The 57,034-nt window shown below is 69.1% G+C and carries 52 protein-coding genes and 1 tRNA gene (2 of these 53 running past the window's edge); 37 read left to right on the top strand and 16 right to left on the bottom strand.

The window, feature by feature from the left end; genetic code table 11:
- Positions 1–876, top strand: partial view of an ABC-F family ATP-binding cassette domain-containing protein gene (locus BM355_RS07855; RefSeq protein ID WP_091696953.1) — the 3' portion only. Its footprint begins 723 nt before the window's first position; the window shows 876 of its 1,599 coding nt (coding positions 724–1,599); the start codon falls outside the window, past its left edge; its stop codon occupies positions 874–876.
- Positions 877–915: 39 nt separating this feature from the next.
- Here BM355_RS07855 and BM355_RS07850 read toward each other — a convergent pair whose 3' ends face one another.
- From BM355_RS07850 to BM355_RS07840, 3 genes are read right to left on the bottom strand one after another with little or no spacing between them, the layout of a single operon-like run.
- A complete protein-coding gene (locus BM355_RS07850; protein WP_245760668.1) occupies positions 916–1,857 on the bottom strand; it encodes an SURF1 family cytochrome oxidase biogenesis protein in 942 nt (313 codons plus the stop codon).
- Entirely contained in the window at positions 1,854–2,147 is a 294-nt protein-coding gene (locus tag BM355_RS07845; RefSeq protein WP_245760667.1) for a hypothetical protein, read from the bottom strand. The genes BM355_RS07850 and BM355_RS07845 overlap by 4 nt, the downstream gene beginning before the upstream one ends.
- A 23-nt stretch (positions 2,148–2,170) precedes the next feature.
- A complete protein-coding gene (locus tag BM355_RS07840) occupies positions 2,171–2,665 on the bottom strand; it encodes a DUF3099 domain-containing protein (RefSeq protein WP_091696948.1) in 495 nt (164 codons plus the stop codon).
- A gap of 144 nt (positions 2,666–2,809) precedes the next feature.
- Here BM355_RS07840 and BM355_RS07835 point away from each other — a divergent pair, with 144 nt between their 5' ends.
- Together BM355_RS07835 and BM355_RS07830 are read left to right on the top strand one after the other, a co-directional pair.
- Entirely contained in the window at positions 2,810–3,547 is a 738-nt protein-coding gene (locus tag BM355_RS07835) for a beta-ketoacyl-ACP reductase (protein ID WP_091696946.1), read from the top strand.
- 5 nt (positions 3,548–3,552) lie between these two features.
- On the top strand, positions 3,553–4,404 hold the full coding sequence (locus tag BM355_RS07830; RefSeq protein ID WP_091696943.1) for an SDR family oxidoreductase: 852 nt from the start codon (positions 3,553–3,555) through the stop codon (positions 4,402–4,404).
- A gap of 90 nt (positions 4,405–4,494) precedes the next feature.
- On the opposite strand, the gene serB is transcribed toward BM355_RS07830, so the two are convergent.
- Positions 4,495–5,406: a phosphoserine phosphatase SerB gene (gene serB, locus BM355_RS07825; protein WP_091696940.1), complete on the bottom strand. Its 912-nt coding sequence runs from the start codon at positions 5,404–5,406 to the stop codon at positions 4,495–4,497.
- A gap of 50 nt (positions 5,407–5,456) precedes the next feature.
- Here serB and BM355_RS07820 point away from each other — a divergent pair, with 50 nt between their 5' ends.
- The 4 genes from BM355_RS07820 to BM355_RS07805 all read left to right on the top strand — a co-directional run bounded on the left by BM355_RS07820 (position 5,457) and on the right by BM355_RS07805 (position 8,383).
- Positions 5,457–6,311, top strand: coding sequence for an ABC transporter ATP-binding protein (locus BM355_RS07820; protein ID WP_091696938.1), 855 nt, complete (start codon positions 5,457–5,459; stop codon positions 6,309–6,311).
- Between the two features lie 5 nt (positions 6,312–6,316).
- The gene (locus BM355_RS07815; RefSeq protein WP_425435610.1) at positions 6,317–7,174 is read left to right on the top strand and encodes a sulfite exporter TauE/SafE family protein; all 858 of its coding nucleotides are present in this window, start codon (positions 6,317–6,319) and stop codon (positions 7,172–7,174) included.
- A gap of 11 nt (positions 7,175–7,185) precedes the next feature.
- Positions 7,186–8,031, top strand: a complete 846-nt coding sequence (locus BM355_RS07810) for a TrmH family RNA methyltransferase (protein ID WP_425435609.1) — start codon at positions 7,186–7,188, stop codon at positions 8,029–8,031.
- An 85-nt stretch (positions 8,032–8,116) separates the two neighbouring features.
- The gene (locus BM355_RS07805) at positions 8,117–8,383 is read left to right on the top strand and encodes a type B 50S ribosomal protein L31 (protein ID WP_091696934.1); all 267 of its coding nucleotides are present in this window, start codon (positions 8,117–8,119) and stop codon (positions 8,381–8,383) included.
- 99 nt (positions 8,384–8,482) lie between these two features.
- On the opposite strand, the gene BM355_RS07800 is transcribed toward BM355_RS07805, so the two are convergent.
- A complete protein-coding gene (locus BM355_RS07800) occupies positions 8,483–9,028 on the bottom strand; it encodes a hypothetical protein (RefSeq protein WP_143109450.1) in 546 nt (181 codons plus the stop codon).
- A gap of 22 nt (positions 9,029–9,050) precedes the next feature.
- Between BM355_RS07800 and lplB the strand changes: the two genes are divergently transcribed.
- Positions 9,051–10,151: a lipoate-protein ligase small subunit gene (gene lplB, locus BM355_RS07795; protein WP_091696928.1), complete on the top strand. Its 1,101-nt coding sequence runs from the start codon at positions 9,051–9,053 to the stop codon at positions 10,149–10,151.
- Positions 10,152–10,226: 75 nt separating this feature from the next.
- Here the strand turns inward: lplB and pepN are convergent, their stop codons facing one another.
- On the bottom strand, positions 10,227–12,905 hold the full coding sequence (gene pepN / locus BM355_RS07790; RefSeq protein ID WP_091696926.1) for an aminopeptidase N: 2,679 nt from the start codon (positions 12,903–12,905) through the stop codon (positions 10,227–10,229).
- A gap of 124 nt (positions 12,906–13,029) precedes the next feature.
- On the opposite strand from pepN, the gene BM355_RS07785 reads away from it, so the two are divergent.
- The 3 genes from BM355_RS07785 to BM355_RS07775 are packed head-to-tail and all read left to right on the top strand — an operon-like array spanning position 13,030 to position 16,600.
- Entirely contained in the window at positions 13,030–14,829 is a 1,800-nt protein-coding gene (locus tag BM355_RS07785) for a circularly permuted type 2 ATP-grasp protein (protein ID WP_091696924.1), read from the top strand.
- On the top strand, positions 14,823–15,746 hold the full coding sequence (locus BM355_RS07780; RefSeq protein ID WP_091696922.1) for an alpha-E domain-containing protein: 924 nt from the start codon (positions 14,823–14,825) through the stop codon (positions 15,744–15,746). Before BM355_RS07785 ends, BM355_RS07780 begins: the two co-directional genes overlap by 7 nt.
- Positions 15,743–16,600, top strand: a complete 858-nt coding sequence (locus tag BM355_RS07775; RefSeq protein WP_091696919.1) for a transglutaminase family protein — start codon at positions 15,743–15,745, stop codon at positions 16,598–16,600. The genes BM355_RS07780 and BM355_RS07775 overlap by 4 nt, the downstream gene beginning before the upstream one ends.
- A gap of 31 nt (positions 16,601–16,631) precedes the next feature.
- On the opposite strand, the gene glgC is transcribed toward BM355_RS07775, so the two are convergent.
- Positions 16,632–17,876 carry a glucose-1-phosphate adenylyltransferase gene (gene glgC / locus BM355_RS07770; protein ID WP_091696916.1) on the bottom strand — a complete coding sequence of 415 codons (1,245 nt, stop codon included), beginning with the start codon at positions 17,874–17,876 and terminating at the stop codon, positions 16,632–16,634.
- An 80-nt stretch (positions 17,877–17,956) separates the two neighbouring features.
- On the opposite strand from glgC, the gene glgA reads away from it, so the two are divergent.
- The gene (gene glgA / locus BM355_RS07765) at positions 17,957–19,165 is read left to right on the top strand and encodes a glycogen synthase (protein ID WP_091696914.1); all 1,209 of its coding nucleotides are present in this window, start codon (positions 17,957–17,959) and stop codon (positions 19,163–19,165) included.
- A 104-nt stretch (positions 19,166–19,269) separates the two neighbouring features.
- Here glgA and BM355_RS07760 read toward each other — a convergent pair whose 3' ends face one another.
- A complete protein-coding gene (locus BM355_RS07760) occupies positions 19,270–21,420 on the bottom strand; it encodes an acyl-CoA dehydrogenase family protein (RefSeq protein ID WP_091696911.1) in 2,151 nt (716 codons plus the stop codon).
- Positions 21,417–22,184, bottom strand: coding sequence for a TetR/AcrR family transcriptional regulator (locus BM355_RS07755; RefSeq protein WP_091696909.1), 768 nt, complete (start codon positions 22,182–22,184; stop codon positions 21,417–21,419). The genes BM355_RS07760 and BM355_RS07755 overlap by 4 nt, the downstream gene beginning before the upstream one ends.
- Before the next feature lie 97 nt (positions 22,185–22,281).
- Between BM355_RS07755 and BM355_RS07750 the strand changes: the two genes are divergently transcribed.
- The 3 genes from BM355_RS07750 to BM355_RS07740 all read left to right on the top strand — a co-directional run bounded on the left by BM355_RS07750 (position 22,282) and on the right by BM355_RS07740 (position 25,931).
- Positions 22,282–23,625, top strand: a complete 1,344-nt coding sequence (locus BM355_RS07750; protein ID WP_091696906.1) for an acetyl-CoA C-acetyltransferase — start codon at positions 22,282–22,284, stop codon at positions 23,623–23,625.
- Between the two features lie 61 nt (positions 23,626–23,686).
- Positions 23,687–25,039 (top strand): 3-oxoacyl-ACP reductase, encoded by a 1,353-nt coding sequence (locus BM355_RS07745; protein ID WP_091696904.1) that lies wholly within the window; start codon positions 23,687–23,689, stop codon positions 25,037–25,039.
- 16 nt (positions 25,040–25,055) lie between these two features.
- Positions 25,056–25,931, top strand: coding sequence for a MaoC/PaaZ C-terminal domain-containing protein (locus BM355_RS07740; protein ID WP_177227889.1), 876 nt, complete (start codon positions 25,056–25,058; stop codon positions 25,929–25,931).
- On the opposite strand, the gene BM355_RS07735 is transcribed toward BM355_RS07740, so the two are convergent.
- Positions 25,900–27,204, bottom strand: a complete 1,305-nt coding sequence (locus BM355_RS07735; protein ID WP_091696898.1) for a glycosyltransferase — start codon at positions 27,202–27,204, stop codon at positions 25,900–25,902. The genes BM355_RS07740 and BM355_RS07735 overlap by 32 nt on opposite strands.
- A gap of 12 nt (positions 27,205–27,216) precedes the next feature.
- On the bottom strand, positions 27,217–29,436 hold the full coding sequence (malQ, locus tag BM355_RS07730) for a 4-alpha-glucanotransferase (RefSeq protein WP_218154325.1): 2,220 nt from the start codon (positions 29,434–29,436) through the stop codon (positions 27,217–27,219).
- A 259-nt stretch (positions 29,437–29,695) separates the two neighbouring features.
- Here malQ and BM355_RS07725 point away from each other — a divergent pair.
- The 3 genes from BM355_RS07725 to BM355_RS07715 all read left to right on the top strand — a co-directional run bounded on the left by BM355_RS07725 (position 29,696) and on the right by BM355_RS07715 (position 32,370).
- Positions 29,696–29,779 (top strand) — tRNA-Leu (locus BM355_RS07725).
- A gap of 72 nt (positions 29,780–29,851) precedes the next feature.
- Complete coding sequence (locus BM355_RS07720) at positions 29,852–31,201, top strand: M20/M25/M40 family metallo-hydrolase (protein ID WP_091696896.1); 1,350 nt, start codon at positions 29,852–29,854, stop codon at positions 31,199–31,201.
- On the top strand, positions 31,198–32,370 hold the full coding sequence (locus tag BM355_RS07715; protein WP_091696893.1) for an acyl-CoA dehydrogenase family protein: 1,173 nt from the start codon (positions 31,198–31,200) through the stop codon (positions 32,368–32,370). Before BM355_RS07720 ends, BM355_RS07715 begins: the two co-directional genes overlap by 4 nt.
- A 17-nt stretch (positions 32,371–32,387) precedes the next feature.
- Here the strand turns inward: BM355_RS07715 and BM355_RS07710 are convergent, their stop codons facing one another.
- On the bottom strand, positions 32,388–32,621 hold the full coding sequence (locus BM355_RS07710) for a DUF5703 family protein (RefSeq protein WP_091696891.1): 234 nt from the start codon (positions 32,619–32,621) through the stop codon (positions 32,388–32,390).
- Positions 32,622–32,673: 52 nt separating this feature from the next.
- On the opposite strand from BM355_RS07710, the gene BM355_RS07705 reads away from it, so the two are divergent.
- The 3 genes from BM355_RS07705 to mshC all read left to right on the top strand — a co-directional run bounded on the left by BM355_RS07705 (position 32,674) and on the right by mshC (position 35,211).
- A complete protein-coding gene (locus BM355_RS07705; RefSeq protein WP_091696889.1) occupies positions 32,674–32,964 on the top strand; it encodes a hypothetical protein in 291 nt (96 codons plus the stop codon).
- Positions 32,965–33,073: 109 nt separating this feature from the next.
- Positions 33,074–33,907, top strand: a complete 834-nt coding sequence (locus BM355_RS07700) for an undecaprenyl-diphosphate phosphatase (RefSeq protein WP_091696887.1) — start codon at positions 33,074–33,076, stop codon at positions 33,905–33,907.
- Positions 33,908–33,930: 23 nt separating this feature from the next.
- Positions 33,931–35,211, top strand: a complete 1,281-nt coding sequence (gene mshC / locus BM355_RS07695; RefSeq protein ID WP_091696884.1) for a cysteine--1-D-myo-inosityl 2-amino-2-deoxy-alpha-D-glucopyranoside ligase — start codon at positions 33,931–33,933, stop codon at positions 35,209–35,211.
- A 35-nt stretch (positions 35,212–35,246) separates the two neighbouring features.
- On the opposite strand, the gene BM355_RS07690 is transcribed toward mshC, so the two are convergent.
- A complete protein-coding gene (locus BM355_RS07690) occupies positions 35,247–36,182 on the bottom strand; it encodes a PAC2 family protein (protein WP_091696881.1) in 936 nt (311 codons plus the stop codon).
- Between the two features lie 58 nt (positions 36,183–36,240).
- On the opposite strand from BM355_RS07690, the gene BM355_RS07685 reads away from it, so the two are divergent.
- The 15 genes from BM355_RS07685 (at position 36,241) to BM355_RS07615 (ending at position 54,467) form a co-directional block, all read left to right on the top strand.
- A complete protein-coding gene (locus BM355_RS07685) occupies positions 36,241–37,044 on the top strand; it encodes an HAD family hydrolase (protein ID WP_091696879.1) in 804 nt (267 codons plus the stop codon).
- The gene (locus tag BM355_RS07680) at positions 37,044–38,171 is read left to right on the top strand and encodes a site-2 protease family protein (RefSeq protein WP_091696877.1); all 1,128 of its coding nucleotides are present in this window, start codon (positions 37,044–37,046) and stop codon (positions 38,169–38,171) included. Before BM355_RS07685 ends, BM355_RS07680 begins: the two co-directional genes overlap by 1 nt.
- Before the next feature lie 77 nt (positions 38,172–38,248).
- Positions 38,249–39,340 (top strand): tRNA (adenine-N1)-methyltransferase, encoded by a 1,092-nt coding sequence (locus BM355_RS07675; protein WP_091696876.1) that lies wholly within the window; start codon positions 38,249–38,251, stop codon positions 39,338–39,340.
- Between the two features lie 56 nt (positions 39,341–39,396).
- On the top strand, positions 39,397–41,169 hold the full coding sequence (arc, locus tag BM355_RS07670) for a proteasome ATPase (protein ID WP_091696874.1): 1,773 nt from the start codon (positions 39,397–39,399) through the stop codon (positions 41,167–41,169).
- The gene (dop, locus tag BM355_RS07665) at positions 41,166–42,917 is read left to right on the top strand and encodes a depupylase/deamidase Dop (RefSeq protein ID WP_091696871.1); all 1,752 of its coding nucleotides are present in this window, start codon (positions 41,166–41,168) and stop codon (positions 42,915–42,917) included. The genes arc and dop overlap by 4 nt, the downstream gene beginning before the upstream one ends.
- A gap of 59 nt (positions 42,918–42,976) precedes the next feature.
- Positions 42,977–43,177, top strand: coding sequence for a ubiquitin-like protein Pup (locus BM355_RS07660; protein WP_091696869.1), 201 nt, complete (start codon positions 42,977–42,979; stop codon positions 43,175–43,177).
- Positions 43,178–43,181: 4 nt separating this feature from the next.
- A complete protein-coding gene (gene pafA / locus BM355_RS07655) occupies positions 43,182–44,627 on the top strand; it encodes a Pup--protein ligase (RefSeq protein ID WP_091696867.1) in 1,446 nt (481 codons plus the stop codon).
- 48 nt (positions 44,628–44,675) lie between these two features.
- Entirely contained in the window at positions 44,676–45,719 is a 1,044-nt protein-coding gene (locus BM355_RS07650) for an FKBP-type peptidyl-prolyl cis-trans isomerase (RefSeq protein WP_177227887.1), read from the top strand.
- Positions 45,720–45,760: 41 nt separating this feature from the next.
- Positions 45,761–46,156, top strand: coding sequence for an FKBP-type peptidyl-prolyl cis-trans isomerase (locus BM355_RS07645; RefSeq protein WP_091696862.1), 396 nt, complete (start codon positions 45,761–45,763; stop codon positions 46,154–46,156).
- Between the two features lie 4 nt (positions 46,157–46,160).
- Positions 46,161–48,194 (top strand): helix-turn-helix transcriptional regulator, encoded by a 2,034-nt coding sequence (locus tag BM355_RS07640; RefSeq protein ID WP_091696860.1) that lies wholly within the window; start codon positions 46,161–46,163, stop codon positions 48,192–48,194.
- A 31-nt stretch (positions 48,195–48,225) separates the two neighbouring features.
- Positions 48,226–48,495, top strand: coding sequence for a Sec-independent protein translocase subunit TatA (gene tatA, locus BM355_RS07635; RefSeq protein ID WP_091696857.1), 270 nt, complete (start codon positions 48,226–48,228; stop codon positions 48,493–48,495).
- 18 nt (positions 48,496–48,513) lie between these two features.
- Entirely contained in the window at positions 48,514–49,419 is a 906-nt protein-coding gene (gene tatC, locus BM355_RS07630) for a twin-arginine translocase subunit TatC (RefSeq protein ID WP_336704873.1), read from the top strand.
- A 47-nt stretch (positions 49,420–49,466) separates the two neighbouring features.
- Positions 49,467–52,586 (top strand): DEAD/DEAH box helicase, encoded by a 3,120-nt coding sequence (locus tag BM355_RS07625; RefSeq protein WP_091696854.1) that lies wholly within the window; start codon positions 49,467–49,469, stop codon positions 52,584–52,586.
- Positions 52,583–53,626: a hypothetical protein gene (locus BM355_RS07620; protein ID WP_091696851.1), complete on the top strand. Its 1,044-nt coding sequence runs from the start codon at positions 52,583–52,585 to the stop codon at positions 53,624–53,626. Before BM355_RS07625 ends, BM355_RS07620 begins: the two co-directional genes overlap by 4 nt.
- 109 nt (positions 53,627–53,735) lie before the next feature.
- Positions 53,736–54,467 carry a polyprenol monophosphomannose synthase gene (locus tag BM355_RS07615; RefSeq protein ID WP_091696849.1) on the top strand — a complete coding sequence of 244 codons (732 nt, stop codon included), beginning with the start codon at positions 53,736–53,738 and terminating at the stop codon, positions 54,465–54,467.
- 160 nt (positions 54,468–54,627) lie between these two features.
- Here BM355_RS07615 and BM355_RS07610 read toward each other — a convergent pair whose 3' ends face one another.
- The 3 genes from BM355_RS07610 to BM355_RS07600 form a co-directional block, all read right to left on the bottom strand.
- Positions 54,628–54,975 carry an RNA polymerase-binding protein RbpA gene (locus BM355_RS07610; RefSeq protein ID WP_091696847.1) on the bottom strand — a complete coding sequence of 116 codons (348 nt, stop codon included), beginning with the start codon at positions 54,973–54,975 and terminating at the stop codon, positions 54,628–54,630.
- A gap of 83 nt (positions 54,976–55,058) precedes the next feature.
- A complete protein-coding gene (locus BM355_RS07605) occupies positions 55,059–56,291 on the bottom strand; it encodes an SPFH domain-containing protein (RefSeq protein WP_091697112.1) in 1,233 nt (410 codons plus the stop codon).
- Positions 56,292–56,371: 80 nt separating this feature from the next.
- Entirely contained in the window at positions 56,372–56,851 is a 480-nt protein-coding gene (locus BM355_RS07600) for an NfeD family protein (RefSeq protein WP_091696844.1), read from the bottom strand.
- A 179-nt stretch (positions 56,852–57,030) separates the two neighbouring features.
- Between BM355_RS07600 and BM355_RS07595 the strand changes: the two genes are divergently transcribed.
- Positions 57,031–57,034: the 5' end (the start) of a S9 family peptidase gene (locus BM355_RS07595; RefSeq protein ID WP_091696842.1), read on the top strand. The gene runs 2,156 nt beyond the window's last position; the window shows 4 of its 2,160 coding nt (coding positions 1–4); the start codon lies at positions 57,031–57,033; its stop codon lies off the right edge, out of view.

Genomic DNA, 57,034 nt, shown 5'->3' with positions numbered 1-57,034 from the left:
TGGAAGAACTACCAGCTCCAGCGCGAGCAGGACCAAGCCCGCCGCCGCCGCGAGTACGCCAACGCCGAGAAGAAGGCCGGGGCCCTGATGGACCAGGCCAACAAGATGCGGGCCAAGGCGACCAAGGCTGTGGCCGCCCAGAACATGATCAAACGGGCCGAGCGACTGATGAAGGATGTGGAGGGGGAGCGGGCCGCGGACAAGGTGGCCGCCATCCGGTTCCCCGAGCCGGCACCCTGTGGCAAGACCCCGCTCATGGGCGAGGACCTCTCCAAGTCCTACGGCTCCCTGGAGATCTTCGCCGGTGTGGACCTGGCCATCGACCGCGGCTCACGCGTGGTCATCCTGGGCTTCAACGGCGCCGGCAAGACCACCCTGCTGCGCATGCTGGCCGGAGTGGAGCAGCCGGACACCGGCCAGATCGTGGCCGGGCACGGCCTGAAGCTGGGCTACTACGCCCAGGAGCACGAGACCCTGGACACCGAGCGCTCCGTGCTGGAGAACATGCGCACGGCCGCTCCGGACCTGAAGGACACCGAGGCCCGCAACATCCTGGGGTCCTTCCTGTTCCAGGGCGACGACGTGGACAAGCCGGCCGGGGTGCTCTCCGGCGGTGAGAAGACCCGTCTGGCCCTGGCCACGCTGGTGGCCTCCTCGGCCAACGTGCTGCTGCTGGACGAGCCCACCAACAACCTGGACCCGGCTTCACGCCAGGAGATCCTCAACGCCCTGCGCACCTACCAGGGCGCCGTGGTGCTGGTGACACACGATGAAGGCGCCGTGGAGGCGTTGGACCCGGAACGGGTGGTGCTGCTGCCAGACGGCGTGGAGGACCTGTGGAACGCGGAGTACCAGGACCTGATCTCCCTGGCCTGACCGGCCAGGCCCCCAGCCGGATCATCCGTTCCGGTGGGGTCAGCGGGATTCGCCGGCGTCCACCAGGGCGTCTTCGATCTCCTCGTCGGTGAGCTGCCCTCCGCGGCGCCGCACCGGCTTGGCGCGCTCGGGGCGGTGGGCCGAGAGGTATCCGTCCTCTTCGGTGAACCCGTGGATCCTGTCCTCACGGTCGTTGACCGCCTTCTGGCGCACCAGGTAGCCCCACACCACGAAGCTCATCAGGCCGAACATGAACCACTGCAGCGAGTAGGACAGGTGTGGTCCTTCATCCAGTGGGGGCTTGGCCGGCAGCTGCGGTGAGGTGGCCGGTGCCGGGTCCTCGACGGCCCGCAGCCCGTAGGCGGCCCGGGCCACCGGGTAGTCCACGGACTCCTCGAACGCGACGAGGTCGATCGAGGCCAGCTGTCCCTCCGGGGCGTCGCGGTCCAGGGTGGGCTCGCCGGGCTTGACCCGGACGGTCACCTCAGCAGGACCGGAGGGTGGCGCGGGGACGGTGTCCGGGCGACCCGGGGAGTTGCCGATCGGCAGCCAGCCGCGGTTGACCACGATCACCTCGCCGGTGTCCGTGCGGAACGGAACCAGGGCCTCGTAGCCGGGACGGCCGTTGAGCGGCCGGTTGCGCACGATCCGGGTGTCCTGCTCCAGATACTCTCCCTGCAGCACCACCGGCGTCCATTCGTCCTGGGGCTGGAAGTCGGTGAACAGGTCCTGCGCCTCGGAGTAGGGAACGGCGGGCTCGTCATAGTTCTCCAGCACCTTGTTGATCTCGGCCACGGCCTCCATGCGGCGGTCCATCTGCCACTGTCCCAACAGGGCGCAGGCGAAGGCGAAGAGCAGGCAGAACGCCAGCCCACCCAGCCACTTGGCCGAGAGCACGAACCCGAAGTCCAGCTTGGGCTTGCGCTCGGCGGCCGGTGCCTGGTCCTCCAGGGTCTGATCCGGGTCCATGGTGCCGGTCATGCACGTCCTTCCGGTGCGTCCAGGGGAAGCACGTCCTTGAGCAGTCCTCGAGACTGCAGGTAGTCGGTGAGCCAGTCCCGATGCTCGGCACAGGCCAGCCAGGTCTTGCGGCGATCCGGGGTGTGGATCCTCGGGTTGTTCCACTCCAGTCTCCAGGCGGCGGCACCACGGCAGCCCTTGCGTGAGCACTGCGCCTGATCCGGCCCGGGGGCCTGCCCCTGGGTCCGCGTCGATCCTCCGGTGGCCCCGCTCAGCGCACCGAGCAGATCAGGAAGTCCAGGCGTGCTCATTCCGGGTGTCCGCTCCGTCATGCTCAGACCGTCCCGTCGCCGGAGGCCGGAGAGGAGGCCTCATCCTGGGCGTGACTGCCCGTGCCGCTGGGCAGTGCGCGGGTGACCAGGACGACTCCCTGGACGGGGCCGTCGTCGGGCCGCTCTGCCGTGGGGGAGTCCTGGCTCCCCGCCCAGCCCAGCGCGGGCTGATCCACCGGGATCTGATGCAGCACCTCGCCGTTGCTCACGGTGCCGTTGTTGGCCAGGACCACGGCGATGTAGGGCAGGACGATCGCGCCGATGATCAGCACCAGCTGGAGCCAGCCGGAGGCGAAGAACGCGCCCACGAAGCAGCCGGTGCGGATGCCCATCTGCCACAGGTAGCGGCCCATCCGCCGATCCAGGTCAGCCGAATGGGGCTCGGGGGCACTGGTGATCCGCTGGACCTGGGGCTCATCGGCGGCATGGGAGGGGTGGTGCCGAGCAGACCTGCGCGCGCCGGGCGAGGAGCCGGGGGCGGCGGGGCGGCTGGACATGACGGTCTCCGTGCGGGCGAAGGGCGAAACAGATGTCCTCCATTGTCTCACTGTCCTCACTAGAGTGGTGGACCAGCACCCGGTGAGCGCCCTCACCGTACCCCAGCACGGCTGGTTCACAGCACCCGAGCACCAGGAGGACCCATGGCCCAGGAGAACACCCAGACCGAGACGCCCACCGGACGCAGTGTCCTGGTGACCGGCGGCAACCGGGGGATCGGGCTGGCGATCGCCCAGGCGTTCCGGGAGAACGGGGACCGGGTGGCGGTGACCTCCCGCTCCGGTGAGGCACCGGACGGACTGTTCGCCGTGCAGGCTGACGTCACCGACGCCGAGTCGGTGGACCGGGCGTTCTCCGAGGTGGAGGCCGCGCACGGTCCGGTGGAGGTGCTGGTGGCCAACGCGGGCATCACCCAGGACCAGCTGCTGCTGCGCATGTCCGAAGAGGACTTCACCTCGGTGATCGACACCAACCTCACCGGGTCCTTCCGGGTGCTCAAGCGCGCCTCCAAGGGCATGATCCGCCTGAAGAAGGGCCGGGTCATCCTGATCTCCTCCGTGGTGGGTCTCTACGGCTCCCCGGGACAGATCAACTACGCCTCCTCGAAGTCCGGGCTGGTGGGCATGGCCCGGTCCCTGACCCGTGAGCTGGGTTCGCGCAACATCACCGCCAATGTGGTGGCCCCCGGGTACATCGACACCGAGATGACCCAGGCGCTGGACGAGGACCTGAAGAAGAGCTACCAGAAGTCCATTCCCGCCGGACGCTTCGCGGCTGCCTCCGAAGTGGCCGGAGTGGTGCGGTGGCTGGCCTCGGACGAGGCGGCCTACATCAGCGGGGCCGTCATCCCCGTGGACGGCGGCCTGGGCATGGGACACTGATTCCCATGAGCGACGCGCAGAACAGCAGCCCGCAGGGCGACTCACAGCAGACCCCCAGCAGCACCCCGAGCACCGCCCAGGACCTGGCCGGACGAGGAGCGATCATCACCGGCTCCAGCCGTGGCATCGGTGCCGAGACGGCGAAGCTGCTGGCCGCACGCGGTGCCGGCGTGGTGGTCAACTATCGCCAGAAGGCGCCCCGTGCGAACAAGGTGGTGGCCGGGATCCAGGACGCTGGCGGCCGGGCTGTTGCGGTGGGGGCGGACATCACCACGGCCGAGGGCCGTCAGGCCATGGTGGACACCGCGCTGCAGGAGTTCGGGTCCCTGGACCTGCTGGTGCTCAACGCCTCCGGCGGCATGGAGACCTCCATGGGTGAGGACTACGCCATGGTGCTCAACCGCGACTCCCAGGTGGCCATGCTCGAGGCCGCACTGCCGCAGCTGAAGGCCGGTTCCCAGGTCGTCTTCGTCACCAGCCACCAGGCGCACTTCATCGACTCGGTCCCCACCATGGACGCCTACACCCCGGTGGCGCAGTCCAAGCGCGCCGGTGAGGTCGCGCTGCGGGAGCGGATCCCGGAGCTGCGCGACCGCGGGATCGGGTTCGTGGTGGTCTCCGGAGACATGATCGAAGGCACCATCACCGCCACCATGCTCAACCGTGCCGAGCCGGGTGCGATCGAGGCCCGCCGTGAGGCCGCCGGGAAGCTCTACTCCGTGGAGGAGTTCGCCGCCGAGATCGCCGCCCTGGTGGGCCGCAACGACCTGCCGGTGGGCTACACCGAGTACGTGGGCGGGGCCGAGGACTTCCTGACCGCTGCCGGGGGAGACCCCGACGCCGAACATCAGGGCTGACGTCCGACGATTCCACACCTTCATACCGGAAAGGCCCTGCCTCATGAGGCAGGGCCTTTCCGGTTCGGGGGTGCAGAACCGTTGAGCGGATCAGAGTCCGGCCAGGACCCGGATCACGTCCAGCGAGGGCACGTCCAGCTCGATGTCGGCGTGCTCGCGGAGGGCCGGCTTGGCGCAGAACGCCACGGCCAGCCCCGCAGCCTGCAGCATGTCGATGTCATTGGCGCCGTCGCCCACGGCGATCGTCCCGGTCTGGTCCACCCCGAACTCCGCGGCCCATTCGCGCAGTGACTCGGCCTTCACCGCGCGGTCCACCACCGGTCCGATGACCCGGCCGGTGAGTCGCCCGTCCTCGATCTCCAGCTCATTGGCCCGGTGCCGATCCAGCCCCAGGTCTGCGGCCAACGGCTCCAGCACCTGGGTGAACCCGCCGGACACGGCGCACACGGCCCACCCGGCCGCGCGGAAGGCACCGACCAGCTCCCGGGCCCCCGGCTGAGGCACGACGGCGGCCACCACCTTCTCGATCACGCTCGCCTCCAGTCCGGCCAGGGCCTCCACGCGGTGATGCAGTGACTGGGCGAAGTCCAGTTCCCCGCGCATGGCCGCCTCGGTGACCGCGGCGACCTCTGCTTCCCGTCCGGCGTGGGCGGCCAGCAGCTCGATGACCTCCTGTTGGATCAGTGTGGAGTCCACGTCCATCACCAGGATCCGCCGTTCGGCACCGGCGGCCGGCGCGGGCACCTCCGCCAGGTGGTAGCCGGCCTCGACCAGGTCTGGCGTGAGGACAGAACCCGGCGTATCGCCGGCCGGCGAGGCGATGTCAGTTTCGTCGGCCGCAGTCCAGCGCCAGCCCTGGAAGCCGACGCCGGAAACGCGCTCAGCGTCCTGCGGAAGGTGCGTGACGTCGTCGGGAGTGCTGGCCTCACCGGAGCCCGCGGCGCGGTAGAGGACCGTCAGGCCTGCAGGACGGGAGGAGTCGGGGGAAGGAGTGCGCGGCATGCCGGGGCCTTTCGTGCTTCGGGGGGCGGTCCTAGCCTAGTGTTCTGTCCATGACCCCTCCTGTCTCCGAGACCTCGCACGTCCCCGACCGACCCCTGGACCCGGACCTGTTCATCCCCTCCGGCGACTCCGTGCTGGAGCTGGCCGCCGTGACCGTGTCCCGCGGCGGCAAGGAGCTGGTCCGGGAGATCAGCTGGCAGGTGCGCGAGGGGGAGCGCTGGATCATCATGGGCCCCAACGGTGCCGGGAAGTCGACCCTGCTGCAGGTGGCCGCCGCACGGCTGCACCCCAGCGCCGGCATGGTGGGGATCCTGGACGAGGTGATCGGGGCGGTGGACGTCTTCGAGTTGCGTCCGCGGATCGGCCTGTCCTCCGCCGCACTGGCCACCCAGCTGCCGGAGAACGAGACCGTGCTGAATGCGATCGTCACCGCCTCTTGGGGGGTGACCGGCCGGTGGAACGAGGGCTATGAGTCCTTCGACGAGGACCGGGCCCGTGACCTGGCCGCCCAGTGGGGACTGGAAGGACTGGAGGACCGCCGGTTCGGGACCCTGTCCGAGGGCGAGCGCAAGCGGGTGCTGATCGCCCGCGCCCTGATGACCGACCCGGAGCTGCTGCTGCTGGACGAGCCCGCCGCCGGCCTGGACCTGGCCGGCCGGGAATCCCTGGTGTCCTCCCTGACCGAGCTGGCCCAGGACGAGGACGCCCCCGCACTGGTGCTGGTCACCCACCATCTGGAGGAGGTGCCACCCGGGTTCACCCACGCCCTGCTGATGCGCGGCGGCTCGGTGGTGGCCGCCGGCGAACTCGAGACGACCCTGACCGAGCAGAACCTGTCCGAGACGTTCGGGGTCCCGCTGAAGGTCTCCGTCACCGAGGGCCGGTACACGGCCGTCGCCGCCTGACCGGCGTGGGAGACCTCCTCACCCTGGACGTGCTCGGACTGGACCTCTGGCAGGTCCTGCTGATCCTGCTCGCCGGACTCTGGGCCGGCACCATCAACTCGGTGGTCGGGTCCGGCACCTTGGTGACCTTTCCTGTCCTGGTGGCCATGGGCTTCCCTCCGGTCACCGCGCAGATCTCCAATGCGATCGGTCTGGTGGCCGCCGGGGTCTCCGGCACGGTCGGCTACCGGCGCGAGCTCGGCGAGTCCCGGGCGGTGCTGGTGCCGCTGACCCTGGCCTCGCTCTCCGGCGGCGTCATCGGCGCGTTCCTGCTGATGCTGCTCCCTCCCGAGGTCTTCGGGGTGGCGGCGCCGATCCTGATCGTGGTGGCGCTGAGCTTCGTGATCTTCCAGCCACGGCTGCAGGCCTGGGTCCGGAGACACAAGGCCGATCCCACAGCGGAGGTGCCCGGCCAGCCGGCCGGCGCAGCCGAGCCCCAGGTCCCCTCCCGTCCCATCAGCCCCGCCCTGTGGATCCTCGTCTTCGCCGCCGGCATCTACGGCGGCTACTTCGTGGCGGCCCAGGGTGTGCTGCTGATGGGCATCCTGGGTGTGTTCATGGCCGGCACCCTGGTCCACGCCAACGCGGTCAAGACCTGGCTCTCCCTGGCGGTGAACCTGATCGCGGCGGTGTCCTATCTGCTCTTCGCCTTCGACCGGATCGACTGGCGCGCCGTGTTGCTGATCGCCGTCTCCTCCATGGTCGGCGGCAGCCTGGGCGCACGCATCGGCCGGCGGATCAATCCCAACTGGCTGCGCGCAGTGATCGTGGTGGTGGGCCTGGCCGGCCTGGTCAGCATGCTGCTGCGCCTGGCCAACGGCTGAGCGGGGCCGGCGTGACCTCCCCAGCACAGCCCATTGAACTGACCGACGCACAGGACCCGCGCACCCAGATGTACTGCTCCCTCTCCGACGCCGCCCTGCGCCGCCGCCAGGACACTGAGCACGGGATCTACCTGGCCGAGTCCTCCCAAGTCGTCCGCCGTGCCCTGGACGCCGGGCACACCCCGCGCTCGTTCTTCCTCTCCCACCGCTACCTGGAGTCCATGCAGGACGTGTTCGCCGTGCACCCGGACGTGCCGGTCTACACCGGCTCGGACCAGATGCTGGAGCAGATCACCGGCTTCCACCTGCACCGCGGAGCCCTGGCCGCCATGGACCGTCCTGCCCCGCGCTCGGTGGAGGAGGTGCTTCACGGCGCCCGACGGGTGGTGGTGGTCGAGGACCTGGTGGACCACACCAATCTGGGCGCGATCTTCCGATCCGCCGCAGCCTTGGGGATGGACGCCGTACTGCTCAGTGCGGCCTCGGCTGACCCGCTGTACCGCCGGTGCATCCGTGTCTCCATGGGCACCGTCTTCCAGGTTCCCTGGTCGCGCTTCGCCTCCGGCGAGCATCCCGACGACGGCACCGTCCCGGGGGTGCGCCGCCTCCAGGACCTGGGGTTCCGGGTGGCGGCCCTGGAGCTGACCGACCGTGCGGTTCTCCTGGATGCACCGCACCTGCGTGAGGTGGAGCGGCTGGCACTCGTGCTGGGCAGCGAGGGACCGGGTGTCCGGCAGGCCACCCTGGACGCCTGCGACGACCACGTGATGATCCCCATGTCCGCCGGGGTGTCCTCGCTCAACGTCGCCGCCGCGGCCGCCGTGGCGTTCTGGGAGCTGCGCGCCCGGGGTGTATAGTGGACAGCTGGCCGTTCTGCGGCCACTCGACCCTGACCTCTTCCCGCCGCTGGCAAAATCCAGTGGCACCTGCGAAGGAATACCCATGAAGACTGACATCCATCCCGAGTACCAGCTGGTGATCTTCAACGATCTGGCCTCCGGCGAGAAGATCCTCACCCGCACCACCGCCACCTCCGAGAAGACCATGGAGTGGGAGGACGGCAACACCTACCCGGTGATCGACGTCGAGATCTCCGCCGCTTCGCACCCGTTCTACACGGGCAAGCAGCGCATCATGGACACCGCCGGCCGCGTGGAGCGCTTCAACGCCCGCTTCAAGGGCTTCGGCGGCAAGAAGGCCGACGCCTGATCCTCGCGCCCTCGCGCAGGAGCGGCTCACGCCGACACACAGCTTCACCTGGACCCGTCTGCTCCGGCAGTCGGGTCCAGTGCTGTCTCTGGACCCGCCTCAGACGTCCAGCAGAGGGAATCGGCCCGTGCCCTGCCGGTCGTCCTCGTCCGTCACTCGAGACGGGCCACCGGGGCGGGAGTCCCGCACCGCCAGCACACAGCCGATGACGGCGAGGAGCACCATCAGGATGGCGAAGGGATTGCTCAGTGCCGCCGCGACTCCGCTCGACTCCGGCCCCGCCCAGGCCTCCAGGACCGAGGACGCGCCCTCACCGGTGTCCGGCAGCGTCAGACCCAGACCCAGGCCGCAGATCCAGGCCAGTCCCAGGGCCACCATTGCCCGGACCGACGGGCGGCGAGCAGGCCGGCTGCCGGGCACGGCCAACGCCACCACGGAGAGCACCAACAGCACCGGAGCCAGGGTCAGGGCGTAGACCAGGGCCAGATCTCCGGCCGTGCCCGTCAGGAACCGCCCGGCGCCGACCCACAGGAGGACCGCCAGGGCCGCCACCCACCCCAGGAGCACAACAGCGGGCGGGACCGTCCCGGCGGTCGGGTCCACAGGACCGGAAGACGGGGACAGGGCGGAGGGCTGTGTGGTCATCCTCCGAGCCTAGGATGGACCGGTGACTTCAGCAGAGAACCTCGCCGCGCCCCAGCCCCAGCACACCCACCACGGAGAGTTCAAGGTCTCCGGCGGCAAGCTCGTGGTCGCCGACCTCACCACGGATGAGACCGGTGCGACCGTCACGGCCGCCAGCATCAACGGCGACTTCTTCCTGGAGCCGGACGAGGCCCTCGAGCAGATCAACGCCTCGCTGCGGGGTCTGCGCACGGATGCACCCCACGCGAGCATCGCGCAGACGGTGCGTGACGCCGTCGGGCCGGAGACCGTGATGTTCGGCTTCGATCCTGAGTCCGTCGCCACGGCCGTGCGCCGCGCCCTGGGGCATGCCACCACCTGGGAGGACCACGCCTGGCAGGTCATCCCGCCCACACCGCTGCCGGTGGCCGTCAATGCCGCTCTGGACCAGATCCTGGCTGAGGACGTGGGTGCCGGTCGCCGCGCACCGGCCATGCGCCTGTGGCAGTGGACGGATCCTGCGGTGTTCATCGGCTCCTTCCAGTCCGTGGTGAACGAGGTGGACCCCGAGGGGATGGAACGCCACGGGGTGACCCTGGTCCGGAGGATCACCGGCGGCGGGGCCATGTTCATGGAGGCGGACAACTGCCTGACCTACTCGCTCTACCTTCCTCAGTCCCTGGTGGACGGGATGAGCTTCGCCGACTCCTACCCGTTCCTGGACGCCTGGGCCATGGAGTCGCTGGCGCGCACCGGCGTGGAGGCCTTCTATCAGCCGCTCAACGACATCGCCACACCCCAGGGCAAGATCGGCGGCGCCGCGCAGAAACGTCTGGCCAACGGCGGCATGGTGCACCACGCCACGCTGAGCTATGACATCGACGCGGACAAGATGACGGACGTGCTGCGGATCGGCAAGGAGAAGATCCGGGACAAGGGCATCCGTTCGGCCAAGAAGCGCGTGGACCCGCTGCGCAGGCAGACCGGCCTGAGCCGCGCGGAGATCTGGGACGTGATGATCCAGACCTTCACCGAGCGCACCGGCGCTCAGCTCGCCGAACTCTCCGCGGAGGACATCGCCCGCGCCGAGGAACTGGCCCGCACCAAGTTCAGCACCCCGGAGTGGACCCACCGCGTGCCCTGATTTCTCGGCTGGTCCTCGCACCGGGCGACCGGCCGCCGTCAGTCCGTCCCGACGACGGCCGGTCCCCTCCCAGCCTCAGCTCGCCTGGGCGCGCAGGGCGCGTCGCAGGTCGTCCAGCTCCTCCACGATGATCCGGCGCAGTGCGCGCGGGGCCGCCGGGTGGTCATCCAGCCAGGACTGCGCCGACTGCACCACCGGGTGCGACTCCTGTGCCGCAGGTCCGCCCGGCACCGCATCCTGGGCGGCGGGGAACAGCCCGTGGATGGTGCGGCTGGCCAGTCCGTTGGATCGACTGGACCAGATCCCCTCCAGCTCTGGCCAGAACCGGTCGGAGAACGCAGCGGTCAGGTCCGGCCGCGAGGCGGTGAAACCGTCGGCCAGCGCGGTCAGCTGGTCGTTGGAGAGGACCTCACCGTCGGCCTGCCCGGTCATCACCGCCTCCCACACGCCGGCACGCAGGGCCGGCTCCGGCAGGGCGGCCACGGCGGTCCCGTGCCACACCGAGGTGCGAGCGGTGACCTCGTCCTGGCGGGCGGCATCCAGTGCCGAGCGGTCCACCCGGCCCAGGGCGGCGAGCGCGATCAGCGCCAACCACCGTGCCTCAGCATCCACGCTCAGTCCCTCCGGCACCCCCGTCTGGGCACGGCGGGCCAACGGCTCCAGCACCTGCATGAACTGATCCGCCGTCGGCTCCCCGGCAGCACGGGCCAGCCGGGCGTAGGCACGCAAGGCCGAGCGCTGCCGGTCGCTGCCCGGCCCGATCTCGCGCAGTGCGCTGATGAGCGCCTCGGCCAGGACGCCGCGCACCTGCTCGCGCTCATCGGCCGGGGTGAAGCGCTCCACGGCGGTCACCGCCTGCTCCACGACCTGGGAGTACACGCCCACATCCGGAATGGAGGCGGACAGCCGTGCCACCGCGTCCACGAACACCCGCGCCGGCATCAGCCCGTCGCGGGTCATGCTCCACAGCGCCGCCCATACGGTGGCCCGCGCCAGGCTGTCCTGCACCGGGTGCTCCAGCACAGCGCACAGGGACTCCTCGTCCAGGCGGATCTTCGCGTAGGTCAGGTCCTCGTCATTGACCAGCAGCAGGCGGGTGCCGTCCGCTGATCCACGTCCCAGATTCCCGACGACGGTCCGGTCACCGGAGGCGCCTGCCGGCACGTGGACCTCGGCCTCGGCCACGCGCACCAGTGTGCCGTGGGCATCCGGCTCATAGCGGCCCACCTTCAGCACGTGGGGGCGCAGCACGGCCTGACCGGCCGCCGGATCGAATCCTTCCTGGCGCAGCACCAGAGGGCCGTCGCCCTCCTGAGAGTCCTCCAGCCACAGCTCGGGCACGCCGGAGGTCTGCAGCCAGGTCTCGGCCCAGGCCTGCATGTCCTGACCGGAGGCCTCGCCGAGCACGGCCAGGAAGTCGGCGAGCTCGGCGTTGCCCCACGCATGCCGGGCGAAGTACTCGCGGGAGGCGGAGATGAAGGCGTCCCGGCCCACGTAGGCCGCCAGCTGCTTGAGCACCGAGGCGCCCTTGGCGTAGGTGATCCCGTCGAAGTTCTGACGGGCCGCCTCCAGGTCGGTGATGTCGGCGACGATCGGATGGGTGGTGGGGTACTGGTCCTGCACATAGGCCCAGGCCTTCCGGCGCGAGGCGAAGGTGGTCCAGGAACCGGTGTGCTCGGTGGCCTCGGCGACGGCCAGGGTGCCCATGTAGTCGGCGAAGGACTCCTTGAGCCAGAGATCGTCCCACCAGGTCATGGTCACCAGGTCCCCGAACCACATGTGGGCCATCTCGTGCATGATCGTGGTCGCCCGGCCCTCGAACTGGGCCTGGGTGGCCTGGGACTCGAAGAGGTACTGCTCGGTGAAGGTGACCAGTCCGGGGTTCTCCATGGCACCGAGGTTGTACTCGGGCACGAACGCCTGATCGTACTTGCCCCACAGGTAGGGGACGCCGAACAGTCCGTGGAAGAAGTCCAGACCGGCCTTGGTCACCCCGAACAGGGTGTGCGCGTCCAGAGCAGGGACCATGGTCTGGCGGCAGTAGAGTCCCAGCCTCACCTCGGGCGCGCCGGACTCCGGGTGGCCGCCCCAGGTGTCCTCCACCCGGTGGTAGGGACCGGCCAGCAGGGTGGTGATGTAGGTGGACAGCGCGGGGGTGGGGGAGAAGTCCACGGTGACGGAGCCGCCGTCGGGCCCGTCTGCCGGACGACTCGGCCGCCGCCCGGACTCCGGCTGGTTGGAGGCCAGCACCCAGTCGGCGGGGCCGGTGAGGTGGAAGGTGAATCGTGCCTTCAGATCCGGCTGCTCGAAGTTGGGGAAGACTCGGCGCGCGTCGGCGGGCTCGTACTGGGTGTAGAGGTACACCTGGCCGTCCGCGGGGTCCTGGAAGCGGTGCATACCCTCACCGGAGGAGGAGTAGCGGGAGCTGCCCACCACGGTCACCGTGTTCTCGGCCTGCAGGTCCGGCAGCAGGATCCGTGCCGCTCCGACGTGCTGTGCGGGGTCCAGCCGAACCCCGTTGAGCTCCACGGACTCCACGCTGTGGTGCAGATAGTCCAGGAAGGTGGTGGACCCCGGTTCCGCGCAGGAGAAGGTGATGGTGGTGACGGTGGGGAAGTCCGGGCGGTCCAGGTCCTGGGCGCCGCTGACGTCCACCTGCACGTCATAGGTGTGGGTGGAGATCAGCGCCGAACGGTCGGCGGCCTCCTGGCGGCAGAGGTTGGCCTGGTCCAGGTTCAGCAGAGAGTCGGGCATGCCGGTATTCAATCACCGTTTCATGTCCTGGGTCACACCGCCGGAGGTCGGCCAACGGCGCCTGGCTGGGCCGGTTCTGGACATCATGCGGGGTTTCGGGGCGGTCCGTGGAAAACTGGAGTGCATGTCAGACCTCTTCGACGGCTATGCCGCAGCGCTGGACCGCAGCACCGCGTGGGATGAGATGTTCTCGCCCGGGTTGACCCTGCGGGAGGACTACCGGCCCGTGGAGCAGGCCCTGCGCACCCTCTCCTTGACGGATGTGACCGCTCGGGCCGAGTCCATGGCCCGGACCTTCCTGGACCGTGGGGTGACCTTCGACTATGCCGGTGAGGAACGCGCCTGGCCACTGGACATCGTGCCGCGGGTGATCCCGGCGGATGACTGGGACGTGCTCGAGCGCGGCGTCACCCAGCGGGTGCGGACGCTGGAGGCGTTCCTGGACGATGTCTATGACCAGATGAGCGTGGTGAAGGACGGCGTGGTCCCGCGCTCCCTGATCACCACCTCGGAGCACTTCCACCGGGCAGTGCACGGGTTCCGTCCCGCCGGCGGTGTGCGCGTGCACATCTCCGGGATCGACGTGGTCCGGGACGCTGAGGGCACCTTCCGGGTGCTGGAGGACAACGTCCGTGTCCCTTCGGGCGTGTCCTATGTGCTGGAGAACCGCCGGGCCATGTCCAAGGGTCTGCCGGAGGCGATCGGCTCGGTGAACGTGCGCCCCGTGGAGGAGTACCCGCGCCGGCTGCTGGCCGCCCTGCGCAAGTCGGCTCCGTCCAATGTGGAGAACCCGGTGGTGGTGGTCCTGACGCCAGGCGTGTTCAACTCCGCCTACTTCGAGCACGCCCTGCTGGCCGGGCTGATGGGCGTGGAGCTGGTGGAGGGCCGAGACCTGGTGACGCGAGGGAACAAGGTCTACATGCGCACCACGGACGGCGAGCAGCGCGTGGACGTGATCTACAAGCGAATCGACGACGAGTTCCTGGACCCCATGCACTTCCGGTCCGACTCCGTGCTGGGCTGCCCCGGCATCATCAACGCCGCCCGAGCCGGCAACGTCACCATCGCCAACGCCGTGGGCAACGGTGTGGCCGATGACAAGCTCGTCTACACCTACATGCCTGACCTGGTGCGTTACTACCTGGGCGAAGAGCCGATCGTGGCCAATGTGGACACCTACCGCCTGGAGGAGCGCGAGGCCCGCGAGGAGGTGATGGACCGGCTCGACGAGCTCGTGGTCAAGCCCGTGGACGGCTCTGGCGGCAAGGGACTGGTGATCGGCCCGGACGCCTCGCCAGCAGAGCTGGAGGAGCTGCGCCGCAAGGTGTTGGCCGATCCGCGCGGCTGGATCGCCCAGCCGGTGCTGCAGCTCTCCACGGTCCCCACCCTGGCGGGTGGACAGTTCAGTCCCCGCCACGTGGACCTGCGTCCGTTCGCGGTCAACGACGGCGAAGACGTCTGGGTGCTTCCCGGCGGACTGACCCGCGTGGCTCTGAAGGAGGGGTCGCTGATCGTGAACTCCTCCCAGGGCGGCGGCTCCAAGGACACCTGGGTGATCGCCGACCCGCAGGCGGCCGTCGGCCCGCAGCCCGAGCCCACCCCCGAGCCGCAGATCCATGTGGTCGGCAACGACTGGGAGCTGGAGTCCCAGCAGAGCCCCGTGGATGAGGTGGGTCAGAGCGCCGAGACCGATGAGGACGCGCTGCAGCTCCCGGAGGTCCCGTCCTCGGCGGACCGGCAGGGCCCGACGACGGCCACCGCCTCCTCCTACCGGCGCCCCCCACGCGGTGGTCGCCAACAGCAGCAGCAGGGCCGCCGCGGCCAGCACCAGTCCCAGGGCGAACAGCAGCAGCAGTTCCGTCAGGCCGGTGCCCCTGTCCAGCCCTGCACCGACACCACCGCAGAGGGGGAGCGCTCATGCTGAGCCGCATCGCCGAATCCCTGTTCTGGATCGGCCGGTATGTCGAGCGTGCCGACGGCACCGCCCGCATCCTGGACGTCCACCTGGAACGACTCAACGGAGCCAGCCTGGCCGAGCAGGAACAGGTCACCGGGGACCTGCTCGCGGTGATGGGCGTGCCCCCGCAGGAGGAGAACTCCCTGAACTCGCTGCTGGACACTCTCGCCTACAACCGAGTGGCCGCCCATTCGATCTCCGGTGCACTGGGAGCGGCGCGCGAGAACGCCCGCCGCGCCCGAGAGACGGTCTCCTCCAGCCTCTGGGAGGCGCTGAACACCACCTGGTACGGGCTGGGCCAGCACCGCAAGGACATGGTGGGCACCTACCGGTTCTGCCACTGGGTGCTCGAACGCACCGCCATGATCCGTGGTCTGACCGACTCCACCATGAGCCATGACGAAGCCTGGCTGTTCCTGGAGCTGGGCCGATCCCTGGAACGGGCGGACAACACCGCGCGGATGATGCTCACCCGGGAGTCCGAGACCCTGGGCCTGTCCTGGGTGAACATGCTGCGCTGCGCCGGAGCCTACGAGTCCTTCCTGCGCACCCAGCGCTCCTCCGTGGCCGAGGACCACGCCGCGGAGTTCCTCCTGTTGGACCGGCTCTTCCCGCGCTCGGTCCTGCGGGCCCTGCAGGACGCCGAGGACGCCCTGATGGCCCTGGACCCGTCCTATCAGCGGGTGGGGTTCATGGACGATGCCCGCCGGCTGGTGGGGGACATGCGCTCCTCCCTGGAGTACTCCACGCCGGACACGCTGGAGGAGAACCTCCCGGTGTACCTGCACCAGGTGCAGGAGACCTGTGCGCGGGCCTCCGAGGCCATCACCCACAAGTACTTTTCCCGGGGACAGGAACTGTCCTGGGTCGGAGAGGTGTCATGAGTCGTCTCTACATTTCCCACCGCACGCGGTACGACTACAACAACCGCGTCTCCACCTCCTACAACGAGGCACGGATGACCCCGCTGACCGATGCCTCCCAGGTCACCCTGGAGTCCTCCATCACCATCACTCCCCAGCAGGCCACCGCCATGGCGTACCGGGACTACTGGGGATCGCGCGTGAGCACCTTCGACATCCACGTCCCGCATGACGCCATGGAGGTGCTGGCCACCGCCACGGTGGAGGTCCACCGCTCACCGGAGGACCCCTTCGGCGAGGACGCCGGGGAGGTGGTCACCTGGGAGCAGTTGGAGTCGATGGAGACCATCCATGAGTTCTCCGACTTCCTGCCTCAGACCCGGCTGTCCACCCTGACCGAGGAGGGTGCCGAGCAGGTCCGGCGGCTGCGGACCGGGGACCCGAACTCCTCGGCCAAGGCCATCATCGACTGGCTGGCCTCGACCATGACCTACCAGCCGGGTGTCACCTCCGTCCAGTTCGGTGCCGCTGAGGCACTGACCAGTGGTCAGGGGGTGTGCCAGGACCTGGCGCACATCGGCATCGGGGCCCTGCGCACGCTGGGGATCCCGGCCCGGTACGTCTCCGGGTACATCCACCCGCGTCCGGATGCCCCGCTGCGGGAGAAGGTGGCCGGCCAGTCCCACGCCTGGCTCGAGTGGTGGGACGGCTCCTGGCACAGCTGGGATCCCACCAACCACAAGCCGGCCGGAGACCTGCACGTGCTGGTGGGGCGCGGCCGCGACTACCGGGACGTGACCCCGCTGAAGGGGATCGTCTCCGGCGGCGGGGGATCGGCTCTGAACGTCGAGGTCCTGATCACCCGGTACGCCTGAGGCCAGCCGCCCCGGGTGATCAGGACGCAGGTCACCCCAGGGGCGGCACGAACTGGCCCTTGGAGACCACGGTGAGCCCGGACTCTGTCACCGTGTAGCCGCGGGCCTCGTCTTCGGCCCGGTCCAGGCCGATCCGCACGCCTTCCGGGATCACCACGTTCTTGTCGATGATCGCGTTGCGCACATGGGCGCCTTCACCGACCACCACGCCGTCCAGCAGCACGGACTGCTCCACCCACGCCTCGTTGAGCACCCTCACGTCCGTGGAGACCACGGACTGGGCCACGGTGCCGCCAGAGACCACCACACCCTGGGAGAGCATGGAGTCCACGGCGGTGCCCGGTCGCTTGGTGGCCGAGCGCACGAGCTTGGCCGGGGGAGAGATCGACTGGCGGGTGAAGATCGGCCAGTCCGAGTTGTACAGGTTGAAGTCCGGCCAGGGCTTCACCAGATCCATATGGGCGTCATAGTAGGAGTCCAGGGTGCCCACGTCACGCCAGTAGTGCGTGGCCCCGGACTCACCGGGCACCTCATTGGTGGTGAAGTCATAGACCCCGCACTGACCGAGTTCGGTGAAGTAGGGGACGATGTCGCCACCCATGTCATGGTCGGTGTCCTCCATCTGGGCGTCCTTGTTCAAGGCCTCGATCAACGCGTCGGCGGTGAAGACGTAGTTGCCCATGGAGGCCAGGAACTGTCCTGGGTCGTCCGGCAGGCCCTGGGTCGTCGGCGGCTTCTCCACGAAACGGGCGATCCGGGACGGGTCATCCTCGCGGGTCTCGATCACGCCGAACGAGGGGGCCAGCTCCAGCGGCTGACGCACGGCCGCCACGGTGGCGGCGGCGCCGGAGGCCACGTGGTGGTCCACCATCTGGTGGAAGTCCATCCGGTAGACGTGGTCGGCGCCGATGACCACCACGATGTCCGGACGGGCGTCGTGGATCAGGTTCATCGACTGGTAGATCGCGTTCGCGCTGCCCAGGAACCACTCCTTGCCGCGCCGCTGCTGCGCCGGCACGGAGGCCACGTAGTTCTGGAGCAGGGTGGACATCCGCCAGGTCTCAGAGATGTGGCGGTCCAGGGAGTGCGACTTGTACTGGGTGAGGACCACGACCTTCAGGTACCGGGAGTTCACCAGGTTGGACAGGGCGAAGTCGATCAGCCGGTAGGACCCGGCGAACGGAACAGCCGGTTTGGCCCGATCTGCCGTCAGCGGCATCAGCCGCTTTCCCTCGCCACCGGCCAGCACCACGGCCAGCACCTTCTTCTGCGCCATCTGATGGACCCCGCTTCATCGTCGGTGTGATCTTCCCTTCACACTATCGGCCCGGCGCGGCACTGCACTACGTTGGAGTCGTGCGGATCGACATTGTGACCAAGGAATTCCCCCCGACCATCTACGGCGGAGCGGGGGTCCACGTGGCCGAGCTCTCCCGGGTGCTCGCCTCCCGAGTGGAGCTGCGCGTCCACGCGTTCGGGGCTGACCGAGAGCCCGACTATGAGGGCGCCCGCGTCACCGGACACGAGGTGCCCGGCGGACTGGAGGACGCCAACGCCGCCGTGCAGACCCTGGGCACGGATCTGGGCATCCTGCAGGAGCTGGCCGGCACCGATCTGATCCACTCCCATACCTGGTACGCCAACATGGCCGGCCACTGGGGATCGCTGCTGCACGGCGTCCCACACATCCTCTCGGCACACTCCCTGGAGCCGCTGCGCCCGTGGAAGGCCGAACAGCTGGGGGGCGGGTACCGGATCTCGTCCTGGGCCGAGGCCACGGCCTATGACTCCGCCGCCGCGGTGATCGCCGTGTCGGCGGGGATGCGTCAGGACATCCTCACCGCCTATCCGGACGTGGACCCCGGCAAGGTCCAAGTGGTCCACAACGGCATCGACACGGCGCTCTGGACCCCGGCCACCGAGGAGTCGGACGCGCAGATTCTGCGCGGCCACGGCATCGACCCGGACCAGCCCACGGTGGCCTTCATCGGCCGCATCACCCGCCAGAAGGGGGTGCCCTACCTGCTGCGCGCCGCCGCCGAGCTGGATCCGGACGTGCAGCTGGTGCTCTGTGTCGGTGCCCCGGACACCCCGGAGCTGGCCGCCGAGGTCTCCGATCTGATCGCCGGGCTGCAGGCCAACCGAGACGGCGTGATCGTCATCGAAGGCATGCTGCCACGCCGGGACGTGATGGCCGTGCTCTCCCACGCCACGGTCTTCGCCTGCCCCTCCATCTACGAGCCCCTGGGCATCGTGAACCTGGAGGCCATGGCCTGCGGCACCGCTGTGGTCGCCTCCGCCACCGGCGGCATCCCCGAGGTGGTCCAGAACGGCCAGACCGGGCTGCTGGTCCAGCTCGACCAGGTCTCCGACGGCACCGGCACCCCGGTGGATGAGACCCGCTTCGTCCAGGACTTCGCCGCCGCCCTGACCTCGGTCCTGTCCGATCCGGAGCGCGCCGCGCAGATGGGCCGAGCCGGACGCCAGCGGGCCATCGACCACTTCTCCTGGGACTCGATCGCCGATCGCACCCTGGAGGTCTACCGCTCCGTGCTGGAGTCCTGACCTCCCACCCACGCCACCACGACGTCGGCCCCTCACCATCAGCGAGAAGGTGAGGGGCCGACGTCGTGAACGGGACCTGCGGTCCCTGTCCAGAGGACCCGGGGCTACTTCTGGGCGGCCCGGTCGGCCTTCTTCTTCCGGGCGTGCAGGACCTTCTCATCCACGGGAGCGTCCTGGGAGGCACGCAGTCGACGGTAGTACTCGGCGGCCTCGTTCTGGCGCTGGGCCTCGTCCTGGGTGGCGATGTCCATGCGGATGTGCTCAGGCTCGTAGCCGAAGGCGTCCACCAGGTCCTGGGCATGCGGACGGAGGCGGTAGGCCAGGCGGTTGATGTACTGCCGCAGAGTCCGTGCGCGCTGGGTGGAGACGCGGCCGTTCTCCACGAACCAGCCCAGGTCGTCCTCGATCAGGCGCAGTGCGAACAGATCGCGCAGCCAGGTCATCACCTGACGGGTGTGCTCGTCGGTGATCTTCTCCAGAGCCCGCGTGAACGACTCCCACTGCAGCAGCTCACCGTGATTGCGGGCGGCGTCGATCAGCTCGGTCTGGTTGCGGTTGAACACGGCCGCCTGTTCGGCCTGGCTCTTCTTGGCGGCGGGCATCAGGGCCTGGGCGACCTTGGCGGTCTTGGTCCGGACCCGGTCCTCGAGCAGGCTGCGCTGCACCTCCTCCTCCTTGAACCAGTTCGCGCTCTTGCGCTCCGAGCCGGCGTCCTGCACCGCCTGGACCACCCGCCGCAGTCCCGAGCGGTGGACCATGGCCTCCGTGGCGTGGCCGGCCACGTAGCGGGACATGGTGCCCACCGAGAAGTCCTTGAACTCGTTGGAGTAGTCGGTCAGCAGACGCTTGCCCACCAGCTGCAGCAGGATGTTGTTGTCACCTTCGAAGGTGGTGTAGATGTCCAGGTCGGCGCGCAGGGAGGCGAAGCGGTTCTTGGCCATGAACCCGGCGCCGCCGCAGGCCTCACGGCACTCCTGCAGGGTGTCCAGTCCGTTCCAGGTCACCAGCGGCTTGATGGCTGCCGCCAGGGTCTCCAGCTCCTGACGGTCGTCATCGGTGTCCTCGGTGCCGGAGAACACGGCGTCGAACTTCTCCAGCAGCTCATTGGAGGCGAAGCTGTCCGCATAGGTGCGGGCCAGTCGGTCGATCAGTCGCCGATGATGCAGCTGATAGTCCATCAGCACCTCCTCGTGGGTGTCCGAGGTGGCGTTGAACTGGCGGCGCTGGTTGCCGTAGGTGATGGCACCCTTCAGAGCCAGGGCGGAGGCTGCGGCCGAGGCCAGGGACAAGGAGACGCGCCCCTGCACCAGGGTGCCCAGCATCGTGAAGAACCGGCGGCCGGGGGAGGCGATCGGGGACGTGTAGACCCCGTTCTCGTCCACATCGCCATAGCGGTTGAGCAGGTTCGTGCGCGGGATCCGCACCCGGGTGAAGTGCAGTCGACCGTTGTCGATGCCGTTCAGACCGCCCTTGAGTCCGTCGTCCTCGCCGCCGATCCCGGGGAGAAACTCGCCGTCCTCGGAGCGGATCGGCACGAAGAAGCAGTGCACGCCGTGGTTGACGCCCTGGGTAATCAGCTGGGCGAACACCACGGCGGCCTTGCCGTGGAGCGCGGCGTTGCCCAGGTAGTCCTTCCAGGCGGCCTTGAACGGCGTGTGGATCTCGAACTCGTCGTCCTCGGGGATGTAGGTGGCGGTGGTGCCGAGCGAGGCGACGTCCGAGCCGTGGCCGATCTCGGTCATCGCGTACACCCCCGGCAGCTTCAGGCTCAGGATGTCCGGCAGCCAGGCGTCATGGTGCCGCTCGGTGCCCAGGTTCAGCACGGCGGAGCCGAACAGTCCCCACTGCACTCCCGACTTGATCTGCAGTGAGGGGTCAGCGGTGACCAGCTCCGTGAACATGGCGATGTTGCCGCCGAAGTTGCTCTCGCCGCCGAACTTCTCCGGGAAGGCCTTGTTGACCGCGCCGGTGTCCACCAGGATCTGCAGCTGACCCAGCACGCGTTCGCGGTGCTCGGCCATGGACAGTCCCTCGATCTTGTGCAGATCCGGGTTCTTCACGTTCTCCCGTGCGGTGCGCCGCTCGGCGGACCACCGGCCCAGCAGCAGCTCCTGCACGGTGTCCAGGTCCAGCCCGCCCGGCTCGATCGGCTCGGGCGCCGAGGAGGTCATGGGGGCGTCCACCAGGTCGGCGTCGGCCAGCGGGGGAACAGTCCCGCCGCCGGTCAGGTCGGTGGTCTCAGAGGTCGTGGTCATGATGACTCCTGTCGGGTCGTGGAGGTGGAGGTGGAAGGGGAATCGGTAGGGGGCTGGAGCGGGCCCAGCCCGGCCAGGCCATCGGTCAGCCAGGTGGTCAGGGTTCGGGCCATGCGCTGTGCGCTCGGTCTGGGGGCCCCGGTGGGGGTGGCCAGCCAGGCCTCGCCCGTGGCGCGCACCATCCCGATGGCACCCATCGGCCAGTACCAGGCGCTTGAGTCCGGTCCCGGTTCACGGCCGATCTGACGCAGGTGGTCTCGATAGTGACGGTCCATCACCGATCCGATCCGGGTGAAGAACCCCTGGATGGGCGGTGGCCCGGACGAACCGGCATGGGGAGCGGTGCGGCTGGGCTCCTCCGAGGGCAGTCGCGTGGCAAAGACGTAGACGTTCGGCGAGGACTCCGCCAGGCGCAGATAAGCCTCGACCATGTTGTACAGCCCCTCCAGGGCGTGGGCCGAGGCGTCGACGGCCGAGAGCAGCTCGCGTTCCAGGTACTGGATCGACCGCTCTCCGACAGCTCTCTGGAGTCCGTTCTTGTCTCCGAAGTACCGGTAGAAGACCGACTTGGAGGTGCCGGCATGCACGGCGATCTCCTCCATGGAGGCATCAGGACCCAATTCGTGCACCGCAGCTCGGGTCGCGCGGATCAGCTGGGTCCGGCGCTGCTGCCGGTGCTCGTCCCACCGGGTGCTGCGACCATCGGCGGTGGCAGCTGACGGGGTGTGCCCCCGTCCGGGAGGCACAGCAGATGATGTGTTCACGGGACTGAGCGTATCAGGTACTGTGGGTCTCAGAAACGGTCGAGCACCTCCGCCTCACCGTGCACTCAGCGCCGAACGACCCTGGAAGGGACCCGTCATGACCTCTGCGTCCTCGAACACCTCGAAGAACTCCCCGAAGGCCGCCATCGCTGGCGGCGAGCTGCGACCCGCGGTGATCGTCGGCGGCAACCGCACGCCCTTCGTGCGTTCACACGGCAAGTACGCCACCGCCTCGAACAAGGACCTGCTGACCGCCACCCTGGACGGTCTGGTGGCCCGCTTCGGACTGCAGGGCGAGCAGATCGGTGAGGTCGCCGCCGGCGCCGTCATCAAGCACTCCAAGGACTTCAACCTGACTCGCGAGGCCGTCCTGGGCACCGCCCTGGATCCTCGCACCCCAGCCCACGAGGTCCAGATCGCCTGCGCCACCGGCATGGAGGCCATCGGCGGCCTGGCCAACAAGATCCGCCTCGGACAGCTGGACTCGGCCATCGGCGGCGGAGTGGACAGCATCTCCGATGCACCCCTCGTGTTCTCCGACGCCGCCCGCGCAGTGCTGATGGAGCTCAACCGAGCCAAGTCCACCAAGGCCAAGCTCACCGCCCTGTCCAAGTTCCGTCCGGGGCATCTGGCTCCGCAGGCACCTGGCACCGGTGAGCCTCGAACCGGCATGTCCATGGGCGACCACCAGGCCCGCACCACGCTGAAGTGGGAGATCACCCGCGAGGCCCAGGATCAGCTGGCCCTGGACAGCCACAAGAACCTGGCCGCCGCCTACGACCGGGGCTTCTTCGACGACCTGATCACGCCGTTCCGCGGCGTGAGCAGGGACAACAACCTGCGCCCGGACTCCACTCTGGAGAAGCTCGGCTCCCTCAAGCCCGCCTTCGGCAAGGATCTGGGCGAGAAGGCCACCATGACTGCCGGCAACTCCACGCCGCTGACCGACGGTGCCTCTGTCGTGCTGCTGGGCTCCGAGGAGTGGGCCAGCGAGCGTGGACTGCCGGTCCTGGCGGAGTTCGTGGACTTCGAGACCGGTGCCGTGGACTTCGTGGACGGCGATGAGGGCCTGTTGATGGCACCGGCCTACGCGCTGCCTCGACTGCTGGAGCGCCAGGGCATGAGCCTGCAGGACTTCGACTACTACGAGATCCACGAGGCCTTCGCTGGCACCGTGCTCTCCACTCTGAAGGCCTGGGAGGACGAGGAGTTCTGCCGCACCCGTCTCGGACTGGACGCACCGCTGGGATCGATCGACCGCGCCAAGCTCAATGTCAACGGCTCCTCGCTGGCCGCCGGGCACCCCTTCGCCGCCACCGGTGGCCGCATCGTGGCCTCGCTGGCCAAGATGCTGCATGAGAAGGGGACCGGATCCCTGGGCCTGATCTCCGTCTGCGCCGCCGGCGGACAGGGCATCGTGGCCATCCTGCGTGGCCGCTGAGCCCCAGGTCCGGCACCGATCCTCCACCTGAACTGCACCTCACCCACAGGAGAGACACCCCGTGAGCACTGACACCTACACCGCCCTGGTGAACCAGCCCCTGGGCAAGAAGATCGCGGCAGCCCTCGGGCTCCCGCAGCCGGTCGAGCTGCGTCGGCATACACCTGGCCAGCCCCTCCTGGATGGGCTGGCACTGGTCTTGGGCAGCGGTCCCGCCGCCCAACAGGTGGCCGACCAGCTGCTGGACTGGGGAGTGGATGTCCGCCGGCATGCCGGAGCCAAGGACCGCTTCGCCGCCGTGGTGGCCTGCTTCGACGCGGTCCAGACCCCGGCTGACCTCTCGGACACGGCACTGGAGGTCGGACAGGTGATGCGGCAGCTGGGGTCCTCGGCGCGCGTGATCACCGTCTCCGCGGATCCCTCCGACGCCACGGATCCTGCGGCCCGTTCGGCACGCAAGGGGGTCGAAGGACTGACCCGTTCGCTGGCCCATGAGATGCGTCGTGGCGGCACCGCCAACGGACTGGTCCTCGCCGGAGGAACTGAGATGTCCGCACCCGGCGCCGTCGGTGCCCTGCGCTTCCTGCTCTCGGCCCGCAGCGCCTTCGTCTCCGGACAGTTCCTGACGGTCGGGACCTCCGAGGGTGCGTTGCCTCAGGACTGGGACCGGCCGCTGGCCGGCAAGGTCGCCGTGGTGACCGGCGCCGCCCGCGGCATCGGTGAGGCCATCGCCCGCACCCTGCACCGGGACGGGGCCACCGTGGTCGGTGTGGACGTGCCGGCGGCCGGTGAGCAGCTGGCCGCAGTGGTCAACTCCATTCACGGCACCAGCCTCCAGCTCGACATCACCGCACCCGATGCCGGAGCACGGATCCTGGAGCACTGCCGGACCCGCCACGGTCGAATGGACCTGGTGGTCCACAACGCCGGCATCACCCGGGACAAGATGCTGGCCAATATGGACGCCGCCCGCTGGGACTCGGTCATCGCCGTGAACATCGAGTCTCAGCTGGCCATGAACCAGGCATTCCTGGCCGACCAGGCTCGAGACGTCGTGGGTGATCACCTGCGCATCGTCTCCCTGGCCTCGACCTCCGGCATCGCGGGCAACCGTGGCCAGACCAACTACGCGGCCTCCAAGGCCGGCGTGATCGGCATGGCCTCGGCCTCAGCCGAGCTGCTGGCCGAGCGCGGCGGCACCATCAACGCGGTCGCTCCGGGCTTCATCGAGACCGAGATGACCGGGAAGATGCCGTTCCTGACCCGTGAGGTCGCACGGCGGATGAACTCGCTGTCCCAGGGCGGACGTCCGGTGGATGTAGCTGAGGCGATCTCCTTCCTCGGTTCGGATGCCGCCGGCGGCACCAACGGAACCGTGCTGCGGGTCTGCGGCCAGGGAATCATGGGGGCCTGAGATGGAACGTGAACAGATGACCCCACTGATCACCACCTACCGCTCGGCCGTGACCCAGACGGTCCGTGACGCTGTGACCAGGCGGCGTCGTCCCCGGCAGCTGCCCGGCCATGCCGTGGTGGTCCACGGGCACCGGATCTCCCAGAACCAGGTGGAGGACTATGCACAGCTCTTCGGGGCAGTGGATCCTCAGGACCTGCCCTCGGTGCTCGTCCACGTCGCGGCGTTCCCGGCCGCCATGGAGCTGATGGCCGAGCCGGACTTCCCGTTGCCGCTGATGGGCATGGTCCATCTGGAGAACCGCGTCCAGCATCACCTGCCGGTGCCTGCTGAGACCGATCTGGAGATCATGGCCACGGCCACCGACCTGGCCGCACACCCTTCTGGGACCACGGTGGATCTGGTGGTCACCGTGCACCGCAGCGCCGACGAAGGGTCGGAGACGCAGCTGCTGTGGGAGGGCACCTCCACCTATCTGGCCAAGGGGGTCCGGCTGCAGGACGCTGAACGGCCCCCGAAGGCGGCTCACCCGGACTTCACCCCACCCGAGGTCACCGCGCAGTGGCGACTCTCCGGGTCCACCGGGCGAGAGTATGCCGCTGTCTCCGGAGACTACAACCCGATCCACCTGCATCCCCTGACGGCCAAGGCCTTGGGAATGAAGGGGATGATCGCTCACGGGATGTACCTGGCCGGACGCATGCTGGCCGGCCGAGAGCCAGTCGGCGCCGGACACTCTTGGTCGATCAGCTTCGCCACGCCCGTGGTGCTGCCCGGCACGGTGCAGGTCAGCTATGCGCACCCGGACGCTCAGCGCACGGAGGTCACGGGGTGGAACGGCCGCAGCTCCAAGCCGCACTTCACCGGTGTGCTGGAGATTCCGGTCCGCTGATCCGACCGTAGAGTCCGGACATGGTCCGGGCCATCACGTCCCACCCGAACAGCTGGGCCCGGCGCGCGGCCGCCGGGCCCAGTGCTGTCCAGGGAGCCAGGTCTTCGAGGATGTCGTTCAATGCCGCTGTCCACGTGGCGGGTTCCAGATCCGGCAGCAGACGCCCGGTCACTCCGTCCTCCACGGCGTGGACCAGTCCGCCGACCCGATGCGCCAGCACCGGGGTCCCGCACGCCTGGGCCTCCAGGGCGACCAGGCCGAACGACTCCGAGTGGCTGGGCATCAGCACAGCGTCGGCTGCCCGGAAGGCGGCCGCCAGCTGGACGGGGGAGAGCGGGTCCGAGACGGTCACCCAGTCCTCCACCCCGGATCGACGCGCCAGGTCCACCAGGTCCAGGGCCTCTGATCCCGACCGAGCACCTGTCAGGTGCAGCGTCACCGGGGCAGCGGCACCGTCGGAACCGTTCGGCTTGACGGTCCGCCGCAGGCCGCCCAACGCCGCGATGGCCACGTGGGGCCCCTTGTGGGACTGGATGCGCCCCGCGAACAGCAGCTTCACCGCAGCCTGCTTCCCTGGCCAGTCGGAGGCTCCCTCGGGGGTGAACACGTGGGTGTCCACGCCCGGGGGCACCACGGCGATCCGATCCTCGGGCGCCCCGGCCAGCTCGATCAGCTGCTGCCGTTCCACCGGGGTGTTGGCCACCAGGAGGTCAGCGGTCCGCGCCAAACGTGCCTCCGCCGGCTCTCGGGCCTCACTCTCTTGTGCCGCCGGGTCCTGGGCCAGCTTCACGGCGGCCAGGGTGTGCATGGTGTGGATCAACGGCGCGTCCAGCTGGCGGGCCAGCTTCGCTCCGGTCAGACCGGAGAGCCAGTAGTGGGAGTGCACGACGACGGGCCGTCCGCTCTCCCACGCTCCGGCACGTTCCAGCTCGGTGAGTCCGGCTTCGGCGAACGCGTCGATCCAGGGCAGCAGATCGTCCTTGTCCACCGGTGAGGGCGGTCCTGCCGGGACGGGAAGCACCCAGGCGAGGGAGCCGTCGTCGGGATGGTCTGCTGCCGCGGTGAGCGGCACCGGGACCTGGCCCGGGGCGTCCTGCCGGGTGAGCACCCAGACGGGGTGACCCAGGTCGGCCAGGCCTTGCGCCAGATGCCGCACGTAGACGTTCAGTCCGCCGGCATCACCGCTGCCGGGCTGGGCCAGGGGAGAGGTGTGCAGGCACACCATCACCACAGCAGGCAGCCGGTCAGCTCCCTGGCGGAACTCAGCGGTCATCGGTCAAGGCCGTCATCCGGCTGAGGGCTGACGCAGCTGATCGTCCACAGCGTGGAGCAGTCGCGCGAAGCCGGGGACCTCGTCCAGGCGATCCACCAGCACCGGCGCGCCCTGACGATCGGCCAACGGCACCTCCCAGTTGGGGTACTGGTGCTGCTGGGTGCCGGGCTGGTTCTGGATCCGCACCTCACCGACGGCGTCGACCAGCGCCACCGCCTGCAGCACGGACGGCGCCTGCGCCAGATAGCGGTACAGCGCCTCGACGATCCGATCAGGGTCCCGCTCCGCCAGCTCCAGCAGGTCCTGCAGCGAGCCGTGGGGCAGGAACCCTTCCTGCTGCGCGGCCTGCAGGTACACGCCGATCTCCCGATCCGCACGTTCCCGCTCAGCCTCTGCGCTGCCCGCCAGCAGTCCCAGGCGTTCCCTGAGCACCAGATGCACACCGGCCAAGTAGCCTGCAGTGGGGGGGAGGTCATGGGTGTTCACGGCCGCCAGACACTGACGGCGGTACTGCTCCGGTGGGAGAGGGACGCCGTCGCGCTGCTCGAACCAGAGGATCGACGTGCCCAACAGACCCCGGCTGGCCAGATAGTCCTGGACCCACGGCTCGAAGGTGCCCAGGTCCTCGCCCACCACGACGGCGCCGGCCCGCTCGGCCTCCAACGCCAGCACACCGATCATGGCCTCATGGTCGTAGGTGACGTAGGCACCGTCAGTCGGGGATCCGCCCACAGGCAGCCACCACAGGCGGAACAGGCCCAGGACGTGGTCGACCCGAATGCCACCGGCGTGGCGCAGCACCGTGCGCAGCATGTCCCGGTAGGCGCGGTAGCCGGTTTCGGCCAGACGGATCGGATGCCACGGGGACTGGGACCAGTCCTGGCCCAGTTGGTTGTACATGTCCGGTGGCGCCCCCACCGACATGGTGGGGACCAACAGGTCCTGGAGCATCCAGCCGTCGGCATTGTTGCGGTCAGCACCCACGGCCAGGTCCTGCATGATGCCCATGCGCATCCCGGCGGTGACAGCAGTGCGCTGAGCCGCTTCCAGCTGCTGATCGCACAGCCACTGGAGCCAGGTGTGGAACTCGATCTCCTCGGCCAACTCGGCACGGTACCGCTCGGCTGTGGCTCCGCCGGGGACCAGCTCCGGATCGGACCACACCGGGTGCACGGGATCGAAGACCGTCCGAAGGGCGCACCAGAGGGCGAAGTCCGCCAGGCCGGACCCTTCAGCCTCGCGGTAGGCACGGTAGGCGGATCGGCGAGCGGGGCTGAGCTGGACGCCGTGGATCAGCCGCAGGGCCACCAGCTTGTCCGCATAGGCAGCGTCTCGGTCCAGCGAACCCGTCCGGGTGTTGGCGAAGCGCTGATGGACTGCCAGATCCTCCACACGCTGACGATCAGCGGGGCCGAGATGGGCCAGCTCCGGGATGTCCTCGATGCGCAGATACAGAGGGTGCACGAACCGCCGCGTGGACGGCGAGTACGGAGAAGCCACCACCGGCGGGGCTGGCACGGAGGCATGCAGCGGATTGGAGAGAACAAAGTCCCCGCCCTGTTCGGCCGTCTGCGCGGCCAGATCGGCCAGATCGGCCAGGTCTCCGATGCCCCAGGACCGCGTGGAACGGGTGGAGTAGAGCTGCAGGGCCAATCCCCAACCGCGACGCTGCGCGTAGGTGTCGGCGGTGGTGATCCGCTCCGGCGTGGTGATCAGGGTCGCCTGGTGCGCCGAGCCCAGCGCAGGGTCCGCATCGGTGCGACCGTCGACGTCGTGGCCGACCACGGCCTCGAGTGTGTGCCACCCCAGGGGCAGCTCTGCCGGCAGGCGGAATGTGGCCTGCCCGGTGAGGGTGCCGTCCACCTCGACGGGAGCGGTGAAGTCCTCGAGCTGGTCCAGCGGCCACCGGTCGCCGTTCTCCAGCACCGCCGTCACCGTCACGGCGGTGCCGTGGGGAACATGCACCGAGACCGAGGACGTGGTGCCGGCCCGGGTGATGACGGTCGGAGGAAGCACCTGGCGCCAGGGAACCAGACGACGCTGCGCCTCAGCCTGATGAAGGGACTCCGGATCTGCGGGGTCCACCGGGCAGTCCAGGGCCGCTAGCACCGCCACGAGCGTCTCATCTGAGACGGTGTGACGCAGGCCGTCATGTCCCTGGTAGGAGACCTGGATGCCGTGCGCCTCCGCAACGCGGTGCAGCAGCCGGCGGTCGTCGGGCAGATCAGACATGTAGGCGGTCCTCGTCTCACAGGTCGGTCGCAGCGGGTCAGTGCAGCACAGGGCATCGGACACCAAGCGGTGCCCAGGGACGCTCAGCTGCATCTCGTCGATTATTGCAGGGCAGGGCCCTGGTCGTCGGTCAGGACGCCGCCCGGTGGAGAGGCAGAGACCGTGTTCGAGCGGGCAGTTCGGAGTGGACAGAGAGGCTCAGGAGTCGTGTTAGGCTAGTGGGCGCTGCCTGAGCCGGAAACGACGAGGCAGACCGTGAGCGCGGGTGGCGGAATTGGCAGACGCGCAGCGTTGAGGTCGCTGTGCCCGCAAGGGCGTGGGGGTTCAAGTCCCCCTCCGCGCACGGAATTCGAAAGGCCCCGGACCTGAGTGTCCGGGGCCTTCTCGTGTCTGAGGTGATGGCTAGGCTGGCATCATGAGTGCCGACGAGCGTTCCCTGCCCACCTCCGCCGCTGACGATGCCGCGCCCAGCCCGTACCGCGATGACGTGGTGCGGATCTGTCAGGACCTGATCCGCATCGACACCTCGAACTACGGGGGCAATGAGTCCCGAGGGGAACCTGAGGCCGCCGAGTACTGTGCCGATCTGATGCGCCGGGCGGGGATGGAGCCGGAGATCATCGAGTCGGCTCGGGGTCGCGCCAGCGTGATCGGACGAGTCGTCGGCTGGGACGCTGACGCACCGGCGCTGGTGCTGCACGGGCATCTGGACGTCGTCCCGGCCGACCCTGATGAATGGTCGGTGGACCCCTTCGGCGCCGAGCTGAAGGACGGGATGATCTGGGGTCGCGGAGCGGTGGACATGAAGGGCATGGATGCCATGATCCTGACCGTCCTCGGGCACCTCCACCGGTCAGGCCAGCGTCCCCGGCGGGATCTGATCGTGGCGTTCTTCTCCGACGAGGAGGCCGGCGGCATCTATGGCGCTCGATGGCTGGTGGAGAACCGCCCCGAGCTGTTCGAGGGCGCCACGGAGGCCATCAGCGAGGTCGGGGGATTCTCCACGGAGATCCAGGGCCAGCGAGCCTATCTTCTCCAGACCGCCGAGAAGGGGCTGGCCTGGTTGAACCTGACGGCCACGGGCGCACCGGGCCACGGTTCGGCGGTCCACCCGGACAATGCCGTCACCCGCTTGGCCGGGGCCATCCAGCGGATCGGGGCCCACGAATGGCCGCTGGACTACACCAAGACCACACGGGACCTGCTGGAGCAGGTGGCCGAGCTCTGTGGCGTCGAGTTCGACGAGACCGATCCCACGCCTCAGCTGGAGGCCCTGGGCAATGCCGCCAAGTTCGTCGGCTCCACCCTGCGCAACAGCACCAACCCCACCGGTCTGACTGCCGGGTACAAGCACAACGTCATCCCGGGCAAGGCCTCGGCCACCGTGGACGCCCGCATTCTGCCCGGACAGGAGGATCATGTCCTGCAGATCCTCAGGGAGCTGGCCGGTGACGGAGTCGACTTCACCCCCGAGCATCAGGACATCTCCCTGGAGGTGCCCTTCTCCGGTGACCTCGTGGACCTGATGGTCTCTGCGGTGCAGGCTGAGGATCCCGGTGCGCCGGTGCTGCCGTTCATGATGTCCGGCGGAACGGACAACAAGTCGCTGTCCCGCCTGGGCATCACCGGCTACGGATTCGCGCCCCTTCAGCTGCCGGCCGACCTGGACTTCACCGGCCTGTTCCACGGGATCGACGAACGTGTCCCCGTCGAGGCACTGGACTTCGGTTGCCGCGTGCTCGCTCGACTCCTGGAGGCCCGATGACCACCCGTCCCCACGCCAGCGCTGATCTCTCCTCGGTGCTCACCCCGGCACTGCTGGAGTCCCTGCGCGACCGGGCAGCCACACTGGACCAGTCGAACAGCTTCCCGCACCAGGACCTGCAGGACCTGGCCCGGGCCGGGTATCTCGGCGCCCTGGCTCCCCGGGAGCTGGGAGGCCTGGGCTGGGACCTGAGCGACGTCGTCGGGGGGCAGCGTCTGGTGGCCCAGCACGCGCCGGCCACCGCGCTGGCCGTGAACATGCACCACGTGTGGAACGGTGTCGCCTCGATCCTGGCCGCCCACGGGGATGACTCCCTCGAGTTCATCCACCGCGAGTCGGCCGCCGGGGAGATCTTCGCCTTCGGCATCTCCGAGGCCGGCAACGACGCCGTGCTCTTCGACTCTGGAACAGTGGCGGAACCGCTGCAGACCGGCGGGTACCGCTTCACCGGGACGAAGATCTTCACCACCCTCTCGCCCGTGTGGACGCGGTTGGGCGTGTTCGGCAAGACCCCGGACGGCGCGCAGCTGGTGTTCGGGTTCCTGGACCGGGCGTCGGCAGGCTGGAGCGCGGACGACTCGTCCTGGGACATGCTCGGCATGCGGGCCACCCACTCCCACACCACCCGCCTGGAGGGGGCTGTGGTGCCCGCTGACCGGATCGTGCGACGCATCCCCGCAGGGCCCAACGCGGATCCGCTGACCTTCGGGATCTTCGCCTCGTTCCTGACCCTGATCGCCGCCGTCTACACCGGCGTGGGGGAGCGGGCCGCACAGCTGGGCGCCGAGGCGCTGGCCCGCCGGACCTCTCGAGTGACGGGACAGCCGCTCAGCCATGACCCGGTGCTGCGCTACAAGGCCGGGGAGGCGACCCTGCGGGGAATCACCCAGGACACGCTGCTGCGGTCGGTCGTGGCGGACATCGTGGCCGGAGCCGACTGGGGGCCGGAGTGGTTCCCCCGGCTGGTGGCCACCAAGACCCAGGCGGTGCGGACGGCCAAGGCCCAGGTGGACTATGCGCTGGAGGCCTCGGGCGGTGCCGGGTTCCACCGCGCCGCGGAGATCACTCGGCTCTACCGGGACGTGATGGCCGGGGTCTTCCACCCCTCAGACGATGAATCGGCCCACAACACCTTCGCCAACCTAGCGTTGGGGCCGCTGACCAGCTGATTCCCGACGACGGCCGGTCAGCTCAGCGTGGATCTCACCCGGATGATGCGCCGGCGCATCCAGAACCGGCGCATCCCGCCGCGGTAGACGATGGAGCGCTGCAGCTCCCATTTGCCGTACTCGGCATGCTCCACGAGCCGGCGACGTGCCTGCGCCAGGGACTCATCCGGGGAGACGGTGATCACCAGGTACTCCCAGTTCTGACGGTGGGTGATGGAGTCCAGGGTGCTGGACATGGTCTGCTCGCGCATCGGTCTCCTCTCCGCAGGTGCCGTCGTGGCAGATTGAGGCTACCGTGTGAGCATGAGCATCGATCCGCGCGTGGCCCTGGAGGCCTTCGTATCAGCCCTGCATGAGCACCTCGCCGCCGCCAGCACCAAGCGCAGCGATGACGATCCTGCGTTGGAGTCGGCGTACTTCAACATCGCCGATGCCTTCGACGCCTACGAGGACGCGCTGTACGCCGCCACCGGTGAGTACACTCCGCTCGACGTCCTGGACGACGATGACGAGGACGACGACCTCGACGGCGATGACAGCGAGGACTCAGATGACGACGAGGAGTTCGACACTGCCGACTCCTCGGACCGCTGAGGCCTGATCCGGCGGAGTCGCCCGTGCTCCGCGTGCGCTCCGTCACCTCTGGCCGTGGCGAGCACAGTGATGCTCCAGAGCGCTCCTCCCGTGCCGTAAGGTGCTGGACGTGAACTGGTTAGAGTCGATCATCCTGGGCCTGGTGCAGGGCCTGACGGAATTCCTCCCCATCTCGTCCTCCGCGCACCTGAGGATCGTCGGCGAGTTCCTGCCGAATGCGGCAGACCCGGGAGCGGCTTTCACGGCCATCACCCAGATCGGCACCGAGCTGGCCGTGCTGATCTTCTTCTGGAAGGACATCGTCCGGATCATCTCACGGTGGTTCGGCTCACTGGTCGGCAAGGTCGCCCGGAACGATCCCGATGCCCGCATGGGCTGGCTGATCATCATCGGCTCCATCCCGATCGCCGTGCTCGGGCTGCTGCTGGAGGACTACATCGACTCCTCCTTCCGGTCCCTGTGGATCGTGGCCACCATGCTGATCGTCTTCGGCGTGCTCCTGGCGGCCGCGGACACCCTGGGCCGGCAGGTCAAACCACTCGAGAAGCTCTCCGTCAAGGACGGCATCCTCTTCGGGCTGGCCCAGGCCCTGGCCCTGATTCCTGGCGTCTCCCGCTCCGGCGGCACCATCACCATGGGCCTGGCCCTGGGATACACCCGTGAGGCCGCCACCCGATATGCCTTCCTGCTGGCCGTCCCCGCGGTCTTCGCCTCCGGGTTCTACAAGCTCTTCAAGTCCCTGGCCGAGCCCGGCGCGCAGGGCCCCTACGGCATGGGCGAGACGCTGCTGGCCACGGGCATCGCCTTCGTCACCGCCTATGTGGTGATCGGCTGGCTGATGCGCTTCATCTCCACGAACTCCTACAAGCCGTTCGTCTGGTATCGGATCGGGCTGGGTCTGGCCCTGTACCTGCTGCTCGGCTTCGGCGTCATCAGCGCCTGACCCTCCCACACAGCAAGGAAGCCATGCAGTCCTGGTCCACACCGTCCCCCGCCCTCCTGCCGGCCCAGCCGGACCGTCTGCGGCTGATGGACACCGCCAGCGGTGCCCTGCAGCACCCGGGCACCTCCGAAGAGGCCTCGCTCTACGTCTGCGGCATCACCCCGTATGACGCCACCCACCTGGGCCATGCCAACACCTACGTGAGCTTCGACCTGCTCCACCGGTACTGGCGCGCCTGCGGCTATCCGGTCAGGTATGTGCAGAACGTCACGGACGTGGACGATCCGCTGCTGGAGCGGGCCGAGGCCACCGGAATGGACTGGCGGGAGCTGGCGCAGGACCAGACCCAGCTGTTCCGGACGGACATGCAGGCCTTGAACGTGCTGGCCCCGGACCACTATGTGGGCGCCACCGAGACCGTGGACTGGGTGGCCGAGACCGTCACCCGCCTGGTGGAGAACGGCACCGCCTATGCGGTGCCCGGCCAGGGCGAGGATCCCGACGGCGACATCTACTTCGACATCGCCGCCGCCGAGTCCGCCACGGACTGGACGCTGGGCAGCATCTCCGGCATGTCACCCGAGCAGATGGCCGAGGTCTTCCCGGAGCGCGGGGGCGACCCGCAGCGCCCGGGCAAGCGCTCACCTCTGGACCCGCTGCTGTGGCGCGCCGCCCGTCCAGGTGAGCCCAGCTGGGCAGGCGGCTCCCTGGGCGAGGGACGCCCCGGCTGGCACATCGAGTGCTCAGCGATCGCACGTCGGCTGCTGCCCGTGCCGTTCTCGGTGCAGGGCGGTGGATCGGATCTGACCTTCCCCCATCATGAGTTCAGTGCCGCCCACGCCACCGCCGTGGACGGACGTCCGTTGGCCCACACCTTCGTGCATGCCGGCATGGTGGCCCTGGACGGGGAGAAGATGTCCAAGTCCAAGGGGAACCTGGTCCTGGTCTCGAACCTGCTCCGCGAGGGCGCTGACCCGGCGGCGATCCGCACGGCCCTGCTCTCTCAGCACTACCGTGCGGACTGGGAGTGGACGGATCAGTCCCTGCCGGACGCCTCCGCACGCCTGGAGCGCTGGCGCGCCGCCCTGACCGAGGAGCAGCCCGGGGACGGCGAACAGCTCCTGCAGTCCCTGCATCACGCCCTGTCCCACGACCTGGATGCCCCCGCCGCCCTGGTGGAGCTGGACCGGTGGGCCGATGGGGCCCAGGCTCGTGATCGTCAGGACTCGTCGCCGGTGTCAGACGCTCAGCTGTCCGTCAGCACGGTCGTGGACTCCCTGCTGGGCATCCGCCTCACCGACTGATCGGCGCCTTCGGTGCCGGTGCACATGGACCGGGGTCAGCCGTGGCCGGGATCGCGCCGCTTGAGATACCGTTCGAACTCGCGAGCGATCGCCTCGCCCGATGCCTCCGGCAGCGATTCGGTGTCCCGCGCCTTCTCCAGCTGCTGCACATAGGCGGAGACCTCCGGATCTGCCGAGGCCAGTTCGTCCACGCCACGCTCCCAGGCCTGAGCGTCCTCGGCCAGCAGGTCCAGGTCCAGGGTGGTCTCGAGCAGTTCTTCGATCCGGCCGGCCAGGGCCATCTGTGCTTTGGGTGAGGGGCTCTGGGCCACATAGTGCGGCACCGCCACCCATACGGAGACGGTGGGAAGACCTGCATCGACGGCACTGTCCGTGACCACGCCGACGATTCCCGTCGGACCCTCATAGGTGGGCTGGGAGACACCGAGAGCCTGACGCAGCTGCGGGTCGGCACTGGAGGGAGTGGCCGGCAGGGGACGGGTGTGCGGGGCATCGGCCAGCAGCGCACCCAAGGTCAGGACGGCGTCGACCCGATGGCGCCGCGCCAAGGCCAGCAGCTCGGCGGTGAAGGCCCTCCAGCGGAAGCTGGGCTCCACACCGCGCACGATCAGCAGTTCCAGGCCGGTGTCTCCGCCTGGACCAGCATCCAGGACGCCCCGGAACACCCTCGTGCTGGGCCAGGTCAGGGTGCCACGGCCGTCTTCGTCACGGCTCACCGTGGGCCGGGTGAACTGGTAGTCGTAGTAGTCGTCATCCGCGAGGGAGTCGAGCTCGGTGGCATCGATCTGCTCGCGGATCAGGTCAAGCACATCCGTGGCGGCGTCCCCGGCGTCGTTCCACCCCTCGAACGCGGTCATCAGGATCACCGGTCGGCGGTGCGGATCGCGCTCGTCCAGACGCCTCAGGTAGGAGCGCAGCCCCGCGCCGAGCTGCCGGTCGGTCGGATCATCGGATCCACGGTCTGTGGTCATGGACCCACTCTAGGTCTCCCGTGCTGAGGACGGGGCGGCTCGACACTAGACTCGATGCATGCCCCTCGACCGTTCCGGACACCCCCCATTCGAGGGCGATCACCGCCCGCCGTCCCCGTCACCAGCCGGCGTTGAGACCACGCAGCACCGCCCCTCCCGCCTGGATGCCGTCTTCTGGGACATGGACGGCACCCTGGTGGACACGGAGCCGCTGTGGAACGCCAGCCACCGACGCATGCTCGAAGACCAGGGTGGGACCTGGACCGAGGGGCTGGCACAGTCCCTGACCGGGCAGTCCTTGGACCATGGCGCGCGGCTGCTGCAGCAGGCCGGACTGGACCTGGACGTGGAGACCATCGTGGACACGGCTCTGCGGGAGGTGATGGCAGGCGTCCAGGAGAACCTTCCGTGGCGACCCGGAGCCCGGGAGCTGCTGGCCGCCCTCCACCAGGCCGGCGTGCCCTGTGCCCTTGTCACCATGTCCCACACCCCGCTGGCCCAGGTGATCCTGGACCGCGCCCCGGAGGGGTCCCTCGAGTTCATGGTCACCGGTGACCAGGTCACCCGAGGCAAGCCCCACCCCGAGCCGTATCTCACTGCGCTGTCCCGGATGCAGGACCGGCACCCGGGTGTGGATCGAAGCCGTTGCCTGGTCATCGAGGACTCCCTGCCGGGGGTCACCTCCGCCACCGCCGCCGGCCTGCCCACGGTGGCCGTCCCACTCGTCACGGAGCTGCCCGAGGACCCGCGCCGGCGTCAGTGGGACACCCTGGCCGGTCGCACCGTGGGTGACCTCGCCGAGGTGGTCGGCGCCATCGGTCAGCTGGCGGCGGCCGGCGCTCCGCCGCAGGGCCTGGGCTGATGCCGGACCGCGTCTCACGCCGCGGCCGGATCAGGCTGGGGAGGCTGGTCGGTGTCCCGGTCTACCTGTCGTGGAACTGGCTGCTGATCGCCGGCTTCGTGGTGCTGCTGTTCGGTCCCCAGGTGGCCAGACTGTTCCCAGAGCTCGGCATCGGAGCCTACGGGATCGCCTTCCTGTATGCGGTGCTGCTGGCCCTGTCCGTCCTGGTGCACGAGCTGGCCCATGCCGTCAGCGCCCGGGCCTTCGGCTGGCCGGCGCAGGAGATCGTGCTGAACCTGTGGGGTGGCCACACCCAGTTCGGCGTCTTCCAGGCCACCCCGGGGCGGTCCTTGGTGACGGCCCTGGCCGGCCCGGCCGCGAACGTGCTCATCGCCCTGGGCGGGACGCTGATCGCCGTGGTGGCCCCACCAGAGGGGGTGGCCCGGCTGCTGCTGGACATCCTGGTCTACGCCAACTGGCTCGTCGCCCTATTCAACGTCCTGCCGGGTCTGCCTCTCGACGGCGGGCGGATCGTGGAATCGGCGGTCTGGGCCGCCACCGGGAGTCAGGACAAGGGCACGGTGGCAGCGGGGTGGTCCGGACGCGGCATCGTGCTGCTGCTGGCCCTGCTGCTCGTAGTGGTGCCCTTCCTTCAGGGTCGTCCGGCGGACATCCCGTTGATCGTGATCCTGGTGATGGTGGGCTTCTTCCTCTGGAACGGAGCCTCCGAGGCCATCCGCGTCGGGCGGCTGCGCCAACGCGTCCCTCACCTCTGGGTGGGCGAGCTGATGCGCCCAGCAGTCGGTGTGCCCGCCTCGACTCCACTGTCCGAGGTGCTGGCCTTCGCGGCCGGGGCCGAGGTCGTGGTGCTCTCCGAGACCGGACGCCCGGAGGCGGTCCTGGACCAGCACGTGCTGTCCACCGTCCCGAGCTCTGCTCTGCCGCACACGCCGGTCTCTGCCGTCGCCCGTGCCCTGACCAGCGGCGCGGTGGTGGGCTATGCCGACCGCGGTGCGCCGCTGGTGGACCGGCTGTCCCGGGTGGACGGCTCGGAGTACGCGGTGATCGGGCTCGACGGCCAGGTCTGCGGCGTGCTGCGCCAGGCCGATGTGATGCGTCGGCTCTCGCTGCGCCGCACAGAGCGCTGAGGTCTGCTGGTTTCGGTACTCTGGAATGCCTGCTGGATCGGCAGGACCGCCCCACCCTCAAGGAGATCTGGCCGCCGATGACCAGCACCGAGCCTCGCCCCCGCACCGATCGACCCAGCGCATCCGCCACTGGAGCCTCAGCTCGCCGCGGTCCGCTGCGGGAGGGGCAGCGCGTGCAGATCAAGGATGCCAAGGGGCGGATGAACACCATTACCCTGGCCCGCGGCGGTCAGTTCCACAGCTACCAGGGCGTGCTGCGGCACGATGACCTGATCGGTGGACCCGAGGGCGTGGTGGTGCAGAACTCCTCCGGCCACGAGTACCAGGTGCTGCGGCCCCTGCTCAACGACTTCGTGCTCTCCATGCCGCGCGGTGCCACCGTGGTCTACCCCAAGGATGCCGGGCAGATCGTGCAGCTGGCGGACATCTACCCCGGCGCCACGGTGGTCGAGGCCGGCGTCGGGTCCGGCGCCCTGTCCATCTCCCTGCTGCGCGCTGTGGGGGACTCGGGCCGGCTGCACTCCTACGAACGCCGCCCTGAGTTCGCCGAGATCGCCCAGGCCAACGTCACCACCTTCTTCGGCGCCGAGCACCCCGCCTGGCAGGTCCATCTGAAGGACGCCCAGCAGATGGACCAGGACCACGAGCCCGGATCCGTGGACCGTGTGGTGCTGGACATGCTCGCCCCCTGGGAGTGCCTGGACGCGGTGGCCACCGTGCTCGCACCCGGGGGAGTGTGGCTGAACTACATCGCCACCGCCACGCAGATGTCCCGCGTGGCCGAGGCGATCCGTGAGGATGGACGGTTCACTCCGGTGGAGGCCTCCGAGACCATGGTCCGCGGCTGGCACTTGGACGGACTGGCGGTGCGTCCGGACCACCGGATGGTGGCCCACACCGGGTTCCTGATGACCTGCCGTCGGCTGGCCACCGGTCAGGAGGCCATGCTGTTGAAGAAGCGCTCCAAGGTCTCGGAGTTCTCCGCGGAGGACACGGAGGCCTGGCTGCCGTCGGATGAGACCCGGTGGACCCCGCAGGCATTGGGGGAGCGGACCGTGACGGACAAGAAGGCCCGCAAGTCCGCCCGGGAGGCCGCCTCCATGGCCGAGCGCTCAGTCCGCGCCGCATCGGAGACCGCCCCGCAGGGCCCGACGACGGCCGGCCAGTAGCCGTCACGTCTCGCCTCAGCAGGCGGGCGGGCAGGGCTGACCACTAGGCTGGATCCATGGCCGATCCCTCCTCGAACCCCGGACCCCCCAGCACCGACACCGGCGCGGGCGGCGTCTCCCAGGCCCAGCTGCTCAACCAGCTGGACGGGGCCAAGCGCCGCGCCGCCACGCTGGTGGAGAAGAACCGGACCCTGGAGTACCAGCTGGAGACCGCCGCGCGGAACAACCGCCGGATGGTGGACCTGCTGGAGGCCACTCGCGAGGAGATCACCGTCCTGAAGGCAGCCCTGGAGCTGGACGGAGAGACACCCTTCAGCTACGCCACCGTGCTGGCGGTGAACGAGAAGCGTGACGCCGTGGACGGCGTGGAGATCGACGCCACCGTGGAACCCAGCGTGGACGTCATCCACAACGGCCGCAAACTCAGGGTCAACGCCTCACCGCTGATCGAGCTGCACCGCATCACCTCCGGCGCGGACGTGCTGCTCAACGAGTCCCTGACCATCGTCTCGGTGCTGCCCGCAGAGCGCACCGGCGAACTGGCCCGGGTCAAGGAGGTGCTGGACTCCGGGCTGCTGGTGATCGTGGGCCGGGGCGACGAACAGCGCGTGGTGCGCCGTGCCGACCGTCTCTCCGCCGAACGCATCCGCGTGGGAGACGCCGTCACCGTGGATGTGCGCACCGGCCACGCTCTGGACCTGGTGCCGCTCACCGAGGTCCAGGACGTGGTCCTGGAGGAGGTGCCGGACGTCAGCTACGCGGACATCGGCGGACTGGGTCCCCAGATCGAGCAGATCCGTGACGCCGTGGAACTGCCGTTCCTGCATCCCGGGCTGTACCGCGAGCACGGGCTCAAGGCGCCCAAGGGCATCCTGCTCTACGGCCCTCCCGGGACCGGCAAGACGCTGATCGCCAAGGCCGTGGCGAACTCGCTGGCCTCTCGGTCCACGGAGGAGCGCCGCTCCTACTTCCTGAACATCAAGGGCCCAGAGCTGCTGAACAAGTACGTGGGCGAGACCGAGCGCCACATCCGCACCATCTTCGCCCGGGCCCGGGAGAAGGCCTCCGACGGCTACCCCGTGGTCGTCTTCTTCGATGAGATGGAGTCCCTGTTCCGCACCCGTGGCTCCGGCGTCTCCTCGGACGTGGAGACCACGATCGTCCCGCAGCTGCTGGCGGAGATCGACGGCGTGGAGCGCCTGGACAACGTGATCGTGATCGGCGCCTCCAACCGCGAGGACATGATCGACCCGGCCATCCTGCGCCCGGGCCGGCTGGACGTGAAGATCCGGATCGACCGTCCGGACCGGGACGGCGCGGCGGAGATCTTCGGCAAGTACCTCACTCCGAACCTGCCTCTGCACCCGGACGAGGTCCAGGCCGCCGGGGGCGACCGTCAGGCCGCCGTCGACTCGCTCATCCAGCGCACGGCCGACGCCATGTTCGCCCGCACCCCGGACACCGAGTTCGTGGAGGTCACCTACACGGACGGCTCCACCCGGACCCTGCACTTCGCCGACTTCGCCTCCGGGGCCGTGGTGGCCAACATCGTGGACCGGGCCAAGAAGCACGCCATCAAGGAGTTCCTCTCCGCCAGCGAGTCCGGGGTGAAGGGCCTGCGCGGGGAGCATCTGCTGCGCGCGGTCACCGAGGAGTTCGGCGAGCAGGAGGACCTGCCCAACACCAGCACCCCGGAGGACTGGGCCCGCATCTCCGGTCACCGCGGAGGCCGCGTGGCCCAGCTGCGCATGCTCGTGCACACCCCGCATCTGGCCTCCGGCAAGGTGACCGGCTCGGGTGAGGAGCCGTCGTCGGGAGATCCCTCATGACCCATGTGCCCCAGGTTCCCCGTGCCACCCGCTCAGGGCACCACGGCCCGACGGCGGCTCAGCCGGCCTGGCAGGGGCAGTTCGCCCTGGTGCCGGGAGGCCGAGATGAGGCGGAGATCGCCGCGCTGATCCCGGCAGGACGGGACACCGCAGGGTGGGGTGTGCACCGGGTGATGGGCCTGGAGACCGAGTTCGGGGTGCATGCGCCGGCCAACCCAGGGGCCGGGCATTCCCAGCTCTCCACCGAGGTGGTCAACGCCTACGCGGACCTGGTCACCTCTCAGGGCGGTTCCGTGGCCGGCACCGAATGGGACTACGGCGAGGAGTCGCCCCTGGTGGACGCGCGCGGCTGGACCATGCCCCGGTCCGTGGCGCATCCCTCCCAGCTCACGGACGAGGTGCGGCCCCGGCTGGGGGAGGGGTACAACGAGCACGGCGAACGGGTGCATCTGCTGATGAACCTCGTGTTGCCCAACGGCGCCCGGCTGTACGTGGACCACGCCCACCCCGAGTACTCGTCTCCGGAGACCACCAACCCGCTGGATGCCATGGTGTGGGACCAAGCCGGGGACCGGGTGGCCCTGGCGGCCTCGCAGCGGATCGCGCAGGCGCCGGGATCCCCGCAGGTGCTGCTGTACAAGAACAACACGGACAACAAGTCGGTCTCCTACGGTGCGCATGAGAACTACCTGGTGGCTCGGGCCCTGGACTTCGACGAACTGGCCGCCCACCTGCTCCCGTTCTTCGCCGCCCGGCAGGTGATCTGCGGGGCAGGTCGAGTGGGGATCGGGGTGACCGGCCGGACCCCCGGATTCCAGATCAGCCAACGGGCGGACTTCTTCGAGGAGCAGGTGGGGCTGGAGACCACCATCCGGCGTCCGATCGTCAACACGCGCGATGAGCCTCACGCCGTGGCGGACCGCTACCGGCGGCTGCACGTGATCATCGGGGATGCGAACCTGTCCCAGACCTCCACCTGGCTGCGCTGTGGGATGACGGCCCTGGTGCTTTCCATGATCGAGCTGGGGACCTGTCCGCGCCTGGAGCTGGTGGATCCCGTGGCGGCGCTGCAGAGGATCAGTCACGACCCCACGCTGCAGGCCACGGTCCCCCTGACGGACCGGCGCGAGCTGACCGGCGTGGACCTGATGGAGGTCTACCTGGACGCGGCAGAAGCACACGTGCAGCGGTTCGGGATGGATGATCCTGCCACCCAGGACGTGCTGATGGCCTGGCGCGAGACGCTCGATCTGTTCCGGACCGATCCGGGACGGCTGGCCGACCGTCTGGACTGGGTGGCCAAGCACCAGCTCCTCTCCGGCTACCGGGAGCGCCACGGGGCGGGCTGGGACGACCCACGGGTGGGCATGCTGGACCTGCAGTACGCGGATCTGCGCCTGGACAAGGGGCTGCACCATGCCCTGGTGCGGCGGGGCTCCATGCGCACTCTGGTGGAGGAGACGGTGATCCAGCAGGCCATGCACCTGCCCCCGGCCGACACCCGGGCCTGGCTGCGCGGACGGACCGTGGACGTGCACGGACGGGCCGTGGTCGGCGCCAGCTGGGACACCCTGCTGCTGCGTCCTGACCCGGATGGTCCCGTCCATCGCTTCCACCAGCGCGAGCCGCTGCTCGGCACGGCAGCGCACACCGGTTCCGTCTTCGACGACGACGGCGGCTCGGTGCAGGAGTTGCTGCAGGTCCTGGACGCGGTCGACCGGCAACGCCATCTCAGCACCGGCCCCTGACACCGCCGCGTAGGCTGGACGCAGGCCCCCTTCAGGACCCAGAACGAGAGGAACACCCGATGCCGCAGCAGCAGTCCGGCTCCAGCTCCCAGCGCGAGGAGGACCTCGGTCCCGGCCCCGCCCCGGCTCCCGGCGGCGGTGCAGCGGCATCGCAGGCGAACACCGCAGACCTGGACAGCCTCCTGGACGAGATCGACTCCGTGCTGGAGACCAATGCCGAGGAGTTCGTCAAGGGCTTCGTCCAGAAGGGCGGTCAGTGACCTCGTGGATCGCAGGATCATCGGCGTCGAGACCGAGTTCGGGGTGCACTACTCCCACCCCGGCAGCCGTCCGCTGACGCCGGAGGAGGTCGCCCGCTACCTGTTCCGCCCTGTGGTGGAGTGGGGGCGCTCCTCCAACGTCTTCATCCCCAACGGCTCGCGCCTGTACCTGGATGTCGGCTCCCACCCGGAGTACGCCACCGCCGAGTGCTCCACCCTGGATGAGTTGATCGCCACGGACAAGGCCGGGGAGATCATCATGCAGCGGTTGATCGACTCGGCCACGGCGAGCATGCGCGAGGACGGGTTCGAGGGGACGATCTACCTCTACAAGAACAACGCCGATTCCGCCGGGAACTCCTATGGCTCCCACGAGAACTACCTGATCCCGCGCACCGTCGAGTTCCGACGCCTGTCCGAAGCGCTCATCCCGTTCCTGGTGACCCGGCAGCTCTACGCCGGTGCCGGCACCTGGGTGACCCGGCCGTCAGAGGACGCCTTCGGCGCTGCCGCGCAGCCGCACTTCGCCTTCTCCCAGCGCGCCGACCATGTGTGGGAAGGCGTCTCCTCGGCCACCACCCGCTCCCGGCCGATCATCAACACCCGGGATGAGCCACACGCCGACGCTGCGGACTACCGCCGCCTGCATGTGATCGTGGGGGACTCCAACATGTCCGAGACCACCCAGCTGGTGCGCTTCGGCGCCACCGATCTGGTGCTGCGGATGATCGAGGCCGGCTGGTCACTGGGCGACCATCAGATGGAGAACCCGATCCGCTCCATCCGCCAGGTCTCCCATGACCTCAGCGGCACGGCACAGCTGAACCTGCGTTCGGGGCGGCATCGGTCAGCCCTGCAGCTGCAGGAGCACTATCTGGAACAGGCCACTCGATTCGTCGCGGCCCACGGTCCCCATCACGACCGGGTCGCTGCCGTCCTCGACCTGTGGGAACGGTCGCTGGAGGCCGTGCGGACTCAGGACTTCACCGGGATCGACACGGAGATCGACTGGGCCATCAAGCACCGGTTCCTCACCCGGTACCGCGACCGCAACGGTCTGGCTGACGATGCGCCGCGCCTGGATCAACTGGATCTGTCCTACCACGACATCACCCCCGGTCGCGGTCTGTTCGCTCTGCTCCAGTCTCGCGGAGCCGCCGCTCGGGTGCTGACCGATGATCAGGTGCAGGAGGCCATCGACGCTCCGCCCAGCACAACCCGTGCCTGCCTGCGCGGGAGATTCATCACCGAGGCTCGTGCGGCGGGGCAGGAGTACTCGGTGGACTGGACCACGCTCAAGTTCAATGACCGCCCGATGATGTCCGTGAGCACGAAGGACCCCTTCGCCACCACGTCCGAGCGACTCGACGAGCTGCTGGCCACCCTGCCTCAGCCCTCAGCGGCGGACGATCCGACACGGTCAGGACCGTCCAGCATCCGCCCAGTGTGACGTGCCAGGATGAATCCGGCCCGATCCAGATCGTCAGCAAAGGAACTCATGTCCTCCCAGCGCATCCCCACCCCACGCTCGTCCCGTCGTCGGCTCCTCAGTGCGGCTCCGCTCTCTGTGGCACTGACCGGCAGCCTGCTGCTGGCCGGCTGCGCAGCACCGGAACCGCGCGGCGCAGGGGACCTGGAAGCCCTGGAGGGGATCAGCCTGGAGGTGGCCGAGGACGGCAGCCCCAGCGTGAAGGTCGAGGAGCAGATCGAGGCCAGTGAGGTCTCCTCCCGGGTGCTCAAGGACGGCGACGGCGAGGAGATCGAGCCCGGCGACCTCGCCCTGGTCCAGACGGCCCTGGCCGACCCGGAGAGCGGAGAGATCCAGGCGGACAACTTCACCCAGGGGTCCGAGGCCGTCTATGTGGACGAGAGCCTCAAGCAGGGCAACGCCGTCCTGTACGACATGCTCGACCAGAACCGGGTCGGAGCTCAGGTGGCGTTCTTCGTGCCCGGCTCCCAGATGGGGCAGCAGGGCGGCAGCGATCAGCTGATGGTCTTCCAGATCGCCGGCACGTCCCCAGTCCGGGCCCAAGGTGAGCCGGTGGAGGTCACCGACGACTCCCTGCCCCAAGTCACCCTGAACGAGGAGACCGGCGAGCCGACCATCGAGAAGCCCGAGGGCGAGGCCCCCACGGACCTCAAGGTCCAGCCCCTGATCCAGGGGGAGGGTGAGACCGTGGGCGAGACCGACCATGTCACCGTGCGGTACAAGGGTGTGAAGTGGTCTGACGGTGAGGAGTTCGACTCCGATTGGAAGCGCGGCACTCCCACCGGTTTCGGCCTGAACCAGGTCATCACCGGCTGGTCTGAGGGCCTGGCCGGACAGAAGGTCGGCTCCCAGGTGCTACTGGTCGCCCCGCCGGAGAAGGCCTACGGTGCCAGCGAAGGCAGCGAGCTGCAGGATGAGACCTTGGTGTTCGTGGTCGACATCCTGCATGCGATGCCCGCAGCCCAGTCTGCAGAACCGGCCCCTGCTCCCTCCGACGAGGCGTCGGCGCCTGCTGAGTCGCCATCGGCAGAGCCGAGCCCCTCGGACTCCTGATCCGCCCCACCGACTGATCCGTACCGCAGAGAGGAAGCCACATGTCCTTCGGACAGCGCAACTACGATCGCACCCGTCCTGAGATCGACTTCCCGGGAGACACCCCTCCCGAGGAGCTCGTGATCGAGGACCTGATCGAAGGCTCGGGCCATGCTGTCGAGCCCGGCGACCAGGTGAACTGCCACTACGTCGGTGTTGCCTGGTCCACCGGGGCCGAGTTCGATGCCTCCTGGAACCGCGGAACACCCCTGCCCTTCACGGTCGGTGTCGGCCAGGTCATCCAGGGCTGGGACCAGGGCCTGCTGGGCATGAAGCCCGGGGGTCGTCGCCGTCTGGAGATCCCTCCCCACCTGGCCTACGGAGAGACCGGTGCCGGCTCGGACATCGGTCCCGGGGAGACTCTGATCTTCGTCGTGGACCTGGTGGACGTCCGCTGATCCGGTGAGCGAGAACACGGCGTCCCAGGAGCGGATCGTCTCGCTGCTGTGGCTGCTGCTCACCGCTGGTCGAGTCGGGCGCACCCGCGAGTACCTGCGAGGACATATCGATGCCTATGCAGAGCAGAGCAGCGAGGATGCCTTCGAACGCATGTTCTCCCGCGACAAGGAGACCCTGCGGGAGATCGGCATCCCGCTGGAGACCGTCGGCGACGCAGCGCCTCAGAAGGGCACCGAAGAAGGTGAGCAGACCCGCTACCGAGTGGACCGCAGTCGTCTGACGTTGCCTGATGTGCAGTTCGACGATTCCGAGCGGCTCGCCCTGCTGCGGGCCCGATCCCTCTGGGAGGGCACGGCCGCACACGGGGCCGTGGTGCGGGCCTTGGGCAGACTGGACCGCGAGGAGCTCTGGCTCAGCGCAGCAGAACAGGCGGACCTGGACACCTTCGGAGCCCGACTGGCCGGAGCTGACCGGCGCCTGATGCAGCTGGAGGAGCAGATCCGTTCCGGTGCCGTCGTGACCTTCGGGTACCGCACCGCGGCCGGGGGAGACCCCGCGGACCGCACCGTCCGGCCGTGGCTGCTGCTCACCGCCGGATCACAGTGGTACCTGATCGGCTGGGATCTGGATCGGCAGGACCAGCGCATGTTCCGTGTCACCCGCTTCACCAGCGAACCGGAGAGCGTTCCCCCCGGGTCCGTCACCGGGGACGTGCAGGAGCGCCCTGCGGACCTGGATGTTCACGAGTTCCGGCGCGCCGCCACCGGTGAGACCGAGCCGGAGAACGCCAGGCTGCTCGTTGCGCCTGGAGCGGTCCAATGGCTGCGCGTCGGCGCCAGGGACCTGGGACCGGACCCCACCTCCGGACCCACCCACGGCTGGGACCAGATCTGCGTGGAGTACTCCCGGCCGGCGGAGTTCGCCGGCCAGATCGCCGCCGCTGGAGCATCTGCCGTCGTGCCGAGCGACCACCCTGATCTGCGGGCGGACGTGCATGGACTGCTCCAGTCCGCCCTGACCGCTCAGCGCCAGCCGCCCCCCAGGGTGAAGCTCCACCCGGTGAAGCCGACTCGGAACCGCGATTCCGACCGTGAGAAGGTCGCCGACCTCGTGGACATCGTGGGACTGGTGAACCACCGTGGCCGGATGAGCCGGACCGAGCTGCGGGAGAGACTGGACCTGACCTCGGCGAAGCTGGACCGCTGCATCCGCACGCTGAAGTACTGTGGCATGCCCGAACGGTACTTCGCCGGCGGTCAGTTCGAGGTGATCGACCACGGCGAGGACATCGAGATCCTCAACGCCGGTGAACTGGACCGCCCGATCCAGCTGACCACGCCCGAGGCCCACGCCCTGGTGGTCGGCCTGGACCTAGTGGCCAGCGTCCCGGGATTGGACCCGTCTCTGGTCGAGGCCGCCCGTCGTGCTCGCGTGAAGATCATCCAGGCTCTGCCCACCCAGACGCGCGGCACGGCCGATGCGGTGCACGTGGGTCTGGATATGGGGCCCCATGAGGACCTGGTGGCCGACCTGCATCGTGCCGTGCAGTCCCGCACCGTTCTGGAGCTGACCTACCACGGCGCCGGACGTGACGAGGTCACCCGCCGGCAGGTCGAGCCGCTGCGCATCGAGACGCAGAACGGTCAGCTCTACCTGCGCGCCTGGTGCCGCCAGGCCCAGGGCCTGCGCAACTTCCGACTGGATCGGATCGCCGGGCATCGATGGACGGAGCACACCTTCATCCCGCGCCCGCTCCCCGCGGCTCCGGGTCTCTTCATGGCCCAGGGCGATGAGATCGCTGTGACGCTCCGGTTCGGACACCGCATCAAGGACCTGGCCAACGGGTTCGACCCCACCAGCTCTGCCTCACTGCCAGACGGCTCCCTGGTGGCCGAGGTGCAGCTGAGCTCCCCGGACTACGCCATCTCCACCGTGGCGCGTCATGGCGGAGAGCTCACCATCATGGCCCCGACGTCGCTGCGCAAAGCCGCCACAGAGTGGCTGGAAGACGCCCTCCGGCCGTACACCGTGACGTAGACTCCATCAGAGACACCGAAAGGACTTCCTCATGTTCGCTGGACTGCAAGGGTGGCAACTGGTCATCATCATCGCGCTGGTGCTGCTGCTCTTCGCCGCGCCCAAACTTCCTGCCATGGCTCGCAATCTGGGCCAGTCGATGCGGATCTTCAAGTCCGAGGTGAAGCAGATGAAGGACGAGGACAAGACCCAGCGTGGGGGCGCCGCAGATGCCGACCCGGTCGAGGGTCGCATCGTGGACGAGGACGTGCGTGACCGCGATGCCCGCGGCACCGGCTCCCACCGCTCTGACCTTCCGTAGTCTGGCGGTCCATCACTGATGGCTCCCCGTTCCGCTGACCCGGTCGCCGTTGCGGCCGAGTCGGCCCGTTCCGTCAAGCAGGGCAAGGTGGCCCGTCCGCGTCTGAAGAAGCGGCGGGTCAAGACCCCAGACGGTCAGATGTCCCTGAAGGACCATCTGATCGAGCTGCGCAATCGACTGATCAAGTCGGGCATCGCCCTGCTCTTGGCGACCATTGCGGCGTTCTTCCTCTACGAGCCGGTCTTCAATGCCCTCGTGGACCCGGTGACCCGTCTCTCCACGGACGAACGTCAGGTGGCCGTGGAGTTCACGGCGTTGGGTCAGCCCCTGGACATCATGATCCAGGTCTCGCTGTTCATCGGCATCGTGATCTCCTCGCCGGTCTGGCTCTATCAGGCGTGGGCCTACATCGTCCCGGGACTGAAGAAGAAGGAGAAGCGCTACGCGCTGGGCTTCATCGCCGCCGCGGTTCCGTTGTTCGTCCTGGGTGTGGGGCTGGGCTGGCTCGTGCTGCCCGAGGCCGCGCAGTTCTTCGTCGGACTGACGCCGGGCGAGTTGACGAACAACATCCACGTGGACGTCTACATCCCCTTCGTCCTGCGGCTGTTCCTGGCCTTCGGGATCTCCCTGGTTCTGCCGGTCATCCTGGTCGGTCTGAACATGATCGGCGTCCTGAAGGGACGTCAGATCATCAAGCATTGGCGGATCACCGTCTTCCTCATCGCCCTGCTGGCGGCTCTGGCGGCACCCGGTGGTGACGCCATGACCATGTTCTACCTGGCCATTCCGCTGGTCACCCTGTTCGGGATCGCGATCGGCCTGTGCCTGGTCAACGACCGTCGTCGAACCAAGCGTGGCCTGGCCCAAGAACAGGACATCGAGGCGTCCATCCACCAGGGACCCACGCCATTGGACCAGCTCTGATCCACCCCTGCCGCCACCGTGGCTTAACAGTGTCCTAGGCTGACGGCATGGACACCCCCGCGGACCGCAGCCCCCAGGATGCCCCCTCCCAGGAGGACCTCAGCCCCGCCGAGCGCTACGCCGCGTCACGACGCCGCAACGCTGAGTCCCGGACCGAACTGGGCCAGTTCGCCCGGATGCTCGGGTTCGAGATGGACCCGTTCCAGCGTGAGGCCTGTCAGGAGCTGGAGCAGGGTCACGGCGTGCTGGTGGCTGCACCTACCGGCGCCGGCAAGACCGTGGTGGGCGAGTTCGCCACCCACCTGGCCCTGGCCCGAGGACAGAAGGCGTTCTACACCACTCCCATCAAAGCGCTGAGCAATCAGAAGTTCACCGAGCTGGTGGCCCGGTACGGGCCAGAGAAGGTGGGACTGCTCACCGGTGACACGGCCATCAACGGCAACGCGGACGTCGTCGTGATGACCACCGAGGTGCTGCGCAACATGCTCTACGCGGACTCGGAGACGCTGCGCAACCTGGGGTTCGTGGTGATGGACGAGGTGCACTACCTCGCCGACCGGTTCCGCGGCGCCGTGTGGGAGGAGGTCATCATCCACCTGCCCGAGCACGTGCAGCTGGTCTCCCTCTCGGCCACCGTCTCCAACGCCGAGGAGTTCGGCGCCTGGCTGGACACGGTGCGTGGATCCACCTCGGTGGTGGTCTCCGAGCACCGTCCCGTCCCGCTGTGGCAGTACATCATGGCCGGCAGCACGCTCTATGACCTGTTCGCCACGGAGGTCGCCTTCGATGCCGCCGCGCCCGAGTCCGACTCGCCGCAGGACCAGGCCGCGGCCCAGGACCGGCTGGTGCTCAATCCGGAGCTGGCCCAGCTGGCGGAGGATCAGCGCCGCCGCGATGAACGCTCGGACTGGGGCCGCCCAGGGCGCCACCAGCGTCGGGACGGACGCGGATCGGGCCCCAGGGGCCGGACCAAGGGCGGCCAGAAGGGCCGCGGTCCCCAGGGCGGCCGGGGACGCCGTGGCCACCAGGACGAAGGTCGCCAGGGCCGAGGGACGACGTCGGCCGCTCACCGTGGCGGTCAGGTCACCGCACGCTTCGACTCTCGGGGAGGCGAGGGTGCCCGGGGTGGGTACCGCGCCGATGACCGCAGCCAGGGAGGTCACCGCGGTGGCAGCCCCCTGCGCGTCTCCCGTCCCACCATGGTCCGGGTGCTCGAACGTGAGGGACTGCTGCCGTGCATCACCTTCATCTTCTCCCGGGCCGGCTGCGATGGTGCCGTGGAGCAGTGCCTGGCCGCCGGACTGGACCTGACCACACCGGGGGAGAAGCAGCAGATCCAGCACGTGGTGGACGAGGCCGCCCAGTCACTGCCGGCCGAGGACCTGGACGTACTGGGCTTCTGGGGATGGCGGGACGGACTCTCGCGTGGCTTCGCCGCACATCACGCGGGCATGCTCCCGCCGTTCAAGGAGGTGGTGGAGAAGCTGTTCGGTGCCGGACTGGTCAAGGTCGTCTTCGCCACCGAGACGCTGGCCCTGGGCGTGAACATGCCGGCGCGCACCGTGGTGCTGGAGAAGCTGGAGAAGTTCAACGGCGAGTCCCACGTGAACATCACGGCGGGGGAGTACACCCAGCTGACGGGGCGTGCCGGACGCCGAGGGATCGACGTGGAGGGCCACGCCGTGGTGCTGTGGCGCCCAGGGCTGGATCCCGCGGCCGTGGCGGGACTGGCCTCCCGACGCACCTACCCGCTGAACTCCTCCTTCCGACCCACGTACAACATGTCCGTGAACCTGATCGCCCAGTTCGGACTGGAACGCTCCCGGGCCATCCTGGAGTCCTCGTTCGCCCAGTTCCAGGCCGACCGCTCGGTGGTCGGCCTGGCCCGGGAGGTGCGCAGTCGCGAGGAGTCGATGGCGGGATACGAGAAGTCCATGACCTGCCACCTGGGGGACTTCACCGAGTACGCCCGGCTGCGCAAGGAGCTGGCCGAAGCGGAGAAGAAGGACTCGAAGGGCCGAAACCGCGCCCGCAGCCGGGCCGCCCAGCAGTCCCTGGTGGACCTGCTGCCCGGAGACGTGATCGAGGTGCCGGGGCCGCGGAAGGTGGGGACCGCCGTCGTGGTCTTCCCCGCCGGCAATCCCTCCAACCCGCGGGTCGGAGTGATCACCAACGACGCCCAGCTGCGCCGGATCGGCGTGGAGGACCTGGTGGAGCCGGTGACTCCCATCGCCGGGGCGAAGCTGCCCCAGACCATCCAGGTCAAGACGCCGACCCAGCGCAAGGACATCGCCTCGGCCATGCGGGCGGCCGTGAGGGAGCATCGTCCGGCACCCGGGGGCCGGACCGCCTCTGGGTTCCGCTTCCGCGACGACGGTCAGCAGGACCGGATCACGGACCTGCGCCGGGCCCTGGAGCGCCATCCCTGCCACGGCTGCAAGGACCGTGAAGAGCACGCCCGGTGGGCCGAGCGGTGGTGGAAGCTGCGCCGAGAGGTGGATCAGCTCAACAGCCGGATCGCCGGACGGACCAACACCATCGCCCGCACCTTCGACCGGCTGGTCCAGCTGCTGACCTCCTACGGCTACGTGGATCCCGAGGTCGGCGACGCCGGTCCGCTGGAGGGTGCGCCGGCCGGGCATCAGGGTGTCACGGCGCGGGGGCAGACGCTGCGCCGGATCTACGGGGAGCGGGACCTGCTGACCTCACTGCTGCTGGAGGACGGCGTGGCCGATGCCATGAACCCCGAGGAGCTGGCCGGGCTGGCGGCACTGCTGGTGTTCGACGCCAAGGGGGAGGAGAGCGCCGGTGTGCCGCAGCTGCCCACGCCCCGGCTCCAGGACGCCCTCGACTCCGCCGGAGAGATCTGGCACGAGCTGCAGCTGGCCGAGCGCGGTGCCCAGCTCGAGCCCACCCCGGAGCCGGACCCCGGTCTGGTCTGGCCGATCCACAGGTGGGCGCGGGGACGCAGCCTGGCCGAGGCGTTGAAAGGATCGGACCTGGCCGCCGGCGACTTCGTGCGGTGGGCTCGTCAGGTGGTGGACGTGCTGGACCAGATGGCCAACGTCCCGGGCCACCCCGGCCTGCCCCGCCAGTGCCGACGTGCGGCAGATCTCGTCCGCCGCGGCGTGGTCTCCTTCTCCTCTGTCGATAGCCTGGGTGAATGAGCACCCTCTACCTCAACGGCGTCATCCACTCGGTTGCAGACCCCTACGCCACGGCGATGATCGTGGACAACGGCCTGATCGCCTGGGTGGGAGCGGACGACTCTGCCGAGCGCATGCTGCGCGCCACCGGCGTCACCGACCAGGAGACCGTGGACCTGAACGGGGCCCTGGTTACCCCGGCGTTCGTGGACTCCTGGTCCACCCGGGCCTCGGGCGACGGCGCGGAGGCTGGCGTGTTCCTGACCGCCGGACCGGCCTCGGCCGACCCTCAGGTCACCTACCAGCAGGTCGCCACAGCAGACCAGATTCCCGACGACGTCGCCGTCGGCTGGCAGATGCCCACCGGTGACGCTGGGGGAGAGGAGACGGCACGAATGCTGCGAGCGACCACGGAACGCGCCGCGCAGACCGTGGTCATCCCGCAGGACTCCGAGTCGGTGGCCACCCTGCTGCGGATCCTGAGCGAGCTCACCCAGGACCTGGGGGCGGCCGCCCTGGGACGGGCCGGTCATCGGCTGGTCTGGAACGGGGGACTCTCCAGCGACCAGGTGCAGACACTGTCCACCCTGGGCGTGTCCGTCACCGTCGTCCCGGATGAGGATGGTGCCGTGGCCACACCGGTCGGGGCACTGCTGGCCGCCGGTGTCCCCGTCTCCTGGGGATCAGGGGACCAGCACCCGCAGCCGTGGCGACTGGTGCGCGCACTGCTGGAGCATCCTGAACCGGAGCAGCGGATCTCGGCTCGAGGCGGATTCACCGTGGCCACCCGCGCTGGACTGCGCGTGCTGCCGGCGGGATCCGTGCAGCCGGACCAGCAGATGGCTGGGCGGCTGGCCCCCTCCTCGCCCGCCACCTTCGCCGTGTGGGAGGTCGAGTCCCTCAGCGTCCAGGCCCCAGATGGACGGGTCTCAGCCTGGAGCACGGACACCCGTGCCGGGACGCCGCTGCTGCCGGTGCTGGACGCCCAGAGCGCCGAGCCCCGGCTGCTGGCCACCGTCGTGGGCGGAACCACAGTGCACCGATCCCCGGAGTTCCCCTGACCCCGTCCTATACTGGACCACCAGTGCCCACCGGCCACAGGAGTTCCCCTGACGCCTTCGCCGCCGGTCCAGACCTTTGAGATCAAGCCTGTGGAGGGTTGCCCCGCTGATGCGAGTGCTCACGATCATTCCCACGTACAACGAGATCGAGTCGTTGCCGCTGACCCTGCGACGCCTGCGCGCCGCCGTGCCGGAGGTCGACGTGCTCGTGGTGGACGACAACTCGCCAGACGGCACCGGACGCTGGGCAGACCAGACCGCCGCCGAGGACGAGAACGTCCATGTGCTGCACCGCACCGAGAAGAACGGCCTGGGCGGGGCCTACATCGCCGGCTTCGGCTGGGGGCTGGACCGCGGCTATGACGTCCTGGTGGAGATGGACGCGGACGGATCCCATCAGCCTGAGCAGCTGCCCCGACTGCTGGAGGCCATCCAGAGTGCCGACCTGGTCATCGGTTCGCGCCGGGCCCCGGGCGGGAAGATGGTCAACTGGCCGATGCACCGCAAGCTGATCTCCGCCGCCGGCTCCCTGTACCCCCGGCTGATGCTGGGCCTGGACCTGACGGATGTCACGGCCGGCTACCGCGCCTACCGCGCGGACACCCTGCGGCAGATCGACCTGGCCGGTGTGCAGTCCCGAGGCTATGGCTTCCAGGTGGACATGACCTTCCGCACCGCTCAGCTGGGCAAGCGGATCGTGGAGGTGCCGATCACCTTCGTGGAGCGAGAGTTCGGTGAGTCCAAGATGAGCGGAGACATCATCACCGAGGCTGTGGCCAGCGTGACCCGCTGGGGTCTGGCCGCCCGGTGGGAGAAGCTGCAGTCTCTGCTCCGCGGCTGAGTCACACCACAGATCACGTGCGCAGAAGATGTCGCGACACGCCGGGCGGATTCAGCACTTGGCGTGCACGTGATCTGAGTGGGGAAAGCCTGTATTCAGAAGAACCCCGGCAGTCCGTGAGGGACTGCCGGGGTTCTTCGCTGTCTGAGGGGGGGCCAGCTCAGGCGCCGGCGGTCTCCCCGCGGCGCTCACGGAGCTTGGCGAGCTGACCCTTCAGGGCCTCCTCGAGCTCCTCCACGCTGCGGCGCTCCAGCAGCATGTCCCAGTGGGTGCGGACCGGCTTCTCATTGCCCGGCTCCGGCTTCTCACCGTTGACCAGCAGAGCCTCCTTGCCGGTCTTGGTGGTCCAGGTGGCGGGCACATCGGCCTCCGTGGAGAACCAGACGGCCACCTCCTCGCCGTCCTCGCACCGGTAGCGGACCTGCTGACGCGGTGCCGGCTCGACTCCGGCCTCAGACTCCATGGACTGTGCGCCCAGGCGCATGCCGCGCAGGCTGCGGTCACTCATTCGTTCTCCCTTCCGGCCCCGCGGTCAGCAGGGCGGTACGACGTCGACCCTCGAGTCTACCGGGGTCTACCGTCTCCAACGCCTCAGAGTCCGGGGTTGTTCCCACGCCCGTGCTCGTCCTGATCCAGGTGGACCTCAGGATCACGCTGCGGAGCGGCGGGGCGGTGGTGCTCCGGATCAGTGGGGGCGTTCAGGGCGGCCTCGGCGGTGGAGGAGTGGTGCTCGTCCAGTTCCGGAGGCGGAGCCAGTGCCTCCTCCAGCGAGGTGTCGGTGACCTGGGCGATGCTCAGTCCCGAGTTCGAGAGCTCGGCCGCCGTGGTCGGACGGGGGGTCTTGCGCTTGCCGGAGGTGACCTGAGCACTCTGGTCCTGGCCGTCGTCGGGCTCGGCCTGTTCCTGGGGCTCGGCGCGGCGCGAGCCGCCGGTGGCGGCCTGGGCCAGGTTCTGCAGCTGGTCGCCGCCGAAGGCCGCACCCATCCGCCCCAGGGCATCGGTGAACTCGGAGGGGATGATCCAGAGCTTGTTGGAGTCGCCCTCGGCCAGCTTGGGCAGGGTCTGGAGGTACTGGTAGGCCAGCAGGTCCGGATCCGGTCGGCCCTCGTGGATCGCCTCGAACACCGAGTGGATGGCCTCGGCCTCCGCGTTGGCCCGCAGGATCCGGGCCTGGGCGTCGCCCTCGGCGGCGAGGATGGCGGCCTGGCGCTGCCCCTCGGCAGTGAGGATCTCGGACTGCTTGGTGCCCTCCGCGGTCAGGATGGCAGCACGGCGGTCGCGCTCGGCACGCATCTGCTTCTCCATGGAGTCCTGGATGGACAGCGGCGGGTCGATCGCCTTGAGCTCCACGCGCGAGACCCGCAGGCCCCACTTGCCGGTGGCCTCGTCCAGCACGCCACGCAGCTGGTTGTTGATGGAGTCGCGGCTGGTCAGGGCCTCCTCCAGATTCATCCCGCCGACCACGTTGCGCAGGGTGGTGGTGGTCAGCTGCTCCACGGCGTGGATGTAGTTGGCGATGCCGTACGTGGCGGTCTTGGCGTCGGTGACCTGGAAGTAGACCACGGTGTCGATCGAGACCACCAGGTTGTCCTCGGTGATGACCGGCTGCGGCGGGAAGGAGACGACCTGCTCGCGCATGTCCATCAGCGGCAGCATGCGATCGATGAACGGCACCATCAGGGTCAGGCCTGCCCCCTGGGTGCGCTGGTACTTGCCGAGCCGTTCGATCACGCCGGTGCGTGCCTGGGGCACGATCCTCACGGCGCGGGCGAGGATGATCCCCACCACGACGGCGACGACGATGAGCACGATGATGACTTCCACCGTCACGTCCCTCCTGCGGCTGGTCTGCCGCGTGTTGTGGCCGACGTCAGGGGCGCCGGCTCGGATGTCTCTGTGCCGGTTCAGGCGGTGCGGCCGGAGTCCCAGTCGATCTCCGGCTGGGCGGCCACGCGCAGGGTGGCCCCGTCCACGGTCTCGATCTCGGCGGTGCTGCCGGCCGGTATGGTCTGGCCTTCCGGGGCACGCGCGGTCCAGATCTCTCCGTCCACCTTGACCAGACCGGTGGTGGCGGTGGTCTCCTCCAGCACCTGAACGGTCCGTCCCGGCAAGGCGTCGGCGTTGGTGAGCTGGTCCGGGCTGCCCTTCTTCAGGTGCTTGAGCGCGGTGGGGCGGACCACCACGAGCATCAGCAGGGAGACCGCGGCGAACACCGCGATCTGCAGCCAGGGGTCGCCTCCGGCCAGTGCGGTGGCCAGCGCTGCAGCAGATCCGGCGGCCAGCATCAGGAAGATCAGGTCCAGCACCAGGACCTCGACCACGGCCAGGGCGACGGCCAGGGTCAGCCACAGGGCCCAGAGGTTCTCGCCGATCCAGTCGCCCACAGGTGCTGTCCTCTCCTGGCGGGGGTTGTGCCGCCGGTCGGTTCCTCGATGCCGGGCATCGAGACGCGGCGCTGCTCTGCGCGCGTCCTCCCATCCTGCCCTGACCATGAGGGCGGGACAATGCGCCGCACGCAGACGGAACCGCATCGTGACCTCCGGTGGGGATCTAATGTGGTCCCATGC

The organism is Micrococcus terreus (genome assembly GCF_900116905.1).
Taxonomy (GTDB): Bacteria; Actinomycetota; Actinomycetes; order Actinomycetales; family Micrococcaceae; genus Citricoccus; species Citricoccus terreus.
Note: the sequence above shows the minus strand (reverse complement) of the source record. Positions and strands in the feature narration are given on the sequence as shown.

Coding starts and splice junctions, on each gene's coding strand:
- BM355_RS07850 (WP_245760668.1), bottom strand. CDS start 1,857: ATGACCGGCACCATGGACCCGGATCAGACCCTGGAGGACCAGGCACCG.
- BM355_RS07845 (WP_245760667.1), bottom strand. CDS start 2,147: ATGAGCACGCCTGGACTTCCTGATCTGCTCGGTGCGCTGAGCGGGGCC.
- BM355_RS07840 (WP_091696948.1), bottom strand. CDS start 2,665: ATGTCCAGCCGCCCCGCCGCCCCCGGCTCCTCGCCCGGCGCGCGCAGG.
- BM355_RS07835 (WP_091696946.1), top strand. CDS start 2,810: ATGGCCCAGGAGAACACCCAGACCGAGACGCCCACCGGACGCAGTGTC.
- BM355_RS07830 (WP_091696943.1), top strand. CDS start 3,553: ATGAGCGACGCGCAGAACAGCAGCCCGCAGGGCGACTCACAGCAGACC.
- serB (WP_091696940.1), bottom strand. CDS start 5,406: ATGCCGCGCACTCCTTCCCCCGACTCCTCCCGTCCTGCAGGCCTGACG.
- BM355_RS07820 (WP_091696938.1), top strand. CDS start 5,457: ATGACCCCTCCTGTCTCCGAGACCTCGCACGTCCCCGACCGACCCCTG.
- BM355_RS07805 (WP_091696934.1), top strand. CDS start 8,117: ATGAAGACTGACATCCATCCCGAGTACCAGCTGGTGATCTTCAACGAT.
- BM355_RS07800 (WP_143109450.1), bottom strand. CDS start 9,028: ATGACCACACAGCCCTCCGCCCTGTCCCCGTCTTCCGGTCCTGTGGAC.
- pepN (WP_091696926.1), bottom strand. CDS start 12,905: ATGCCCGACTCTCTGCTGAACCTGGACCAGGCCAACCTCTGCCGCCAG.
- BM355_RS07785 (WP_091696924.1), top strand. CDS start 13,030: ATGTCAGACCTCTTCGACGGCTATGCCGCAGCGCTGGACCGCAGCACC.
- BM355_RS07780 (WP_091696922.1), top strand. CDS start 14,823: ATGCTGAGCCGCATCGCCGAATCCCTGTTCTGGATCGGCCGGTATGTC.
- BM355_RS07775 (WP_091696919.1), top strand. CDS start 15,743: ATGAGTCGTCTCTACATTTCCCACCGCACGCGGTACGACTACAACAAC.
- glgC (WP_091696916.1), bottom strand. CDS start 17,876: ATGGCGCAGAAGAAGGTGCTGGCCGTGGTGCTGGCCGGTGGCGAGGGA.
- BM355_RS07760 (WP_091696911.1), bottom strand. CDS start 21,420: ATGACCACGACCTCTGAGACCACCGACCTGACCGGCGGCGGGACTGTT.
- BM355_RS07750 (WP_091696906.1), top strand. CDS start 22,282: ATGACCTCTGCGTCCTCGAACACCTCGAAGAACTCCCCGAAGGCCGCC.
- BM355_RS07740 (WP_177227889.1), top strand. CDS start 25,056: ATGACCCCACTGATCACCACCTACCGCTCGGCCGTGACCCAGACGGTC.
- BM355_RS07735 (WP_091696898.1), bottom strand. CDS start 27,204: ATGACCGCTGAGTTCCGCCAGGGAGCTGACCGGCTGCCTGCTGTGGTG.
- malQ (WP_218154325.1), bottom strand. CDS start 29,436: ATGTCTGATCTGCCCGACGACCGCCGGCTGCTGCACCGCGTTGCGGAG.
- BM355_RS07720 (WP_091696896.1), top strand. CDS start 29,852: ATGAGTGCCGACGAGCGTTCCCTGCCCACCTCCGCCGCTGACGATGCC.
- BM355_RS07715 (WP_091696893.1), top strand. CDS start 31,198: ATGACCACCCGTCCCCACGCCAGCGCTGATCTCTCCTCGGTGCTCACC.
- BM355_RS07710 (WP_091696891.1), bottom strand. CDS start 32,621: ATGCGCGAGCAGACCATGTCCAGCACCCTGGACTCCATCACCCACCGT.
- BM355_RS07705 (WP_091696889.1), top strand. CDS start 32,674: ATGAGCATCGATCCGCGCGTGGCCCTGGAGGCCTTCGTATCAGCCCTG.
- mshC (WP_091696884.1), top strand. CDS start 33,931: ATGCAGTCCTGGTCCACACCGTCCCCCGCCCTCCTGCCGGCCCAGCCG.
- BM355_RS07690 (WP_091696881.1), bottom strand. CDS start 36,182: ATGACCACAGACCGTGGATCCGATGATCCGACCGACCGGCAGCTCGGC.
- BM355_RS07685 (WP_091696879.1), top strand. CDS start 36,241: ATGCCCCTCGACCGTTCCGGACACCCCCCATTCGAGGGCGATCACCGC.
- BM355_RS07680 (WP_091696877.1), top strand. CDS start 37,044: ATGCCGGACCGCGTCTCACGCCGCGGCCGGATCAGGCTGGGGAGGCTG.
- BM355_RS07675 (WP_091696876.1), top strand. CDS start 38,249: ATGACCAGCACCGAGCCTCGCCCCCGCACCGATCGACCCAGCGCATCC.
- arc (WP_091696874.1), top strand. CDS start 39,397: ATGGCCGATCCCTCCTCGAACCCCGGACCCCCCAGCACCGACACCGGC.
- dop (WP_091696871.1), top strand. CDS start 41,166: ATGACCCATGTGCCCCAGGTTCCCCGTGCCACCCGCTCAGGGCACCAC.
- BM355_RS07660 (WP_091696869.1), top strand. CDS start 42,977: ATGCCGCAGCAGCAGTCCGGCTCCAGCTCCCAGCGCGAGGAGGACCTC.
- BM355_RS07650 (WP_177227887.1), top strand. CDS start 44,676: ATGTCCTCCCAGCGCATCCCCACCCCACGCTCGTCCCGTCGTCGGCTC.
- BM355_RS07645 (WP_091696862.1), top strand. CDS start 45,761: ATGTCCTTCGGACAGCGCAACTACGATCGCACCCGTCCTGAGATCGAC.
- tatA (WP_091696857.1), top strand. CDS start 48,226: ATGTTCGCTGGACTGCAAGGGTGGCAACTGGTCATCATCATCGCGCTG.
- tatC (WP_336704873.1), top strand. CDS start 48,514: ATGGCTCCCCGTTCCGCTGACCCGGTCGCCGTTGCGGCCGAGTCGGCC.
- BM355_RS07625 (WP_091696854.1), top strand. CDS start 49,467: ATGGACACCCCCGCGGACCGCAGCCCCCAGGATGCCCCCTCCCAGGAG.
- BM355_RS07620 (WP_091696851.1), top strand. CDS start 52,583: ATGAGCACCCTCTACCTCAACGGCGTCATCCACTCGGTTGCAGACCCC.
- BM355_RS07615 (WP_091696849.1), top strand. CDS start 53,736: ATGCGAGTGCTCACGATCATTCCCACGTACAACGAGATCGAGTCGTTG.
- BM355_RS07610 (WP_091696847.1), bottom strand. CDS start 54,975: ATGAGTGACCGCAGCCTGCGCGGCATGCGCCTGGGCGCACAGTCCATG.